The following is a 57329-nucleotide window of genomic DNA, read 5'->3' on the forward strand; positions in this document are numbered from 1 at the left end:
TAGGGGTCGGGTTTGCACCGCCATCCAGATGAACAGTTATAACTTTTGGGGTTGTCCCCGCGAGTTACCTAAGTCATACCCCTCCTGGTGGGGGAGGCTCCTACTTAGAACAAGCCGCACATCCTCTTATTTTCGAGAGACTGACCACGATCACTGTAATTCTTCATCAGAAAGTTTAGGGTGATCGGCTTGATAGCTAGGGGCACAAGGTTTTTTATAGAAACTTCTTCTAAGAAAGATTCTGGAGCAATTCCGTTAGCTTCTGCTGCTTTAACAACATCTTTACGACGAAGTGGAACTAGCTGATATATTCCTAGGGAATCTTCCCCAAAAATTTCCTTTAGTTCTGACTCAAGCACAGATGGTAATACCGCTGGTCTACAAGCAATCCGAAGAGTTAAACAGTTAACATGTTCCTTATAATCCTTAAGCCCATCAACTAAAATTGCTGCCACTGTTTCTAGTCGTAAAAGGCATTCATCAAGACTATCTAAAAATATGTGGAGCCGTTCGCGTAGCGTGGCCGAAAGGCCATGGCTACCAGATTGCCACCTAGTAAATTTTGGGCTTTCAAACAGTTTTTTATTGAGTTGATCTTCCGTAGAAACTGATCGAAGATTAAGTGACAGGATTTCATCGTCTGTATTTTTAAGCTCAGCTCTAAGCTTCTTTTCTTCCTCCTCTATGGCTTGAGTCTTGCCGATGCCCGGTTCACCGAGGAGTATGAGGCAGGGTATTTCAGAAATTTCCCTAAAGGTTACCAACTTAGGATTGGGATTGTAACCGTTGACCGATTTAACGTCTGGATCGCATAAGTAACCATCATAGCCTAAATCGAAGCGCTCAGAGGGAGAACACCAAAATCGCTGCCAGTTATAAGTCTGATTCGACATGCTGTAGGGTTTACAGAATAGATAAGCATTGTCTTGATGCAGTCGCTCATGGGGGAAACCCCCAAGACCGCTTAGGTGCGCTTTCCGTTGGCGAATTAAATTCGCCACGGGTCGCACCTCTGCATCGCTTCCTATGATAACTAGAAAAATCTCTAGCAATCCGTGTAGGAATTGTGATAATTTTTGATCCGAAGTTCCCTATTCCCTGTTCCCTTTCCTATACCTTACCGAATTAAAACCGGCTATATTATAGCAGCTGATTTTTAGAATAGCATTTAACTATGCCACTTTTTAAAGTGACATAATTTCAAAACAGATCCAAAATCTATCATGGTAGAAAATAATCTAGTGTGCAATCTCCACCATCCACGTAAAAGACACACTTGTGTAATCGACACAAGATCAGACCAGGCTGCATTTAAACCAAAAACTGCATTCTACCAATAGTTTTGCTTAATAGTTGTAAGCATTCAGCTATCAGCTGTCAGCCGTCAGGTAATCAACGGGAGCTAGTAAACAAGCTGGGGGGGCTAGTACGGTTGGTTGAAAATCCCTGGTTGTTTTACTCATCCGACCCCGTGCAGTTAAAGCGCCTGCTAGCACTTCAAATAGCACCATCTGTAGCGCATAAGCACCTCAAGTAGCGTGCGCGTAGCGCATTAGCTGATAGCCTATGCGCTACGCGCAATGGGGGTTTTCCCCAGACTTTCAATTTTATTTGAAGCTGACCGCTGACCGCTGACCGCTGACCGCTGACCGCTGACCGCTGACCGCTGACGGCTGACAGTTTACTGTCAACAGTTACCAATCAACAAAACGCGCTTCATCTAAAACAGGAAAACAACCATGAAAATCGAAGCAGAAAACTCAACTCGCGTTACCCTAGAAAATTACGAGGTTTTTGATAATGATAGTGCTTCAGGCTCTAAAGCAGTCAGAATCGAAGACATTGAAACCAACGGCATAATCAGAATTGACTGGACAGAAACTGATGGTGTTGCTGGCAAATACCATATCGGTATTGCTCACTTTGATGAAGTAGATGGAAAAGCTAAACTAATACTACGGGTTAATGGTATTGACATTGACACCTATACTTTGGAGAAAAACCTTGGTGGAGATGGACCCAACCCCCTTAACTATGTCGGTTTCACTGACTCTCTCAGCAATAGTGATCCTAATCCAAATCCTATCTTTAAAGATGTACAACTTGCCCCAGGCGATCGCATCGAAATTGTTGTAGAGGCAGATAGTCTTGATAATGAGACCTTCGAGTTAGGGCGAATTGACGCCATTGAATTTACTTCCGCTGAAGTGGATCTGTTTTGGCATAATTCTCAGACTGGTGCCATGGGAGCTTGGCGGATGCATGGGGTAATGGGTACTGACCTAGATGAGGCAGTGACGATTCAAATGGAATCCGTTAACAGTGACTGGGAGATTCGTGCTGCTGGAGACTTCAACGGTGATAGCCACAAAGATATGGTTTGGCGCAATACCGTTACTGGAGACATTGGTATCTGGTTAATGAAGGGTTCCCAGTTCCAAGAAGCAGTATCCATCGTCCCAGTCTCAGACCTCAATTGGAAAATCCATGGCACAGGAGATTTCAACGGTGATGAGCAAACCGATCTGCTGTGGCGTAATCACTCCACTGGCGAAAATGCAGTTTGGCTGATGAATGGCACTGAGCCGATTCAGGGAGTACTAATCAAATCAGAATCAGCGAACAGTAAATGGAAGATGGTTGGTGCCGGAGACTTTGATGGAAATGATAATACGGATATTCTCTGGCTTAATACTGAAAACCAAAATCTTTACTACTGGCGCATGGCAGGTACCGATTACATAGAATCAGTATTTGTTAATAATGCACCCTTTGACAACACCTGGAAAATTCAAGGAGTTATGGATTTTGACGACAATGCTTACGATGACATTTTCTGGAGCAATACTGTTGACGGCAAGACAGGGATGTGGATGATGCATGAAAACGGTTACGACCGACCAGTAATCGCTGAGTCGGTAGATTTGAGCTGGGAAGGCCATGCCTGAAGTGACATGTGTTGACCGTTAACTGTTGACGCTTGAGTGTCAACAAACAGCGCTTAATCAAATTATGCGATCGCGTAGCGGCTCGTACCGAGCATCGCGTAGCGTGGCCTACGGCCAATCGCACTGCTGACTTGCTGCCGTTTACAATCAATTGGTCACACACCAATGGGGCGCATCCCGTGCGCCCCTAAGAGTTATTTTTATTCTATAGCGTTTATGATATAGAGTAAACTAAATGAAAATTGCGATCTTATCCCTAAATGCTGCCTTATAGCGTTTATCACAGTTATGAGGTACAGTCTCCTGGGAAGCTGATTCCCTGTTAGGTGCGCTCTTACTTGGCGAATTAAATTCGCCACGGGTCGCACCTCTTGATGCAGCGCATCCCTATTCCCTATTCCCTATTCCCTATTCCCTATTCCCTATTCCCTATTTCCTCTTCTTTCTTCCCAGATCCGCTGTTCCGGTGATCCGCTGTTCCCTAAAATCCCGAAATTGTGTACCTCATAGCTATGAGAATTGCTATATATTCTACCCGACGGTTGAAGGATGCTGGGGAAAAGCGGGGTCATGAAATGCGGGTGATTCACTATATGCGCTGTTACCTGAATATTACAGCTCACAAGCCAATGGTAATGTATAGCAGTCGCCAGGGCAGTTAGGACATGACAAAAGTCTCACACCCTTTGTAAGCGATGCAGCGCGGTCTTGGGGGTTTCCCCCATGAGCGACTGCATCAAGAAGCGCAAGAGTTTGACTTCTGACAAATGACTTCTGACAAATGACTTCTGCTATATCAGGGAAAACCTTTAGAAAACTTTGATGCCATTATTCCCCGGATCGGGGCATCAAAGACCTTCTATGGCACCGCTGTTGTACGGCAGTTTGAAGTGATGGATGTTTTTAGTGCTAATCCAACTCAGGCAATTTCCCGCTCCCGTGATAAACTACGCTCTCAACATATCCTTTCTCGTGAAGGTATTGGTTTGCCCGTAACTGGCTTTGCCCATTCAACCCAAGATATTGACGGTTTAATCGAGATGGTAGGTGGTGCTCCTTTGGTTATTAAACTATTGGAGGGTACCCAAGGCATTGGGGTGGTACTGGCAGAAACCCATCAAGCTGCCAAGTCCGTTATTGAAGCCAATCGCTGTTTAGACGCCAATATTTTAGTCCAAGAATTTATCAAAGAAGCAGGGGGTATGGATATTCGCTGCCTTGTGATTGATAGTAAGGTAGTGGCATCAATGAAGCGACAGGGAGCAGAAGGGGAATTCCGCTCGAACCTACACCGAGGGGGAACAGCGGAAAAAATCAAGTTAACCCCTGAAGAGCGTAGCACAGCAATTCGTGCTGCTAAAGCCATGGGATTACGCATAGCTGGGGTAGACATGGTACGCTCCCATCGTGGTCCGCTAGTGTTGGAAGTCAATTCTTCACCAGGACTAGAAGGAGTTGAAAAGGCGACTGAAGTGGATGTGGCCGGGAAGATTATTGGATTTCTCGAAAAAAGTGCTGCGAATGAGAAAAAAGGTGGGCCTGGAAGTGGAGCTGTTCGCGATCGCATCAAGTATTAAATTGTGATTTAATTGTGATTTAATTGTGATTAAATTTTCAGCAAGCCTTTACAGAGAAAGACCGACCCCGTAGAGATAGTCAGCGATTACAAACTTAACTGGCTATCTAGGGTAAATGGACGATGATGGGGAGAGGATGGGCTGGTTATTCATTAGCTATCCTTGCTTCTGCTCTTTCTTGGGACTAGGATGCTCAGATTATATTTCTTTTCCCCTACCGGAAGCAATCCGAAAAAATGAGATGAGTAATCAGATTACTAAAAAAGCGCGATCGCTAGCTATGATCAAGGGCTTGATCGTGATTCGTGGCAAACTCTTCCAATGCTTGTGTAAGGGTACCTAATGCTGATCAATTCAATTTTGACGCAATCCTAGGTTATAGTTACTAGAAAATAGGTAAATTATTGATTAGGGTGTCAGGAATGAATCCAAGCCTGGAACAGTCAAGTATCGATACCACCAGTATGATGACATCTTCCGAACCATTGGTCGAGGTGCCGAAAATCTTGGCAGAAGAGCGCATGCAAAACGAGCGTATGCATGATGTCCTGCTGCTGCTGGAACATTTAGTAGAGAGGGAAGAAGCTACCGTGAAGCTCATCCTTGATTGCCTCTACGATGTCGGCTCAGTCAACCTGATCAACAAAAAGTTTCAATCTCGCTCCCTCAACTGGATGATGAAATCAATTGCCCGTATGTCGAAACCAGCCTTCAGAGTTGTTGCTCTGCGTTGGTTTAAGAAGAATTGTCCAGAACTAATTACTAAGTGGCTGGGGGAGCAAGTGCAAGGCAGCAGGGAGTAGGGAGCAGGGAGTAGGGAGTAGGGAGTAGGGGGAATAAAATTGAGTGTACCTCATAAGTACGAGAAACGCCTTTATGCGTAAGTCCTGAAAAGTTTACCGCTGGCTCAGCCTATCCTGACACCGAACAGCTTTTGGATAAAATAAGCTGATGGCTGAATGCTGACGGCTGAATGCTTACACCTTGAGTTAGGAATTTTCACCAACCCAATAGTTTACAAATCTGGTCAAGCAGTTGACAATTTTCTGCTTACAGAAGAATTCTGTTGTTGCTTTGATATCCGTCATTCAAAAGCTTTTTTAGCGCCCAAGGCCACTAGCATCCTCACAGTTTGTTCACAAAGTTTGATTAATCTTTCATCAGAGCTTAATCAAAGGAGCCGAATTTCTAAGTAAATACTCTGTTTCGGCCTAAACAACCAGCTGATGCCTAATGTCGTGACTATAGAGGGGAGGAGGAGATCGAAAGAGTCAATTGAGGCAAATGCCAGTTGTTAACAACTCCGATGCTACCAGATTTGCTCTAAAAACTCTGATTTAAAACTAAGGAGAACGTTGATGAACACACAATCAGAAACTGCCATTAAGCACAGTGATGTAATCAACCGGATAGTACTGAATCGCCAAAACACTGAAGAAATTGGTCGGGTAGCTGAGCTGTGGCTCGACCCAATGGCTCATAAAGTTTTGGGTTTGGTTTGCAAGTCAGGACTGCTGGGTCGCAAAAAACGGTCATTTACTTGGGCAGAAATTGAGGCGATTGGCTCCGACAGCATTCTAGTTTACCTTGACTCGGAAACCGCAGCGAAAAAACCCCCATCAGTGGAATCGATTGTGGGACATCAGTTGTGGACGGACGGAGGGAATCAGGCAGGTACTTTGGTGGACTATAGATTCGACCCCCAAACTGGAAAGGTAGTTGAGTATATCTTTGGCTCCAAGGGCTGGCGTGGTGTCACTGATGGCACCTACCGACTTCCCCCTGTCGCCATCGCTAGTGTGGGGGGTAAACGAGTGATGGCGATCGAGGCGATGGTGCAAAACGCTGAGCAGTATACCGATGGCATCAACCAAAAAGTTGCTCAGGCGGCTGAATCCTTGAAAGATGACTACGCCAAAACCAAGGAAGATATGGCGGGGCTGATGGAAGGGGCTCAGGGGCTAGCGACTCAAGTCCAAGAAAATGCTAAAACAGTAGCGGGGAATGCCCAAGAGAAGCTCTCTGATGTCGCTGGTCAAGTGCAACAGACCACTAAAGAGCTAACTGGTAATGCTCAAGATAAGTTCTCTGAGGTCACCACTCAAGTGCAAGAAACTACTAAAAAAGTAGCGGAGAATAGCCAAAATAAGTTTTCTGAGGTTGCTGGTCAAGTACAACAGACTACTAAAAAAGTAGCGGAGAATAGCCAAAATAAGTTTTCTGAGGTTGCTGGTCAAGTGCAACAGACTACTAAACAGGTGACTGGTAATGTTCAAGAGAAGTTTTCTGATGTCACCACTCAAGTGCAAGAAACTACTAAAAAAGTAGCGGAGAATAGCCAAAATAAGTTCTCTGAAGTTGCTGGTCAAGCACAACAGACCACTAAGCAGCTAACTGGTAATGCTCAACAGAAGCTCTCTGAGGTCGCTGGTCAAGCACAACAGACCAATAAAAAAGTAGCGGGCAATGCCCAAGAGAAGTTTTATGAGATTGCTACTCAAGTGCAACAGACTGCTAAACAGGTGACTGGTAATGCTCAACAGAAGCTTTCTGATGTCACCACTCAAGTGCAAGAAACTACTAAAAAAGTAGCGGAGAATAGGCAAAATAAGTTTTCTGAGGTTGCTGGTCAAGCACAACAAACTACTAAACAGCTGACTGACCAGGCTAAGGAAAAACTAGTTCAAGTAAAGACAAAGTTGCCGAGTGCTGACTCCCCTACTACTACAGACGCTGCTCAGAAAGACAAGACACTCAAAGCTAGTTCTGAACCAGAATCTGCCGAAACAGCTCTTAAGCACTAACTCATTTGAGCAACGTGTTTTGTCTATACAACTCAAGGAGAAAAATACCATGAGACAAGTTGCAATACTGGTAACTAGACAATTTGCAATGGTGCTAAGTATTTTAGCGATCGCATCTTTGTTATCTCTAGCTACTGATGGTAATGAAAACTCTCAGTCTAAACCTACTCCGAGTTCACCAGAAGCAACTGCACCCCAAACACCAGCAGAAACCGCTGCATCCGAGAGAAAAGAAAAACAGAGCTCTCTGCAGAACATCATCTCTGTGTTAATGATCGCTGATCAGTAATGTAAGCATATGCGCTACTTCACAGGCTAGAAGCCTGTGCCACGCACCCTAGGCGAACAGCTCTCAGCCCTCAGCTCTCAGCCCTCAGCTCTCAGCCCTCAGCTCTCAGCCCTCAGCTCTCAGCCGTTGGCCTACGGCCAACGGCTGAATGCTTACTCAGTAATCACTTAGAAGGTAGCAAGAAACCTTTATTGAAGGAGTATTCAAACAATGATTACGACTGACAACAATAGCGATTGCGAATTTCTTCAAGAAGATAGTATATGGTCTGACCTCAGAGCACTTAGAGTTATCAATGGGCTGCAACAGGAGGTGCAAGCCCTAGAAGCCTCAGTGAAACGGCTCCAAATCTTGCTGGTTTTAAGTATTGTGATCCTAGGAGGTAGTATTGCTGCCATCAGTCCCCTTGGTGCTATGACTTACAAGCAGTTGCAGCAGCAATTTGCACCAGTAAATTTCTGGAAAAACACTCAATAAAACCGGTAACTTTTTTGATTAATTATTGACGGTTAACACTAAACACTAAACACTAAACACTAGAGTATTACTCAATTAATTTTGCCCATTGTTGATCATAAATTACCTACTATCTACTACCTACTAACTAATCACTGTTCTCTTTGCTATCAACCCTCAACACTAAACAGTTTCTAATCAAGGCCATGTCTAACAACAATCATCTAAGTGAAAAAAGCACGATCAACGATTTTTTTATAGACAACAAAGCCCTTCCCAACACAGCCCTTCCTGTTGTTACCCCAGCCAATCCTCTTGCTAATCTCCAACAGCAACATATCGAAGAAGTCGCTGAAGCATTGGTGGAATTTCAAATGACTGCCATGTCCGATAAGAAGAAACATGAGCAAGAAACAAAGCAGCTACAGAAAAAAATGGGTCGCTTCACCGCTATTTGGATGATTTTAATCTTGATGGTGGGAGCAGCAGGAGCATGGACAGGATATTTCTTTTATACCCAGCTCAAGCAGCTAACTACAGAAATTACGTCATTGAAAGAGGCTCAGGGAGAATTAGAACTATAGCGTTTATTGAATTTATGAGGTACAGTTATAAACCTCAAAGTCCCCCTTTTTAAGGGGGACCAACGGGGGATACCTTTGTACCTCATGGGAGATAGAATTGCTATAGCAAAACAAGTTCAACAGCTAGAACGTCAGCTATCTGAACTTAAAAACCAAGTGCCATCGAATCTGGCAACTGACTTAGAAGCTAACCAAAAAAAACTTTCAGCACTAGAAAAACAAGTCCAAGGAGTACAAGAAAGCGTTAAGCACCGCCAACAAGCCCTAGTGGTTTTAGCCAACGCTTTTCAAGACTTGGCTAATTTTGATCAGTCTAACCCTCCTGTGACTGCGACCTCAGCGGAAAATAGTCCAAAAGGTGGGGCTGTAAATCAATAATTGAGTAAGCTATCAGCTTATGTGCTACGCACACGCTACTTGAGGTGCTACCAGCTTAAGCGCTACAGATGGTGCTACTTGAGGTGCTATTAGCTTATGCCTATAGGGCAGGCTACATCGAACAGCTTTTGAATCAAATAAGCTGACCACTGACCACTGACCACTGACCACTGACCGCTGACCGCTGACCGCTAAATTCTTACCTTACAACCCCGCTTTTTCCCGTACCAGAGGATCGAGAATTGTCAGCAAACTCAAGGGCATCAGCTCTTGACTAAGGGATTGAGCATAGGCAGCACTCAGATAAGCTTGGTACTCTGATTTACCAGCAATATAGGTTTGGAAAAATGCTAAACTCAATGCCTTCATATACTCCTGAGCAATAGTTGGGTCAGGACCAACCACTGCCTCAGGTAAGGGGACATCATCTTCTGATGGGGCGAGGGTGGAAAAGTGGGTTCCTCTCTTGAGCAATACTAGATACTTCTGTAGAGTTGTCAGCCAAGTAAAGGGTTGAATCTGTTCTGGTAACGCTGGCGCTATGGTATCACCACTACCAGCGACTACCATCAGCGGCACTTGAATTTCGCTAAGTTGGGATTTTCCTAAGACTGTGCTAGTAATTGGATTAATTGCGATCGCACCTTTAATCCGTTGATCCGATAACTGATAGTCCTGTGGTGGCAAGTCAAAGGCACGACACTGAAGTAGTAGGGATATATTCAAGGTATCCTGATTTAAAGGAGCGCAATCCTTTTGCAATTGCTCAAAATTGATCTCGGCTCCAGCAAGAGCTAAGGATGTGTAACCCCCAAAGGACTGACCTAATACTCCCACCTGTTGCAAATTTAACTGCCCTTTAAAGGAACTTTCTAGTTCATCCAGTAACAACTTAATATCCACAGGACGGTTAATAAATTCTGATGGTGGAGCTGCCTCTTTGGCAAGACCAGTTAACAAAGCCTGTATTTGATCCGCATTACTGCCTGGATGTTCCGGTACAGCCACAGCAAATCCATGGGATGCCAGGTGACGGGCTAAGTACTCAAATGTCTTCCGTTCTGAACCCAGTCCGTGGGAAATAACAATCACTGGTGCTAACCCTTCCCTTGGGGACTCTGGCAAATACAAGTCAACGGGAAACTCTCGGCGACGGCTGAGGTGATCGAAGGTAATGGTTTGCTTGGCATAGTTGACTGAACCGGGTTGCCGTAAGTCTAGGGAAAAATCGGATAAACCTCGCTCTGTCTGGGCTGCGGCTTCCTGCTCTGATGCCTGTTCCACTGCTGCAATGGCGATCTGGGTTTGCTGAATCAGCTTCGATAAGTCATCAATAATTTCAAAACCCCGTTGTGAGTTAATCCGAATGCCGTAAGTCGGAAATTCCTGCAACACATTCAAAATCGTCAACCCTTCTGGCTTAAAAGCGGCTTTGATTAAAGCAGCTCGAATGGCATAGAAACCGGGTTGACGAGCTTTGGTTTGTATGACTTCACCTACCCGTTGTAGAATTATTTCCCCTTGAGGTGAGTAGAGGAATTGAGCGATCGCTACTGGTGTGACATCAATGGGAGTGATTAAGACCTCCCGCAGTTGTTTGAATTCTTCCGGCTTTACATACCCCGCATAGAAAGCTAAGGATGGCTCAACTTTGCCAACTGTCGCATAAACTTCTAGAGCTGCGATCGGTAGAGAAAACTCGATTGGACCATAGGAAATATAGATTTTCTCTGCTGCCTCAACTGGTGCATAAATCATCACTGGGGTGACCAACAATCCTAGATTCAGCAGCAGCCATCTTAGTCTAGTTTGTGGTTTACCTTTTGCGAATCTGAACATATAGGGTTTCCAAATGATTTGTAAAACTAGATTGTCATTTTTTCTAATACAAAAAACGCTGTATTACCTAATATTGTTATGTATCCGGAGTTTTGTGTTCCCTAACGCATTTCATTATTTGTTCACATCTCAAATGTAAATACTATAGCGCTACTACCTGTTCCCGACTCCCCACTCCCGACTCCCCACTCCCTAGTGCTGAATCGGGCCAGACATTTGTATTATTTAATAAGGATTTGTCAATTTTTGATGACATTTAGGGCTAGATTAAATAGACTGGGATTATGTTATAGCGAAATTTTGTGGTAGAGTGAATAACTCTAGCCAAGATTCAAGGTTGTTTTCCTAGAAAAGACTAACTAGTTTTTTAGTCTTTTTTGGGAGAATGGCTATGATTTTTTAAGATAAATATGATAGCGTCTTAAGATGGTGCATCTTAACAAAAACTGGGGAGCTATAAGGTGCTCATTCCAGGTAAATAGTACACTTTGTTTTCTGGGCAATTGTGTGTATAACTGTGGCTAGGGTAAACTAGTTTACTCATTGAATACAGAACATGAATACGTTAAAAGGACGCGATTTTCTAGGCTTCACAGACCTCAGTGCTAGTGACATTCAGGAACTATTGGATAAAGCCACTAAGTTAAAAAAAGGTCAGTGGAATCCTAGGTGCAATAAGGTTTTGGGATTATTGTTTTATAAGGCTTCCACACGAACACGGGTTAGTTTTTCCGTAGCTATGTACCAACTAGGCGGTCAGGTGATTGACTTAAATCCCAATGTCACCCAAGTTGGTCGTGGAGAACCGGTAGTAGATACAGCGCGAGTGTTAGATCGGTATTTGGATATTCTAGCAATTCGTACCTTTGAGCAAAAACAGTTGGAAACCTTTGCTGAATATGCCAAGATTCCAATTATTAATGCTTTGACTGATTGGGAGCATCCCTGTCAGATTTTAGCCGATTTGTTAACGATTCAGGAATGCTTTGGAACACTGGCTGGTTTGACATTGACTTATGTTGGCGACGGTAATAATGTCGCTCATTCACTAATGTTGGGCTGCGCTCTAATGGGAATGAATGTCAGAGTCGCCACACCACCAGCTTATCAACCTGATAGTGCTATTTGTGAGCTTGCCCTGAAAACCGCAGCTAGCCGCACAGAAGTAATGGTTACCAATGACCCAATAGCTGCTGCCAAGGAATCTCAAGTAATTTATACTGATGTTTGGGCAAGTATGGGTCAGGAAGCTTCAGCTGAGGAGCGAATTCCAATTTTTGAGCCTTATCAAGTTAATCAACAGTTGTTAGACCATGCCGACCCATCAGCAATTGTACTCCACTGTTTACCCGCTCACCGGGGAGAAGAAATTACAAACCAGGTAATCGAAGGCTCGCGATCGCGTGTTTGGGACCAGGCCGAAAACCGTTTACATGCTCAAAAAGCTTTACTGGTCAGTCTTTTAGGGGTTGAGTGAATGGTAAGGGAATAGGGAATAGGGAATAGGGAGTCGGAACCCACCCCTAACCCCTCCCAGGAGGGGAACGGGAGTCGGGAGTCGGAACCCACCCCTAACCCCTCCCAGGAGGGGAACGGGAGTCGGGAGTCGGAACCCACCCCTAACCCCTCCCAGGAGGGGAACGGGAATCGGGAATCGGGAATCGGGAAAAAATCCTGTTTACTTCATAGCTAGGAAAAATGCTATGACTCCCCATCTCCGGTTTCTCCCCATCTTCGGTTTCTCCCCATCTCCGGTTTCTCCCCATCTCCGGTTTCTCCCCATCTCCCCACACTTAACACACTTACCACCCTCCAAAACCGAACAATACTCTGGACAAATGACAATAGTTGATAGTACCAATGTTCTATAGAGCAATCACTAAGAACGACCATTTTTTGTCAAGAGTCTTATGGAAAACCTCACATCTGCTCAACAAGAACTCTACGATTGGCTGGTTAATTATATTCGGGTGTCACACCATGCCCCTTCGATCCGGCAAATGATGAGAGCAATGAACTTGCGCTCACCAGCACCGATTCAGAGTAGGCTGGAACATTTGCGTAGTAAGGGATATATTGATTGGACGGAAGGAAAAGCCCGGACGATTAGGCTGCTGCGGCATTCTAATTTGGGAGTTCCTGTCTTAGGAGCGATCGCAGCCGGGGGCCTAGTGGAACCCTTCACCGACACAGTTGAGGAGTTGAATATATCTGGCTTCTTCCACCAACCAGGTAACTTTGCTCTGCGGGTTACTGGAGACAGCATGATCGAAGACTTAATTGCAGAAGGGGATGTGGTGATTATGCGACCAGTGCCTGATCCCGATGACATCAAGAATGGTTTAATTGTCGCGGCACGGGTGGATGGACATGGTACAACCTTGAAACGTTTCTATCGTAAGGGTCACAAAGTTACTCTCAAACCCTCTAATGCTAAGTACCACCCCATAGAAGTGATGGCAAAACATGTTCAGGTTCAAGGAGTATTAGTTGGTGTCTGGCGGGGATATGAGCAGCATCTAACACCAGCAGCGATACATTAGACTTCCCAACAGTTGTCCGGAATAGGGAACAGGGTTTCCTATTCCCTGGGCTATAATTAGTCTCTACGACTCTTCATTATCATCTTCCTCTTCTGCTTCTCTAATCGCTTCATCTAGCCGGTCATTAGCATCCTTAGCTAGCTTAACAAAACGCATACTTGATGCTAATCCCACACTGGTAGTAACTATTCCATCAGATAGCTTGTTGGACATTAATAATCCTGCCCCGATTAGACCCACAATCCCGCTTATAATTGTAGCCCCGACAAGCAAGTTAAAGGCAAGCTTGGCTTGACGAATGCGCTCGTTAAAGTAGGTGGTTTCTGGGTCAGATTCTTTGTTTGATTTAGACATGATTTATTCAGCCTTTAGTTGAGTAACCCTCTTATCTCCAACTATAGGCTCAATAAATTAATATTAGTAATTTGTGATTTCAAAGTTCACTTAGTTCACGATTTTTACTATTGGTGAATATCAAAAAATATCTCCGTGATTAGTTGTTCACTGCTTTCTAAAAAATCGTGAAACTAGGGAATAGGTAGTAGTTGATGTAGGGTGGGCAGTAAGTATCATCCCGATGGTAAGCTTTGGAATTAGTATGATTACTGCCCACCTTACGATTGATTTTACTCTATCTTACAATTAATTTTCTGTTGGTGGGCAGAGAAGTTGATGTAGGGTGGGCAGTAAGTATAATCCCGATGGTAAGCTTTGGAATTAGTATGATTACTGCCCACCCTAGGATTCATTTTACTCTATTTTACAATTAATTTTCTGTTGGTGGGCAGAGTAGTTGATGTAGGGTGGGCAGTAAGTATAATCCCGATGGTAAGCTTTTAAATTGGTATGATTACTGCCCACCTTACGATTCATTTTAGCAAAAATTTATACAACTACTATTTTATAATTTATTTTCTGCTGGTGGGCAGTGCCGATTTAACCTGCTACAAGCTTTGAAATTGCTATCAAGCACTGCCCACCCTACGATTCATTTTACTGACTACAAGCTAAAAAAAAATATAGGAACACTGCCCACCCTACGATTCATTTTAACTTACGATTCATTTTACTATATTTTACAATTTATTTTCTGCTGGTGGGCAGTGCCAATTAAAGCTACTACAAGCTTTGAAATTGCTATCAAGCACTGCCCACCCTACGATTATACGATTTATTTCACTCTCCACAATCTCCATATTTCGTAATAAAAAAAAATCTCTAAATACCTTGACAAATGATTATATTATAAATATATTAATAATATAATCAATTTACACGAGTCACGATTCATGACCAACAACATTCCGCCTAACTCCGATGACAATAACACCCCAGAAAACCCTGGTCGCAAACGTAAGAAAGTCAAGCACTTATTGGTTGGTTCTCCTGAACAAGTTCGGAAGACAATTCTTGCCATTTATGGCCTTAAGTACGCCTACCCCGATGAGTGGAGCACTCCCGAGCCCACCGGTAAGCCTGGTGAGGTGATGACTTTTTTGATTCGCTATTTTTACGTAAACTAGGATAGTAATTTGCCAGCGATGCAGCGCGGTCTTGGGGGTTTCCCCCATGAGCGACTGCATCAAGACAGGGTTTGACCCCCTGGCGACCATAAGTGAAACTTGTTTTGTGGAGGTTAGTTTATTGAGTTAGAATGTTGTTGTTTTGGATCAGTTGCTGAGGTAAGCATTCAGCAGTCAGTGGTCAGTGATCAGCCGTCAGCCGTCAGCCGTCAGCCGTCAGCTTTTGGCTAATAGCTGATAGCTGATCAGCTGATAGCTGATAGCTGATAGCTAATAAGCTGATCAGCTCAGCAATACTTGTAATGGCTTATATATTAGAATTCGGTCAAGAATTGGTTAACCAAAACTTGACCGAGTTTTTTTTATTGGTCAGCAGTTAGCAGTCAGCCGTCAGCCCTTGGCCTTTGGCACCTCAAGTAGCGTGCGCGTAGCCCATAAGCTGAAACCTGTTCGCGTAGCGTGCGCGTAGCGCATAAACTGATAACTGATAGCTGATTGCTGATAGCTGATTGCTTACGAACAAACTTCACGTTAGTTCATGGCTCTTCACATCTTCACTAATGTGAAGGTCAAAAATATCTTTGTGATTATTTTTTAACTGCTAAAAAAAAAAATGTTAAATTCTTCACTCAATCTTGATGAAATCATCAACAATAATTTAAAATAACTATAGGACTATCTACTGCACAAGGAGCACTCGTCGATGATTAGTAAAGAAGCCTTCGAGCAAAAATTCAAGACCATGCCCTGGAAAAGGCGACAAGTGTTGGAGGCGGTGGTTGGTGGCCAAACAGATGAAGCAATCAAAGAAAAGGTTTTACGTGTCTATGATGTATCTACTGTAAGAAACCATATTTCTAAAATCTATAAAGACTTTGATATTGAAGCTAATGGTTTTAATTGTCGTTGGGAAATAGTTGAAATCGTTAATACCTATAAGCCTGAGTTAGTGGCTGACCAAGTATTAAAAGAGTACGAGTTGTCATCCTATCGTTCTAAAGCTGATCAATATAAATTTATTGATCAATCTCTTGATCAATCTAAAGCTGATCAAGAGATTTATATTGAGCGCCCACCAATTGAAAATCGTTGTTATCAGGAAATTGTTAAGCCGGGAGCGTTAATTCGGATTAAAGCGCCGAAACGGATGGGCAAAACCTTATTGATTCAGAATATTATCGCCCATGGCGAAAAACAGGCTTATGGAAAAGTTTATTTAAATATAAATCAGCTCCCTTTCACTAATTTAGATATATTTTTAAAGTCGTTTTGCTTGCAAGTTGGTAAAAAACTGAAATTGCCCAATCAGTTGCAGACCTATTGGGATGATAGTTTTTTTACCAGTGTTGACAACTGCACTGCCTACTTTGAAGAGTATTTGTTAGCCTCTTTAGAAAGTCCGTTACTGTTGTGCTTGGATGACCTTGATCCAGTGTTTCACCATCAAGACATTGCTGAAGAGTTTCTGCCGTTGCTCCGTAATTGGCATGAGACGGGCAAGTTTGAGGATAGTTGGAAAAAACTGCGGTTGGTTGTGGGTCATGCCACGGAAGTTTACATTGATTTAGATCTGAATAAGTCGCCATTTAATGTGGGAAAACCTATAGAGTTACTACAGTTTGATGCTCAGCAGGTCAAGCGGTTTTCCCAGGGTTATGGGTTGAATTTGTCTGTGGATTCAGTAACCAAACTGATGGCAATGGTGGGGGGACATCCTTATTTATTGTCCCAAGCTTTTGATCATCTCAAGAATCACCAAGCAGTAGAGAAGAAACTGGATACCCTTTTGGCTAATGCCCCCACAGAAGCAGGAATTTATCGCAGTTATCTGTACTCACTGTTAACTAGTATTCAAAAGCATTCCGAATTGCTGGACACTGTTAAACTACTAGTTAGTACAACTAAGCCGGTGCGCCTGGATGCTAATATAACTCGGAAGTTGGAAAGTATGGGGCTGGTTGAGCGCCATGGGAATGATTGTAGTTTGAGATGTAATTTGTATCGTCAGTATTTTAGCGATCGCATTTAGGGAGCAGGGAGTCGGGAGTCGGGAGTCGGGAGTCGGGAATCGGGAGTCGGGAGTCGGGGTAATATCATTATTATCAATAGAGCAGGAAGTAGAATAACAATGAGCAAAAACATCTTTAACTATACCAAATTATTGAAAACTACTTCTTCTCTCTCCCCTCTCCCCACACTCCCCACACTCTTCCCACTGTTCCCTGTTCCCTATTCAACCATGACCAATAAACAATCAACAGTCTACAAAGTTGGAGGTAGTTTAGGTCACGATGAACTCACTTATGTGACCCGAAAAGCTGATCACGAGCTTTATCAGGCATTGATGGCTAGGGAGTTTTGTTATGTGCTGAATTCCCGACAGATGGGTAAGTCCAGTTTGCGGGTGCGAACCATGGAAAAGCTAAAGAATGCGGGAGTCGCTTGTGGGTCTATTGATGTTACCAGGATTGGCAATCAAGTAACCTCCCAGCAGTGGTATGGCAGTTTGATTAGAAGTCTTGCCAAGAGTTTTAAATTGAACACAAAAATCCAGGTAATTCCTTGGTTAAAAGAGCGTGAAAAATTCTCACAAGTCCAGTGGTTAGATGAGTTTATTGAGTCGGTTATCCTAGAAGAAATCCGTCAACCGATTGTTATTTTTCTGGATGAAATTGATAGTATTATTAAAGTTAACTTTAAAGATGATTTCTTGGCGTTAATTAGGGCCTGTTACAATCAAAGAGCCGAAAATCCAGCTTACAATCGTCTAACCTTTTGTTTGCTGGGGGTGGCAACTGCAGCAGATTTAATTCAGGATAAACAGCGCACCCCGTTTAATATTGGTCGGGATATTCAGTTAACTGGGTTTACCTTTGAGGAGGCCAAACCGCCTTTGGTTCCCGGTTTGGTAGGCCAGGTGGATAATCCTGAACAGGTTTTAGGTGAGATAGTACATTGGACGGGAGGACAACCGTTTCTGACCCAGCGGCTGTGTCGTTTGGTGGTGGAGACTTCGGAATCGGGAAATAGTCTTTCCCTAGAACAGATAGTGCGTAGCCAGATCATAGAAAATTGGGAAACTCAGGATGAACAGGAGCATTTCAAGACCATACGCGATCGCATCCTCAGAAATGAGCAACGGGCTGGTAGGCTGTTGGGTTTGTATCAGCAAGTGTTGGATCACGGTTGTATAGCGGCTGATGGTAGTGAAGAACAGACGGAATTAAGGTTGTCGGGGCTGGTGGTTGAGCACCATGGCTGTTTAAAGGTTAATAACCGGATTTATGGGGAGGTTTTCAATTGTAATTGGGTCAATCAAGAATTGGCCAGACTACGCCCCTACTGTGAGGCTTTTACGGCTTGGGTTGATTCTGGATGTAAGGATGACTCTCGATTGTTGCGCGGGAAAGCATTAGAGCAGGCGGAACAATGGTCGAGTGGGAAAGCGTTAAGCGATTTGGATTCCCAGTTCTTAAGAGCTAGTCAGGTTTTAGACAAGCGAGAAGTCCAAAAGGCTTTGGCTGCTGAGAAAGAGGCTAGTCAGATATTAGCCAAGGCTCAAGCAAAAGCCAAGCGAACCATATCCAGAGGGGGAATTGTATTGGGTTTGTCCTTAGTTGCGGTAATTGTTGCTGTGGTGACTGGTATCAAGGCTAGAGAAAAAATAGAGGAAGCCAAAACAGACATGCAACTAGAACGGGAAGGGCTTGGGATTATAGTACAGTTACAGGATAATGTTTGCTGCGGCACCAGTACAGAAAAGCAAAAGCTTTTGTACTTGGCAATGGAGACTGGGCAAGAGCTATATAATATCGTTAAAGATGGTCGCCCCCTGGATCAATATCCTGTCATCAGTCCTGTATATGCCCTCCAGCAGAGTATTAGTAAATTCCGAGAAGGGGCTGTGCTCACAGGGCATCCTGATGAGGTAAAAGATGTAGCATTCAGCCCGGATGGAAAGAGGCTGGCCACTGCTTCCTATGACAAAACTGCCAGAATTTGGGACTTACAGGGCAATCAATTAGCCGTGCTCACCGGGCATCAGGACGAGGTATTAAGTGTAGCCTTCAGCCCGGATGCAGAGAAGCTGGCCACGGCTTCACAGGACAAAACTGCCAGAATTTGGGACAAAAAGGGCAATGAAATAGCCGTACTCACCGGGCATCAGGACTGGGTATTAAGTGTAGCCTTCAGCCCGGATGGACAGAGGCTGGCCACTGCTTCATCCGACGGCACTGCCAGAATTTGGGATTTACATGGCAATGAAAGAGCCGTACTCAAAGGGCATCAGGACTGGGTATTAAGTGTAGCCTTCAGCGCGGATGGACAGAGGCTGGCCACGGCTTCATCCGACGGCACTGCCAGAATTTGGGATTTACAGGGCAATGAAAGAGCCGTGCTTAAAGGGCATCAGGACGAGGTATTAAGTGTAGCCTTCAGCCCGGATGGACAGAGGCTGGCCACTGCTTCATCCGACGGCACTGCCAGAATTTGGGACAAAAAGGGCAATGAAAGAGACGTGCTTAAAGGGCATCAGGACGAGGTATCAAGTGTAGCCTTCAGCCCGGATGGACAGAGGCTAGCCACGGCTTCATCCGACGGCACTGCCAGAATTTGGGATTTACAGGGCAATGAAAGAGCCGTGCTCACAGGGCATCAGTCCAGGGTATCAAGTGTAAAATTCAGCCCGGATGGACAGAGGCTGGCCACGGCTTCAGATGACGGCACTGCTAGAATTTGGGATTTACAGGGCAATGAAATCACCGTGCTCACCGGGCATCAGGACAAGGTATATAGTGTAGCCTTCAGCCCCAATGGACAGTGGCTGGCCACGGCTTCATCCGACGGCACTGCCAGAATTTGGCACAAAAAGGGGAATGAAATAGCGGTGCTCAAAGGGCATCAGTCCAGGGTATGGAGTGTAGCCTTCAGCCGGGATGGAGAGAGGCTGGCCACTGCTTCAGAGGACAAAACTGCCAGAATTTGGGACAACCAGGGCAATCAATTAGCCAAGCTCACAGGGCATCAGGACGAGGTATTAAGTGTAGAATTCAGCCGGGATGGACAGAGGCTGGCCACTGCTTCAGAGGACAAAACTGCCAGAATTTGGGACAACCAGGGCAATCAATTAGCCAAGCTCACAGGGCATCAGTCCAGGGTAACGGATTTAGAATTCAGCCGGGATGGACAGTGGCTGGCCACTGCTTCAGAGGACAAAACTGCCAGAATTTGGGACAACCAGGGCAATCAATTAGCCAAGCTCACAGGGCATCAGTCCAGGGTATCAAGTGTAAAATTCAACCCCAATGGACAGAGGCTGGCCACTGCTTCATCCGACAACACGGCCAGAATTTGGGACAAAAAGGGCAATCAATTAGCCCTGTTCAAAGGCCATCAGTCCAGGGTATGGAGTGTAAAATTCAGCCCCAATGGACAGAGGCTGGCCGCTGCTTCATCCGACAACACGGCCAGAATTTGGGACAAAAAGGGCAATCAATTAGCCGTGCTCAAAGGCCATCAGGACTTGGTATATAGTGTAGCCTTCAGCCCGGATGGACAGAGGCTGGCCACTGCTTCATTCGACAACACTGCCAGAATTTGGGACTTACAGGGGAATCAATTAGCCGTGCTCAAAGGCCATCAGGACTGGGTATTAAGTGTAGCCTTCAGCGCGGATGGACAGAGGCTGGCCACTGCTTCACGAGACGGCACTGCCAGAATTTGGAAGATTGAAAGTTTAGGTGAGCTGCTGGGTCGGGGCTGTGAATTGCTGGAAGATTACTTTGTTAGGCATCCTGAAGCTAAAGAGAAGTTAAGGGTATGCCAGAGGGAAAAGGGAACAGGGAATAGGGAATAGGGAATAGGGAACAGGCAAGAGGCAAGAGGAACCCACCCCTAACCCCTCCCAGGAGGGGAAGGCAAGAGGCAAGAGGCAAGAGGCTCTGAGGCTCAACAACGGTATTCAAATACTCACCGTCGAGGCTCTGAGGTTCGTTCACGAGGCTCTGAACCTCAACGTTTATCTTCAAATACTCAACGTTGAGGCTCTGAGGCTCAACAACGGTATTCAAATCATCAACGTTGAGGCTCTGAGGCTCAACAACGGTATTCAAATCATCAACGTTGAGGCTCAGAGGTTCAACAACGGTATTCAAATCATCAACGTTGAGGCTCAGAGGCTCAACAACGGTATTCAAATCATCAACGTTGAGGCTCAGAGGCTCAACCACGGTACTCAAATCATCAACGTTGAGGCTCAGAGGCTCGTCCACGAGGCTCAGAGGCTCAACAACGGTATTCAAATACTCACGGTCGAAGTCCAGATACTCGTCCACGAGGTCCAGATACTCAACGTTTATATTCAAATACTCAAGGTCGAGGTTCAGATACTCAAGGTTGATATTCAAATACTCAAGGTTGAGGTTCAGATACTCAAGGTTGATATTCAAATACTAAAGGTTGATATTCAAATACTCAAGGTTGAGGTTCAGAGGCTCGCTCACAACTGATCAATGTCATCCACACTCAACCCAGTATATTGAGCAATATCCTTCAGGGGTAACCCTGCTGCCTTCATCTGTTTAGCAATCTTTTGTATACCTGCTTGTTCACCTTCTTGTCTACCTTGTTCGAGACCTTCTTGTCTACCTTGTTCAAGACCTTCTTGTCTACCTTGTTCAAGACCTTCCTGAATTAAGGTTTGATTAACACTGTACATATCCCGGTAGACCTTCAGACTATCCTGGTACAGGGCTTGCTCCTCAGAGGAGAAATTGGCAATCTCGGCCACCTCAAATAGCTGGGCAAACACATTCCCTTGCAACGGTTCAGGGGGAGCATTACAGCTGGCGAGATGCCTCAATAAAAATAACCACTTATCAAAATGGGTTTCTAGTTGATCAACAGATTTAGTAAATTTTGGTAGTTCCACATAGATGAATTTCAACTTATCGTAGAACACTTCACACCGCTGATTTTTTAGCTCTACCACATGCAACAGTTCTGAATCGTGCTTATGGTCATCAAAAATAAAATCCAGAATACCGACGGTGTAGACTGCCGTTAGCTTATAATTCCAATTTCCCTGTTGCGCCTGTTCTTGGATCGGGAAAGTGGCATAGTAGACACTGCGGTCTTTGAAGAACGTTTGTTTTGCCTTTTGCATTTCCACAATGAAACGTTCACCGCTTGTGCTCTGGCAATAAATATCAAAAATTGCTCTTCTGTCTACTAAGGTCTTACCCAAGAACTCCGGATTCTTAATGGTGACATCCTGAATCTGATGGTGAGGAGGCAACAGAGTATTCAAGAAGTCGATTAACAGTGCTTTGTTGGGCTCAGTGCCAAAGACGCGCTTAAAGCCGAAATCCGTGAGCAGGTCAATGTATTTATCTGGCAAGGGGAAAACCATATCAAATATCTCCCTATTTCCGGATTGGGTGCATCTGTTTTATTTTACTAAAAAACTCTGGAGCTGTTGCCCCTATTGCCTATTGGGGTGCATCTCCATCCATGCTGTTTGACCCGGTGGGTGAAACGGGCATGTTTGCGTGGAACAGGCTTCCAGCCTGTGGCAATTTTCGGAAGGGCGGTCCCAACACTGGCGGTGCGTTACGGGAAGGGCTATCCCAACACTACGAGGCGGAAAATCAGTGCGAGCCCGTCCCAACACTGGCGGTGCGTTACGGGACGGGCTATCCCAACACTACGAGGCGGAAAATCAGTGCGAGCCCGTCCCTAACGCACCCTACACCCTTTCTCAGCAGCGATCGCTTCTTCCGCAGCCAGATCGATGTAGATATCAACCATACCGTAGTTTGATCCCGTGGTGCGTTACGGGGCGGGCGGTTCCAACCAGGCTCGAAGAGGTTGAACATGAGGGCAAGCCCGCCCCTAACGCACCCTACGCACTGGCTTCCCCCTTATTAAGGGGGACGGGAGGGGGATCCCGTCCGAATCTGATATGATATCTCAATCCGTGACCAGCAACCGGAATTTATGCAACTCGTTGATTGGCTGATTGTCCTAGTCTACTTAGTCTTGTCTTTAGGGTTAGGACTATACCTCTCTCGCAAGGCTTCCGGCAGTCTTGTGGATTTCTTTGTTTCGGGGCGATCGCTCCCGTGGTGGTTAGCCGGTACCAGTATGGCTGCCACCACTTTTTCCATAGATACCCCCCTCTACATTGCCGGGGTAGTTGGCAATCGAGGCATTGCGGGCAACTGGGAATGGTGGAGTTTTGGCATATCCCATCTGATCATGATTTACATCTTTGCCCGGATGTGGCGACGGTCAGAAATTGTTACGGATGCCGAACTCACGGAAATCCGTTATGGTGGCTCGATAGCTGCCCTATTACGGGGAACCAAAGCCTTTCTGTTTGCGGTACCAATCAACTGTATTGCCATTGGCTATGCCATGCTAGCCATGGTCAAAGTCGTAGGTGCTCTAGAAATTTGGCAAAGCCTTGGTATTGCGCCCGAAGCCAGTAGTGTAAAACTCTGGAGTGTATTGGGAGTAAGTGTTCTAGTCTTAGTTTACGCTGGCTTTGCTGGACTGTGGGGCGTAGTAGCTACGGATTTCTTCCAATTCTTTTTTGCCCTACTCGGAGCAATGATAGTTGCTGTAGTTGCCATTAACCATGTCGGTGGTATTCATCAACTAGTCCCAAAAGTGCAGGAAGTCACCCAACAGGATGTACTAGCCTTTTTTCCCCTCACTGTCGGTTCCGGAGGGATTAGTTGGAGTGAAACCGCTGGCATCAGTGCTAGCACATTCTCTGCCTATATCTTCCTGCAATGGTGGGCATGGCGTCGCAGTGATGGCGGTGGTGAATTTGTCCAGCGCCTGGCCGCATCCAAAAATGAAGCAGATGCCGAGAAAGCCGCTTGGCTATTCAATATCTTTCACTATGTAATCAGGACCTGGCCCTGGATCCTAGTTGCCCTAGCCGCAATGGTAATCTATCCAGATTTGGCAGACCGGGAATTGGGCTATCCCAAACTGATGCTAGATTTTCTGCCACCAGCCATGCTCGGGATAGTGGTAACCTCCCTGATTGCCGCATTTATGAGTACTGTGTCTACCTCCATTAACTGGGGAGCCTCCTATCTCACTAATGACCTCTATTTGCGCTTTTTTCATCCCCAAGCCACAGAATCGGAACTAGTCTTAGTGGGGCGGATCGCATCAGTGCTGGTCACAGTTTTAGGAGCAATTGCCGCCTTCTTTGCCACAGACGTTGCCACCGTGTTCCGATTAGTAATTGCCATTGGTACTGGACCGGGATTAGTGTTAATGTTACGTTGGTTCTGGTGGCGGATTAATGCTGCTGCTGAACTAACCGCCATGGTTGCTGGTTTTGTAGTCGGGTTTGGTACTAGTGTCGTGCCAGTTATTCAGATTCCTGACTTTGGTTGGCGTCTGCTAGTAACAGCTGGAATTACTGGTGTGTTGTGGGTAGTGGTAATGTTGCTCACTCCACCAGAATCTGATACCACCTTAGATGAATTTTATCGACGGGTGCGTCCAGCAGGGCCTGGCTGGAAACGTCAGCAGCTTCGCACCGGTTTAGCCCCAATCCAGGATTTGGAACACGATCTAAAACGGGTGCTGGCATCGATATTGCTAATGTTTGGAGCAATGTTAGGAATTGGAGGATTTTTGTTGCTAAAGCCCTTGACCGGTTGGGTGTCTCTGGTAATAGCCGTTCTAGGATGGATGTGGCTGCGTCAAATTAAAGGGAGTAGGGAGTAGGGAGTAGGGAGTAGGGAGTAGGGAATAGGAAGTAGGGAGTAGGAAGTAGGGAACAGGGAATAGGGAATAGGGAGGCGTAGGGTGCGTTAGGGGCGGGCTCGCCCTAATTTTCCACCTCGTCACCAGTGTTGGGATAGCCCGCCCCGTAACGCACCACCAGGTCAAGCAGCTTAAATGAGATGCACCCGAATTGTGGGATATTTCGGAGGTGTGGGGAGAGGGAATTATCAATATTATGTTTATTATGTTTACCTGATCAATTGGAAAGAATGATTACAGTTTTTGACCTTACCAAAAATTCTTGTAGAATTGATTAGGTCTAGCCTTTTGCCTTTTACCTGTTCCCTGTTCCCAGATCCGCTGTTCCCAGATCCGCTGTTCCCTGTTCCCTACTCCCTATTCCCTACTCCCTAAAATATAGTTTGGCATCTCATTTGAAAACTATGTTGTTAATGATGGTAAATCTCCAAAACCCTTTGGTAATCGTCCTGGTTATCCTAATTTTAGTAATCGGGGTGGTATTTTTGATCTACTCTCAAGCCCAGAAAAAAATGACCGAACCGAAACCATCTAACTACGAACTTTGTCGTAACGATCAGATCAATCAACCTAGCTATTATCCCGTAAATCAGACCCTATCATCAAGTCTTTATCAACCCGTTAGTGAGTGGATCGGACGACTGATAGAGCTGCCCAAGGAGGAACGAACAACTGATGATTCCGTACTGTTTGAAGTCTACCATGCTGCTCCGGAGTATCAGCATCTGGTAGGAGAGATTGTGACCTTAGGATGGAGTAAGGATGCTCCAGGGATCCAAGACTATGTGAAGCGAGTTACCATAGATATTAATTTTAATCAAACCACTGAAGATAGCATGACAGGGGGCGCTATGCATCCGGTTCGATTAAATCATCTGAATCGGGTAGGTCCCCTGGAATCTTTGGCTGCAGCCAGACCTGACGATAATGTGATTGTCATGGTAAACAATCCAGTTGTGACTGAGTCAGAAACAACGACATCTTTGACTATTGCCGAAGACCCAGTGCAAATTACCGGTCGCTTCTATGGCTTGGTTACCATTATTAAGCGGGAGATACTTGAAAGCGATCGCTTTCAAGTATCTCACTTTAATAAAGACTCAAAACAATTTGATGGACCTCAAGAAATTATTCGTATTCCTCAAGTGGTGGCTGACCGGTATGGCATCCCTAGATCTACCAATTCCCAGATTGAAGACTCTCCTCTAAATAGTGCTGGTTGGTATATTTATGGTGCTCAGGATCCTGACGGAATTTTTGTGACCCAAGGGATTGAACCTAGGGCTTTGATGATGCTAGAGCCAGAGCAAGTAATTTTGGGAGTTGAAGAAGGGGTAACTTACATTAAGGAAAAAAATTGGGAAAATACCGAACAGCAAAAAGGTACTGCCAAGACAGTTCTGCTGGATCCTTTAGCTGAACAACCAGACGCTGCGATATCCCCTTGGCAGGAGGGAGACCGGGGAATTGTCATCCATCTTTATGGGGGAATTGGTGGTAATAAAAAAGATGAACGTGTCCTTTTTAATATGGTAAGCGGTCACTTTGCCTATGGTATTGCTCATGTAGTGCGTGACCCATTAAGCGATGAATTACGCTTTGATATAGAGTACCAGCAAGTTTATGCTAGTAACCCCGATGGCATTATTGCAGGGTCAATCAAATGGCCGAACTATATGGGAAATTTGCAGCGGGGTTGGTTAGGCAATCGACCTGTTTCTGATGTGATTGTTAAATTGGATGCTGTCACCCAAGACTACGAGTTTGGTGATATTAAACTATCACCTTTGGATGAATTGAAGCATCAGTTACAAGTCATGATGGCTCGCTACCGCACGGGGGATGGTGACGGTGCAGCATTGGCTTCACCAGCAGAGTCCTGTGTGCAAGACTCCAATCAAGCGCTTTATGTAGCCATCCAACAGATAGAAGATGAAGTGAATGACAATCCTGAAATTCAAGAGTGGTTGAACAGTCATCCAGATCATCCCCAAACTCAGCGATTTCAACAATTATCCGAGTTGGGACAAGCACTAGAACAACAGCTGACTCCCCTAGGAATTGTTCGTAGTGACTGGAAGGAAAATTCTGAAACCTTGGTGGGAGTTGCTGCTAGTGACAGTCCAATTATGTCGATCCTCCGAGGACTTGCTAGCTGGCGCACTATACTACCACGACGTGGTCATGACGAAATCGCTAGTCTTTTGTTAAACCATGGCGCTAAACTTTGGGTTATCCGCACTAATCAAGTGGGGGGATTCGATCCTGATATTATCCCCTATGCTCCGACTACGTTATTTTAGAATGTAGAATGTAGAATGTAGAATGTAGAATGTAGAATGCAGAATTTAGAATGCAGAATTTAGAATGTAGAATTTAGAATGCAGAATTTAGAATGCAGAATTTAGAATTATACATCTCGGGGGGTGACATGAGCCCTAAAAAGCTTAGTAGTATATAAGGCTTTGACGCCAATGAGCTCAGGTAAGATACACTCGGAAACTAACCCGACTTTGATTGTGTGGAAGCGAGGGAGCCTTATCACTATGTCAAATGTCAGCCCAAAACAGCATGTATCTTTTGATCACTTATGGGCTAAAATTACTACCCAGTAACGATTTAAGCTTGCTTGCATCTCACCCCCCCAGATTCTAAATTCTAAATTCTTAATTCTACATTCTTAATTCTACATTCTTAATTCTTAATTCTACATTCTTCATTCTAAATTCTTAATTCTTCATTCTTACTTCTTACTTGACCTTGCCATAGTGGTCAAGCGTCTTAGCAAAGGTTGCAGCATCTCTGGAACTGCTGTATCACCAATTTCCACAGTTTTTTTCCGTCCAGCGACTTCTACGGTCAGTTTGTAGCTAAACTGATCTGCACCCGGTGTTGATGACATCAGCTGTGCTGGTAGCTCAAAGAAACTATTAGTATTAATCATGGCTTGCAGCTGATCAGCTTCTTCTGGCGATAGGGATTCAGTATCAACCTCAGTTGCCATAGTCATCCCCATAAAACCGCCAGTACGCTCAAAGTATATTTTCATAACACCCCCGTCTTTACTACTAAAATCTTGCTTAGACCATTGTGATTCATTATAGGGATTAATTGTAGTGATTAATCCTACAGATTAATCCTAGGGTGGCCAGTGGCTAAAAACGCGATGTTCCAAAAGAACCGCTTCGCGATTGGCCGTTGGCCACGCTACGCGAACGCAAACTGGCTCCATCGGTATAAGACTACCCATTAAGGTGTTTGACATTGATACAAGCTTAAAAGCTGTTGTAGTCAATTTAGCATGCATGCCTTGCGCGTAGCGCCATAACAGGCACTGGGTGCATTTCAATGCATGCTGTTTGACCCGCTGGGTGGAATGGAAATTATGGGTGCAATGGTGATCAGGGGTGGAACAGATATCAGGGGTGGAACAGGAATCTTGCCCGTTACCATTCAGCCTGTGCCAACCAAGCCTGAAGAGGCGTTGCTTAATAATGAAATGATTTTAAGAGTTCTGTGGAATGGATATCTTGCCCGTTTCTGATATTTTCAGACAGGCAGGAGCCCACCTCACTCATATTCATTACTTGATTCAGGAATGCCCATTTGTCTATCTGTGATTGCTTTGTTTTAAGCATTAAAAAAGTACTATTCTGGTTTAAGAGGTTGTCTGAGAAGTCTCATTTGCTACATTCAAGCCCCCTAAATCCCCCAATTTTGGGGGACTTTTACCAACAAATGGATTCTTGTTCCCCCCAGAATTGGGGGGCTAGGGGGGCAAAATTCAGTATCAAAAAACTTTTCAGATATCCTCTAAACAATAACTCAAATAAATTTATTAGCTAAAGAATATTGATCAATGTTGGTATATAAAAGCAAAACTTCCTCCCCTGGCTGAATATCTTTCGATGCGATTAAATGTGCCCATAGACCAATCTCATCTTTAACCCAATTGATATAAGCATTGGGGGTTTCCGAATGATTACATAGGGATGAAAGACCAAAGGCAATATAACCGCCCACATTTTGTTTTTTTTCATATTCTGCAGGGATTACGAAGCAGTACTTAAACACTTCAGTTTTATTGATAATTGACCATTGTTCGGCAGGAAATGATCCCACTGGGGCAGCCTCAATCAATGTCTCTTTGGTAATCAATTTTGTGGCTACAATTCCTCGTTCTTTTTTATCAAAAAATTTAACTTCAATCATTGATATAGTACTTCGATAAGTTTAACAAAGTAGGCATAAAAATCATGCTTTTACCATTTTATTATTATACTATTAAATCTACTTAAAATAGTACCATACAGCACAGCATGGCAATATTTTTTTTAATACTTACTATTCATGAAAATTTACTTTACAGCATTTTTCATTCTATTCTCCAAGCACTCACACTAGGTCAGGCTTTGAGCTTACTTTGACGGTCGTAAGAGCCACGAGAGGTTTTCCCATCGATGTAAATCAGCTTGATATCTAATTGATCCGTAAGATACTCTATCCAGCGCAATAAAAAGTCATGAAACTGTTCTGGGTCAATCAGGGCAAACACTCGCGAGCGTCGTGTCGTGAGACGGTATCCCATTTGGCAACTCCAAAAGCGATGCAGCGCCTTCACGCGGGGGTTTCCCCCGGAGACAAAACCTTAGACAGTTGAGCCTTTATGGTTGGTAGGCTATGCAGAAAAGGGGTAAAACTTATTGATTAAGGCTCAACTGTCTTACGGTAAATTCAAACCACTCGCGCTTTGCATCAAGACAAGGTGGCTAACCACTCGTATTCTTCGCGGGCTTTAGGTAGCGACCGCCACCATATTATCTGCTCCAGCTAAAGTGGCGCTTGATCCCAATCGCTACAATATCTACCAGCAGATGGTCTGGTTTACGCTTTGTTCTGGGGTCATCTAAGTTCTTGAGTTCATCGATAATGGTGCGTTTGACCCTTTTAACAGGATCAGATGGCCTCGAACTGGATGTTGGTGTTGAGCTAGACCCTGGTGCAAATCCTTTAGTCATGGCAATTAACCGAAGGAGAGACGATATTAGCTAGTGGAGCACGATTGAACCAATATTGTCTACAATCTCAGAGCAAGTATTAAAGCCTTTTTGTCAAGTAAATCTGATCTAAAGTTAAGTGCGATTACCCTGGGCATCTATGCCTTCCCCAGCGAGCAGATGACCTTGGTTGTGAGTTCTCTGTCATTAGGTGCAAGATCTGAGAATACCCCATGTCTGGTGTTTTTGCGTAAGTCCTGCTAGTATAGAATGTTAAGTTAACCAAGATTAGAAGGAGCAAATATGAATTACAGTGGTCTGGCAGAAAAGACTGTTCAAACACTGGATTGTATTGCCCAGGAGGGCGCTAAAGAAATAGCAGCAGCCTTTGATTTGGCTACCAGAACTAACTACATCCACCTTGTGTCGACTTTTTATCATTATTCTGCTCCTGGCGAAACACAACTGTTAAGAGCAGCTGAGGCAGCTCCTACTAATGCCATGAAAATGCTATATATTCATCTCGCCAGAGACGAGGCTGATCACGATATATTAGCAATACGAGATCTTAAAGCACTGGGCTATAAGCTTGAACCAGAATCGAAGTTAACAGCAGGCTATCATGCCTATTGGAGCAACTTTTCAGATGAAAAAGTAATAGAGTATTTGGGTATGAATGTCGTTATAGAGTATCTTATAAGTTACCTAAACTCCTGTGCGAAAACTATGCGCGAAAGACTCAAACTAAAAGCAGAAGAGTGTAGATGGTTGCAACTACATTGTGAAGAAGATGAACAACATGGCGAAGCTGCTGTGAAATGTGTGAAAGAGCACATAAATGAGCGATTCGCAGACTTAATGATTAAAGGCGGTATGGGAGACAAGAGACGCTTTGTCAGTATGTTTATTGATGCTTTGCAAAATAATGCTTCTCTGAATCCACTGTAAGCTCCTTTATTATTAAACTGCTCACATCTGGAGATAACTGAAAATATTTTTTTATATTTTCTGCGCAACAAAGATATCGAACTATGAATAAACAGGTAGATACAATGTCAGATAAATTTGGATATAAAAGCCTTAAAGAAGAAAATTTACCTCAACGGGAGATGTCTGCATCTGATCGATTTATTGACATTGATGCACGAAAAGATTGTTGCGATTTGCCATCTAATATATGGCCGTTTCTAATTGAAAGTAGCTACAAACAGCATTGGAAGGAAATTCCTATTTGGAAGAGTGCTCTGGAAATGGTGATTTACCCAATGCTTCTGTACGAACTAAGACCTAAAGTAGTCATTGAAATTGGGGCGTTTACAGGCGGTAGTGCTGTCTGGATCGCTGATCATCTGCAGATCTTTGAGATTCCATGCCAGGTTTACTCTGTTGACATTAATCTTGCCTTCTTAGACAAGAAATCACAACAAGACGATCGCATCACTTTCATTGAGGGTGATGTCAACAAAATTGAGGAATTATTTTCTGCCAAAATGCTTTCTGAATTAGATCATCCCTGGCTAATTATTGAAGATGCTCATGTCAATGTCTCTGGGATTTTAAGCACTTTTCATTCTCATGGACATGCTGGAGACTATATTATTATTGAGGACACCAATCTAGAGTGCTGGAAGTATTGGGATGAAAACTTTGAAGATATTGGTGATGTTAAGAGTGACAAGATTAGAGAGGTTAGTAGATTTTTGATGCAGTATAAAGACACTTACAAGATTGATGCTTTTTACCAAGACATTTTTGGATATAACGGTTCAAAATCTTGGAATTCAATCATCAAAAGAATGTTGTAAAATCTGTTAAAAACCTCAATCTCAAGGTGAGATGACTCCTGGCAGGGTTGCGAGCGTCTATGGGGGGAGTTTAGTAGTCCTGTAGAAGTAGTGATTTTACATCTTTTTTCGGTAGTGGTACAAAAGTAGTGATTTTAATCCCCGAAACCTTGACGCTTACCGTAGCCAAATCACTACATCTTTACCACTACCATTTTTTTGGCATTGCTGAATCTTCGAATGATTATGAGTAGGGTGGGCATCCTGCCTGTCCGGAAATATTGATAACGGGCAAGATGCCTGTTCCACGCCTGATGCCCGTTCCACAAAACTATTCAAATCATTCCACTATTCAGCAATGCCAAAATCTGAGCCTATGGATGGTGCGTTACTGGACGGACTTTGCCAGGCCCGAAAAGGCGGAAAATTTGGGCGAGCCCTTCCCTAACGCACCCTAAAGAATTTCCTATCCTTAAGAGGAGGGGGTGAAAAAAGACCTGATAAAGTCTGGCGCACCTGCGGAGCATCCTGGGGGTTCAGAGGGTTGAGGTGCCGGAGGCTTTTCAATAATCTCAACACCTACCTCTTCCCAACCTTTACGGACAGCTTTTTGTTCCAGGCTGCCAACACCAAATCGGTCACCTGCCACCTTGTATGTCTCTCTGGCAGCATCCTTAAAATCTGAGGTGGAACCCAGCTTATCCCTCAAGGTAAGATACCAGATCCAACCGGCCTTGTCCCAAGCGTATCCACCAATGTCCAGAGCAGCAATGTAGAAGGCTCGGTTGGGGATACCAGAATTGATATGAACCCCACCATTATCTTGAGACCCGGTGTAGATGTCTCTCATATGACCTGGTTGAGGGTCTTTACCTAGTCTGGGGTCGTTATAAGCACTCCCTGGTTCTTTCATGGAGCGAATGCCTTTAGCATTGACATTCTCAGTAAACAGACCAGCTCCAATCACCCAATCCGATTCACTAGCAGTTTGGTTCAGTGTCCGTTGCTTAACTAGGATTCCGAACACATCAGCGAAGTGTTCGTTGAGAGCACCTGGTTGATTCCGATAGACCAGTCCTGCTTCATATTGGATCACCCCATGGGTCAGCTCATGACCAATAATATCGATGGCGATAGTAAAGCGATTGAAGAGTCTCTCCTCTTCTGGCAAATCTTCATCCCCATCCCCATAGGTCATCTGTTGACCATTCCAGAAGGCGTTGTCAAAACCGCGCCCATAATGAACGGTTGAGGTCAACACCACCCCTCGATCATCAATCGAGTTCCGCTCGTATATGTCACGATATAAATCAAAGGTGGCTCCAGAACCATCGTAGGCTTCATCTACTGCTGTGTCACCTGTGGCCGGGTCTCCTTCCCCCCGGACTTGACGGCCAGGTAAACGAGTTTGGTAGTCTGCATGGCAGATCACCCGTTGTTTGGCTGCTCCTGGTTCTCGGGAACTGGGTCGTGTGGAGAAGTCAGCTAATTCCTGGCGCACCCCACGGAACTGACCAGATTCCACTAGGGCGCTCAATGCCCGTTCTCGCTGCATAGGGCTTCCCTGTTCTGAAACTTCCCGCAGCATATACGCCGGAACAATACAGTGCAGAGGGTTGTGGTGGTGATGGTGGTGATGGTGGTGATGGTGGTGATGGTGGTGATGGTGGTGATGGTTTATCTTGGTAGGCATAGTAGTATTTAAGTATTTTTGCTATTACTATGATCGCCCTTGCTAGCTCAGGTTTTATTGCCAAGTTTTCTTGCCAGAAGCAACACCTTGGAAGCCTTGCCAGCCACTTTTAATCATAGCGAAATCAACTCAAAACAGTTTCTGATTTAGGGCATTGCTTATTGGTAGGATGATTAAGTCTGTTCTATCTTGCCTTACTTCCAGTCTCTTCACCCTCTTTCACAGTTTCATAAATCATCTCCCCAAATCAGCAAAGCCCTTATCTGTGGTGTCTCGATTGAAAAAATCGATACCCAAATCCGAATTATAGGTTAGATTTCCGAGGGTTTAACTCTTTGATACAACAATCGTTACAATATAGTCGGATTGTATTATTTTTTCCTGATTAGTCATTGGCAAGGGTTCAACATTTTTTAATGTCATGGAATAGCCATCAAAATTTTTAACAGCTAAATTTTCTTGGGCTGCTCTGAGGGTTAACTCAACCTCCTCTGGTTGTGAGTTTTCCTTGACAACCTCGAAGGCAATGGTGACTTGTCCTGGCTGCACACAAACCGCATCAGCTGGGCATCTGGAATCCTCTACTATATCCAGAACCTTAACTTGCATCGTTTTCGATTCCATTAATGCCATCTGATCGATATGAAGTTGAATCTCTTGATTTAAATCCGCCTTAACCAAATTTTCTGTTGCTTGAATCTCTTGATTTAAATCCGCCTTACTCAAATTTTCCGTTGCTTGAGTACAACCGAGCATCGGTTGAATCAGGCTACAAATAATAATAAGTTTTATTAACCCTGAGACTAAAGCTAATCCTTTCGATTTCGTCATGATTGACCACCCCAAGTTGGTGTAACTGTAAGCCGTCAGCCGTCAGCCGTCAGTGGTCAGTAGTCAGTGGTCAGGGGTCAGGGGTCACCCGTTCGCTGATAGCTGATAGCTGATAGCACCTCAAGTAGCGTGCGCGTAGCGCATTAGCTTAAGTTTAACTTAGCAATCAAAGCACTAACGGGCTAAAAACCCGATCGTTCTTCAATTGAAATTATCTGAAATTATCGAATTAGTTACTCCTTGTCTTCCTGCTATTTTTTGGGATTACTTGCATTATAAGCAACACTGTACCCTTTAGGAGAGAGAGTTGCTGAAACATACAGGCAATAATTCCCCCCATATCAAGGCTGGTGAGGGTACCCTTTTCGCCCCTACTAATTTTCCCCTACTAATTTTAGAGTATTTTATCTTAATTGACACAAGAAGAGACAGAAAAATCCTCAAGCTCTTAACCGTGACTGTAATCCAATGGTAACCATTCAGCCCAAGGCTAATCAGCTATCAACTATTTATGATCAGGGTAACATAACTGATATCTTCCAAACCGAGTCACGAAAAAGTGCCCTATTTGAAAAAGCGATTAGGGCTGACTCTGTTGATTAATCCAGCATTACCTGATTTTAGCTAAGACGTGAATGCTGAGGTCGGATTTGATTACAATATCTTGCGATTTATTAATTAACGTAAATTTATGGGAACTCCCACAAGCCAAAACCCCGCGTTTTTAAACCACCGGATGTAGGCTCGCTGCGACTTTAGTCGCCTAGACACAATTTTGCCAAAAAGGATTGACAATACCTCGCGTAGAGTATTATTTAGATATGGGTACAGGCTGAGAAACCGAGGCGCAACCGGGTCAGAAACCCGCCACTGCTTGACCTAAAAGAAGTAATGCCCGGAGGGCAGGGAAAATCCTCCTTAAAAACCCAACCATCAACTAACAATTGGTGTGTGAACTCAGCAAAAACACTTTGAGAAAACAACGGTACGGCGGGGCACGCCGAAACCAGGTGAAACAGGGAAGCAACGAACTCTATAAGACACTTCTCAAAAAGTAACTAAACGCCTAAGGAGACTAGCCCGCTGGGTCTTTCGTGAACTGAACTAAAATCTTAGTCTTGACGGGATTTCGGTTTAGATATTGCCATTTGGACACGGAGGTTTAAGGCCGGTCGTAGATCTAGGAATCCCCGTCACAAAGCGAGCGGGGAGTGTCAACAATCCAGGAACTTGCAACAATGAATTGAAATCAATTAACTGGTAACTAAGGGTAATTGCTATTCGACGATCAATACTCTTACCCATAAGCCGGTCTTGCATAGGTTGGTCACGTTTTTCAACAGCCATAGCACTTATCAAGACCAAGCTTAGATATTGTTTCAGTTTATGGAACATCATGACTAAAAGTTTGTTAAAAATTTATCCCCTTGGCCATCTCAGTCTTGCTTTGGTGGAATGGGTATTACTGGCATGGGCAATTCGCCTGTGGCGTCGCTCAACTAGTCTGGCCATGATTGTGCTGCCAATTGTGCTAGCAAGCATTAGCTATGACAATCTAGTTCTGGCCATGGGGAGCCTGATTGGTGAAGGAGATCTCCTGAAATCACTGAGTATGGTGCGCTTCCTATTACACTTCTTAGTAGTGCCGCTGTTCATTGTAATTGCTGTTGAGCTAGCTCACCGCGCTGGAGCAGTTTGGGCTAATACAATAATTGTACGAGTTTTATCCTGGGTGCTTGCCCTAGGACTGGGTGGGTTTGAAGTGGCGACCCAGTTTGTTGGCCTAGAATTGGTTCCAGTCACCTTTGCTGGCACCTTGCGCTACACAGTAGCGGAAGTGAGTGCTCCACCAATTGTAACAATTTTGGTCAATTTGTTCGTGCTGCTGATTGGTATCGGCATCTGGGTAAGGCTGAAATGGCCATGGCTATTTGTGGGAACCTTGGTTGCCCTAATTGGCAATGCTGTACCGATTTCTCGAGTTGGGACCCTTGTCGGTAGTGCCTCTGAATTCGTCATGGCTCTGAGTTTGCTATTAACTGAGCGGCGGACACAGTTTGTTCGTGCCCAACTCGGCTCAGGTGAAAAGACAACGAAGGTTGAAGGTTGGGTTGAAGGTTGAAGGTGGGGTTGAATGTTGAAGGTTGAATGTTGAAGGTTGAAGGTGGGGTTGAAGGTGGGGTTGAAGGTTGAAGGTTGAATGTTGGGTTGAAGGTGGGGTTGAAGGTGGGGTTGAAGGTGGGGTTGAAGGTTGTTCGCTTAGGGTGGCCTTTTGGCCAAGGTTGAATGTTGGGTTGAAGGTGGGGTTGAAGGTTGTTCGCTTAGGGTGGCCTTTTGGCCAAGGTTGAATTTTCAATGTTGAATGTTGACGCTTGAATAACCTGTAACCTGTAACCTTCAACCTGTAACCTGTAACCTCTAAGCTCTAACCTGTAACCTTCAACCTCTAACCTGTAACCTTCAACCTCTAACCTTCAAGCTGTAACCTGTAACCTTCAACCTGCAACCTGCAACCTGTAACCTTAAACCTGCAACCTGCAACCTTCAACCTCTAACCTTCAACCTCTAACCTGTAACCTGTAACCTCTAACCTGTAACCTTCAACCTCTAACCTGTAACCTTCAACCTCTAACCTTTAACCTTCAACCTCTAACCTTTAACCTGCAACCTGCAACTTAGTTATCCTAAAAGAGCTTACTGCCATGAATGCCGAATTTAAATTTAGACCAATTCCCTTTGCTTGGGTTGCTATCCATCCCAAGCCGATAGGTGTTGTTCAGTTAATTGGTGGTGCGTTTTTCGGAAGTTTTCCGACAATTTTCTACCGATATATCGCCAAGCGATTATTTGAATCAGGTTATACCGTTGTTGCCAGACCGTTTAGATTTACCTTCCGCCATTGGCCTGTAGCAATTGGTTTGGTCAAAGAAGAAAAAACCCTATTCCAGGGAATTTTGGAAGAAGCAAAAAAATTGGGCTATGAGTACAGGATCTATGAAGAAGACCCCTCTGCCAGAGGGAATAATTATTTTTGGTTAGGTCACAGCCTTGGAACAAAATACATCGCACTCTTGGAACTTTTAAGTGATTTGGAGTCCAAAAAACTTCAGGAAATTCTGGGAGATTGTGTGGGGAAAGATCAAGAGAAGCAGATTGAAGATAGCCTCAGAGATGCTGAGCTAAAATATATTTCTTTGATCAATCAACCATCTGTATTAATGGCTCCTGTTATTAGCGGTACCAGTAGTGCGGTTCCTGTTCCATTCATAGCTGATTTAGTAGACAGACTTGGTTTCGGGGTGTTACCCACACCCGAACAAACCTATTGCTTGATCAAAAATAGCCGTTTATTTAATCTTACTGCTTTGATTAGCTTCAGTAAGGATAAGATTGCTCAACAAGCTGGAACGGTGCGTTGGCTAGAGGAGAATTTAGGCAATAAACTTCTCATTGATGAGAAACTTCCCGGTAAGCATCTAACTCCCCTCGGTTGGCTCCGGGGAAATGATCAACTTGCGGATACGGTTATTGAAGTTATCACAAAACTAGCCGAGCGAGTCTAAGGGAACAGGGAATAGGGAACAGGGAATAGGGAACAGCGGATCTGGGAACAGGTAAGAAACAAGAGGGATCCCCCCTCCCTTAATAAGGGGGGAAGGTAAGTGGGAAAAAATTCTGTGTACCTGATTACTATGAGAAACGCTAGATTAGAGCAACTTAACGCTAATATTAGCTAGCGCTGATCGGATGTAATGTACTGGTGATAAAGTTGGTGCTCAACTGTCAACTGTCAACCTCCAACCTCCAACCTCCAACCTTCAACCTCCAACCTCCAACCTCTAACCTCCAACCTCCAACCTCCAACCCCCAACCTCCAACCCCCAACCGTCAACCTTCAACCTTCAACCAAATAACCTTGGCCAAAAGGCCACGCGATCGCGTTCAACCTCCAACCTCCAACCTCCAACCGTCAACCTTCAACCTTCAACCAAATAACCTTGGCCAAAAGGCCACGCGATCGCGTTCAACCTCCAACCTCCAACCCCCAACCTTCAACCTTCAACCTTCAACCAAATAACCTTGGCCAAAAGGCCACGCGATCGCGTTCAACCGCTAAAAGCTTTGCCATTGTTGTAAGATGGAGAAAGTAAAGAATTGTTAAAATCAACGAACCATTAAATTCATGGCTATATTTCGTCAGTACATTGCTCCCCTACTGGCATTACTAGGCTTCTTAATTGCCCTATTGGCAGTCAGTTCTCGGATCTTTTTACCGAACGATATGCTAGCCCCTGCACCGATTGAAGAGTTTGACGCTGCCAGCATTCAAGCACCAGTATCGGCTCAGTTGGTTGTTAACCAAAATTCTGGGAACACTGGTGAGTAAGCCATTGTTAGCACGGTACCAGCTACGCCTGGGAACGGTACGAGAACGGGCAATTTTGGTGAAGTTCATGGAGTTAACTTACCAAGAGCTTTTCCCAGAACAAAATGATTTTTCTCACCTGGCGAGGACTGTTAAACAGTACTTTTCCAGAGAAACCCCGCTGTGGTGGGTTACAGTAGCGGATGGGAACGTTTCTAGGAAAGGCTCTATCGTAACTCATCCCTTGCCAGTTGGTTGTCTGTGGATGGGAAATGGGGTTGATCAGGTAAATGGCGATCGCTATACCTATATTTTTTTACTGTACGTCATGCCAGCACACCGCCGTCAAGGCATTGGTTCAGCACTGATGCAGCAGGCTGAAGCTAGGGCAAGGGCAAGAGGCGATCGCCAAATTGGACTACAGGTGTTTCAATCGAATCAAGTCGCTTTGAACCTTTACCACGGACTGGGTTTTAGAACCCAATCTCTGTGGATGGTTAAACCATTGCACAGACAATACTAAATAAGAAATAAGACCCTGGTAGAATCAGGCAAGATAAGGTAGGTTATCAGGCATGTATGACGATGATGATCTGAGTTTACTGGATAATACGGCTTTACTAGAAAGCCCTTTAGATGACATAGAGCCGATTGAAGATGAGTTAGAAGCTCCCAAACCTGATCCAGAGGAAATGCTGGCTCTGTTAACGGCACCGGAAAGCCAGCAACGGATGCTAGCAGCTCGTGCTTTTTGTGAGTTGCAAGATGAGCGGGCAATTCCCCATCTGATTAACCTGTTAAATGATGTTTGTCCCTTAGTGCGGGTAAGTGCTGCCTATGGTCTAGGGCGCAATCCCAGTCCCACGGCAGTAAAGCCCTTGATTGACCAACTTAACCAAGATTGGAACGGTTATGTCCGTAAAGGGGTTGTCTGGGCATTGGGAAACTGTCGCGATCGCCGTGCTTTAGCGTCTCTAATTGATTCCCTAAAAACGGATATTCCTGCAGTGCGTTTGTGGGCAGCTAGTGCTCTGGCGCAAATGGCAGAGTTAGATTATGAAGAAGTAATCGCATCGATTCCGCCCTTGATTACTGGTTTAAGGAAAGACCCAGTAGCAGCAGTGCGCAGTAATTGTGCTTGGTCTATCGGGCAACTGTGTCGGGAATTGCCCTCCAATGCGGTTTACGCTGGTGCTATTGATGCCTTAATTGAAGCATTTGCTGATGATGAAGACCTAGGGGTAAAAGAAGACGCCAAAGCTGCCCTCTTGAAAGTGGGAGACCCCCGTGGACTTCAGATGATTGAAATGATCGAGATGGAAGGGTTTTTGTAATTGGGTTTGTTATTGCGTTGGGCACTTCCCACACTTCCCACACTTCCCACACTTCCCACACTTCCCACACTTCCCACACTCCCGCCTCTCCCCACACTCTTCTCCCTATTCCCTGTTCAAGCCTTATGCTTTTAAGCCCTCTTGCGCTACACTAGCCACCTGCTCAACACTGTCATTCGCTAATGTTTCTAGGACTGCCCTAGCTTCTTCTCCTCCCAGATTAACCAGTGCTTGTACTAACCGGTAACGAATTTGCCAGTCGGAATTAGTGGCAAAGGGAATCAACAGAGGCACAGCCCGGGGATCTCCCAATTCTCCTAAGGAACTAATGGCGGCGGTTTGGATTAAACTGATATCGGATTTGAGAGCGTCTTCTAAAAGTTGAAATGAACGGGGTTCACCTAGTTCCCCTAAGGCAGCTATAATACTAAATTTAATGATCCACTCAGTGGTTTGGTGATAGGTTTGCTCTAAATCATCATAGGCTTCGGTGAGCTTCAAGGCACTCAAGGAATCCGCTGCTGCTGCCTGAACATCTGGTTCTGGATCATTCAAAAGGCGATCGCGTAATAGGGTCAAAGCTAAGGTTAAATCCTGATTACCCAAGGTATGGAGCTGGCTGACTGCCCCATATCGAATCCGAACATTGTTATCGTTAACCAAGGGTTGAATTAGCTCAAACGCCACCGATGGTTCCAGCTGGCGTAGTTGGTTTAATCCACTAATGCGCTGGCCAAAATCCGGTGAATTCAGCAGCTGTTCGACAGATTCACGAGTAACGCTCATGGGTAAATTGCTCAATATCTAGCCAAAACTAAACTTACCATGTTGGTTGTTCACCGTGAACACTATTTGAGATAGAACAGTTCCCTTAATTCTGTAACTCAGCTGCCATAGCCCGGACAATATCCCCAGAGGTCAGAATTCCAATCACTTGCTCTGCCTCATCTGTTACTGGTAGATGATGGATTGATTTTTCCTGCATCAACTTAGCCGCTTTCCGTAAGGGTTGATCCGGTTTGATGCTCATGGGATGACCAGTCATTACTTCCCCAGCGGTTTGTCCAAGTGCTTTATGGAGTTCTTGGTCATAACGGGCAGGATTTTCTAAGTAAATCACGCTGTCGAGAAACATGATATAGACTGGCGGTTCTACTCCTGTCTCCTGCCACAGCAAGTCAGTTTCTGAAATCACTCCCACCAATTTGCCTGCTTCGTTAACCACTGGCAAGCCACTGATGCTTTGTTCAGCAATAATTTTGATCACTTCCTTAATCGGTGTTTCGGGCTGCACCACGATCGGGTCACGGGTCATGACTTCAGCAACGGTTTTAGCCATAGTTGGGTTTTTAAGGGTTTTGAATGGTTTGCCAGGTGATAACTCTATTCTCCCACTGCCTTAGTCTAGAAGGTGACAGAAGTCTGAAAACTTTATTGTTGATTAAGCTTTGACGGTTGAACTTGCTCCCCAAAAGCTCCGCGTTAATTCTATTGCCCCAGGGCGAATCGAAACACCCCTCTGGTCAGATCTTGGTTGAACACCAGAACAACTGCAATCCGTTAGCAAGCAGGTCAATAATCACCTCATCCCAGGACCTTTTGGTTCACCAGTCGATATTGCCAAAGCAGTCATTTTTCTGGCGTTGCTGAATCTTCGCGCTGAATAGGAGTAGAGTGGGCATCCTGCCCGCCCGGCAATAAGCATGAAACTGGCAAGATGCCAGTTCCACGCCTGATGCCCATTCCACAGGTGCGACCCGTAAATTGAAAATGCGATCGCGCTTTGTGATTACTTGACATTTAAGGCAATTACCACATCTCCTAGAAAATTTTCTGGATTAAGAATCCAAATAATCTGGAAAAAACGCCTGTTTCATCCGTTCACAATATTGACAGATATTTTTAAATTGAGATACGCGATCAATAATCAGACTCTTGAAAGGAGGTAAAATCATGTTTGCAATATAACCATAAGCCGTTGCATCTAAAGTGGTCGGTCTCTCCCCCATAAAAAATGGTTTATCTGCTAAATAATCAGACAGGGCTTGAAACTCAGCATTAATAATTTGAGAAATTTCCTTCTCGGAGTGACGACCCAGTCCCTGTTGATAAATCTGATTAGAAAGGGAATTTCGCACCTGTTGTAAAAACTGTTACGATTCTGGTGTCGAGCTCCCAGCAAAGTAGAGAGTCGTTAATGTTTGTTTGAATAATTGCCAGTTATCTTCAATGTTATAACGAATATACATCTCTCCCCAATAAGTATTTTCTTTCAGCATCCGCCGAAAAGCTAAGGAGATTGCTTTTTCTGTTGAGGTCAAATCCCGATCAGGATCTATGCCCTCTTTTTCCTTAAGCATCTCGATAATTATGGTGGAGTCACCGATGAGTTCTCCTTTATATTCTATAAACGGAATTTTGCCTTTGGGAGCTTTAGTAAAGTCCTTAGTAATCTCGATATCGTAAGCAATATTAGCTATACGCAGCCAAGTTTCCAATTTAATACAGGGTGGACTAATGCTCGGTAATCCCCATAAAGGTGGTGCCTTATACAAAGTTATCATCACAGTAAATTTGGTTCGATATTACGCTTAAGCAATAACTATTATAAGGGCAAAATAATAATAAATCAATCTAGTCATTATCGAATCAACAACTCGAAGCTATTCTACATTATTTTTTTGACTTTTTTGCAATTATTTTATTGTTCTTATTCGGTTTGAGCAATTTTTAGGTATTTAATCAAACCTCTGAAACTATTAATATTTAAAGTCAAGGTAAAGCTTGATTGACATGAGATCATAGTTCTCCTTTCATATTTTATTTTTCAACTAACTCACGAACTAGAGAGGCTAAACGCTTTCCACTATCTCTAATCGCAAGACTAGCTGTTTTTTGTTTCATCTCTTCTAACCTAGTTGGAGACTTGAGTAAAGCCAGCACCTCCTGTTCTAACGTTTCGTGAGTCAACTGGTCTTGACGAAATACTAAAGCAGCACCAGAATCCTTAAAGCTAGCTGCATTGAAAGCTTGATGGTCTTCCGCTGCATAAGGGTAGGGAATCAGAATGGCTGGTGTTTCAGTTATGGCTAGCTCAGTTAAGGTTCCAGCACCAGCACGGCTAATGGCTAAATTGGCCCGTTGCAGTAATGGTGCCATCTGGTCATAAAAGGGCATAGACAGGTACTGAGGATGGCTAAGGGTGTTAGCCTCTGGGTCTTGTTCTCCAGTTAAATGAACAATCCAAGCACCAGCTTCAAACCAGACGGGAGCACATTGGCGCACTAGTTTATTCACTGCCACTGCTCCTTGGGAACCCCCAACCACCACAATCAAGGGTACCTCTGGTGGAATCGGGAGTTCCAGGGATTGACTCTGTTGAAAACTATCCCGCACTGGTGTACCAACGGTTACAGTTTTAATCCGGGGTAGGTACTTGGAAGCGGCTTCAAACCCTATGGCTACGGTATTGCAAAAGGGACTCAGCCACCGGGTTACTTTTCCGGGAATGGCGTTAGATTCATGTATAATAGTAGGTAGACCCTGCAACCGTGCTGCCATAATTGCAGGTCCAGCGATGTAACCCCCAGTGGTGAAGACACCATCAAATTTACCTTCTCTCAGCAGTTGCCGCACTTGCCAAATTGAACTGACCAGGCGAGTGAAGATGCGCAGAGTACCGAGACCGAAGCGTTGTTGAAAACCTTCTACGGCAATGGTGTGCAGGGGATAGTCTGGTGGTAGCAACTCATTTTCAATGCGGTCAGGAACACCAAGCCACTCGATAGTGTAATTGGGTAAGTGTTGGGCTACTGCGAGGGCGGGAAATATATGTCCCCCCGTACCACTGGCGGCAATCAGCAATCGCATGGGTGACTTAGACACGGCTATAGGTCTCCTTGATCAATTGGGTGAGGGGCTTTTGTCTTGGGTTAATGGGAATCGGGAATCGGGAATCGGGAGTCGGGAATCGGGAAGAAAAAAAATACCAATTAAAGTAGGGTGGGCAAAGTCATATACTCTAGAGTACTCAAAAAAATCAAACTGTTTTTGCCCACCCTACAAGCTAGACATAGGTTATCAAACTAGATTTGGTATCATTGGTGAATCCAAGGGATTACCCTTTCTCCAATCACCAATGATCAATTACTAATTACTAGTTACCAGAATTACCAGTTACCAGTTACCAGTTACCAGTTACCAGTTAACGATTACCAATGACCAATCCAGCCACCTTACTGCAACGACTATCCCAATCTTTTACTACTAAAGTCAAGTCTATTTCTTTGGACTGGTCAGTATTTGTACTATTAACGGTAGGGTTGACCCTCGGCTCTCCTCTGAAAGCCCAAGCAGATAGCCCGGAAACCGCACCGCCTCAGCTTAAAGATACCCTCAGCCAAATTGATCGCTTCGCTAATGGCAAGGATGTTGAAGGGTTGCTGGAATTCTATAGCGCTAATTTTGCTAACTCCGATGGCTTAAGTCGGGATGTGATGGGAGAAGCGTTGCTTCAATTGTGGCAGCGCTACCCTGTGTTGAATTACCGCACGGAACTGACGGATTGGCAGCAAGAGGGCAACGCGATCGTGGCAGAAACTGTGACTTATATTACTAGTAACCAACAGGATGCTAGTAAGACCAAATTTGAATCGACTTTGCGATCGCGTCAGCGCTTTGAAAACCAAAAAATTGTCTATTCCACCATTTTGGCAGAGCGTTCCCAAATCACATCAGGAGCTAATCCTCCCAAGGTAACGGTGAAGTTACCAGAACAAGTGCGTATTGGTCAGCGATTTAATTTTGATGCCATTGTCCAGGAACCCCTCGGAGATGATTTGCTGCTGGGAGTGGCTATAGAAGAATCAGTCAGGTCACAGCGCTATACTAATCCCACGGAGGTTGACCTGGAATCTTTGGCTGCCGGTGGAATTTTTAAGATTGGCCGAGCCCCACTGTTACCAGAAGACCGCTGGATTTCAGCTATATTAATTCGGGGGGATGGCATGATTATGATTACTCGACGGTTACATGTGGTTGAGTAATTAGGTTTGAAGGGAGTAGGGAGTCGGGAGCGGTGCGACCCGTGGCGAATTTAATTCGCCTACGGAAAGCGCACCGAGGGAGTAGGGAATCGGGAGTAGGGAGTAGGGAGTAGGGAGTAGGGAGTAGGGAGTAGGGAGTAGGGAGTAGGGAGTAGGAAAATAAAACAGCCATGCTTCCCATGAGCTAGTGCATCAAGATAGAATCAAATCTTATTACTATTCCCGATTCCCGATTCCCGATTCCCGATTCCCGATTCCCGATTCCCGATTCCCTACCTTTACAGATAAATTTTAAACTTGGTGCAAAATCTGAGTATTGTGCAAGGATTTCTAAACTTAAACAAACCAGCAGGTTGGACATCCCACGATTGCGTTGCTAAAGTGCGGCGTCTGCTACGGCTGAAGCGAGTAGGCCATGGCGGGACCCTTGACCCAGCTGCTACCGGGGTTTTACCGATAGCTCTGGGAAAGGCAACCCGACTTTTGCAGTATATGCAGCAGGATAAAGCCTACAAGGCTACGGTGAGACTGGGAGTGAGGACAACTACTGATGATTTGGAAGGAGAGGTGATTGCTACTCAGTCTGCAGCCCAGTTGACTCTGGAGTTGGTCAAGGGTTTGTTGAAACAGTTTGAGGGCAAGATTCAGCAAGTGCCACCAATGTATAGCGCTATTCAGATCAAGGGTAAACGGCTGTATGATTTAGCCAGAGCTGGTGAAGTGGTAGAGGTACCAGAACGAACTGTAGAGGTTGAGAAGATCGAGGTTTTAGATTGGCGTGGGGGGGAATTTCCGGAAATTGATTTAGCGATCGCATGTGGTCCTGGCACCTATATTCGCTCCATAGCCCGGGATTTAGGAGATGCCCTTGAAACCGGTGGTGTGCTAGCCGCTCTGACTCGTACTCGCAGCAGTGGCTTTGATTTAGCCGATAGTCTGACATTAGAAGAATTGACCGAACAGCTGGAACAAAGCCTATTCCAGCCAGTGTCCCCTAGTGTAGGTTTGGGGCACTTACCCTCTGTAACCTTGTCCGCTGATCAAGCCCGTCGCTGGTGTTTGGGACAGCGTATCTCTGGGGATGATACTCTTGAAACTCCCACAATTCCTTTGCAAGTGTATCACGAAGATGGCAGTTTTTTGGGTATTGGTAAGGTGATATCCTCAACCTCTGGGGTATTGCTGGCTCCTCAAATGGTTTTTGTTTGATGGTAGTTGATTGAATCGAACAGGACTTACATAGTAACTAGCTATATCATTAGCTGTTCTAGGTTTAGGTCGTAACCAAAGGAGCGGGGGGCGGATAAAGTAATTCAGGAATTTAGTTGATCTGTATCCCGTTTTTTGTAACCATTGCATTATGCAACGGTTATATTAGAGCGTATTGGGTATGGCAAACACTAAATCTGGCACTGTTCAAGACCTAGTTACGGTTCAGGAAGCTGCTGAAATCTTGGGTGTCTCCTCCGATACCATACGTAGGTGGGAAAAGAAAAAGCTGCTGAGGGCAAAGCGGTCTGAACGAAACTACCGCTTTTTTGATATTGAAGAGTTAAAACGAATTCAAAGGAAGTATCTAGGACTAGCTACTGGGGTTGAGTTTCGTGTTCTCAAGAGCAAACCCACTAGCTTCAGAGTAATTGAGTTATTTGCTGGGTGTGGAGGCATGGCACTGGGTTTTGAGAATGCTGGCTTAAGCACCAAGCTGTTGGTGGAGATTGATAAAGACTGCGTAAACACTCTGAAGCTGAATAGACCTTCCTGGAAAATCATACCTGAGGATATAGCCAATGTTGATTTTACCAAATACAAGGACAACGTAGAGATTGTGGCTGGTGGAGTGCCCTGCCAAGCTTTCAGCTATGCCGGTCTAGGTAAAGGTTTTGACGATACTAGAGGGACGCTCTTTTTTGAGTTTGCACGGTGTGTCAAGGAAGTACAGCCGAAAATAGCACTAGTTGAAAACGTTAGAGGTCTGATCCACCATGACCAAGGCAGAACCTTATCCACCATGCTGCGAACCTTAGAGGATTTAGGTTACAACCCTACCTATAAGTTGCTCAGAGCGCAGTTTCTAGATGTTGCCCAAAAGCGGGAGAGGGTAATTATCATTGCGGTCAGAAAAGACTTAGACCTAAACGCAATATTTCCTCAGGAAAAGGACTACACTATTTCCCTGAGGGAGGTGCTCAAAGATTGCCCTAAATCAATAGGAGCAAAATACCCTACCCGCAAGAAAGAAATTATGGAGTTAATACCACCAGGAGGTTATTGGCGGAACTTACCAATAGAGCTTCAAAAAGAGTATATGAAAAAGAGTTTCTATCTCGGTGGCGGCAAAACCGGTATGGCTAGGCGGCTTTCTTGGCAAGAACCTTCCCTTACTCTAACCTGTAACCCAGCTCAAAAACAGACCGAGCGGTGTCATCCTGAAGAAACACGACCGTTGACAGTTAGGGAATATGCACGTATTCAGAGCTTCCCCGATGATTGGGAATTTACCGGTTCTCTATCATCGAGGTACAGGCAAATAGGTAATGCGGTCCCTGTTAATTTGGCTTACCACATTGGACGATGTCTGATTGCGATGTTGCAAGGGGAATTCGACCCAGAAACGATGGAGAAGTGTTGAACTTTGGCTTTTGCCCTTACTAACCCCAATTTTTTTGATAATACAGCAAAGGGAGCAGGGAGCAGGGAGCAGGGAGCAGGGAACTTCAGATTAAAAATTATCACAATTCATTTAAGATCGCTATTAGTCAACCAGACATGATATTACTAATATAGTGTTTGTATTTGAGATGTAAACCTAGGAGGTCTTGTTTTATTGTCCAATCAAACTCCAGACCTCTTTCCGATATTGCCTAGTAAGCATTCAGCTATCAGCTATCAGCTATCAGCTTTTGAATAAAACAGGTCAGCAAAAGTTTAATCTGAGTTATGTCACAGCGTTGAAGCCTGTGCCACAAACTAGAAGCCTGTGCCACAAAGCTGTTCGCGTAGCGTGAGCTTTTAGCTCACGGCTGACGGCTGACTGCTGAATGCTTATATTGCCTTTTTCAGCAATTGTGTTGATAACCCAGATACAAACGCTTTATGACTGTACAAAGCCAAAAACTATCACCCTTGAGACTAATACTAGTAGTATTAATATCGTTAGTATTAGTCGCTATTGTTGCCATAGGATCTACCTTTGCCCTTTCAGGAGAATCGTTGATGAAATTTCCAGGAAAACAACCCACCAATATTGGGATTCAGTCCTCAGGGCAATTAGCACCTTGCCCAAATAGCCCTAACTGTGTCAGCAGCTATAGCCAAGATGCCGAGCATGGTATTGAACCTTTAGCTTACAACTCAACCCCTACCGAAGCAATAGCTAAGCTAAAAACTGTGATCCAAAACCTAGAACGAACACAAATTATTGAAGAAACAGACAACTATCTTTACGCACAATTCACTACTCCTTTAATGGGGTTTGTGGATGATGTAGAATTTTTGTTGGATGACAGTGCTAAGGTAATCCATGTTCGCTCCGCCTCCCGTTTAGGAAAATCAGATTTGGGAGTTAATCGGAAACGGGTGGAAACAATCCGAGCGGAATTGAGCTGAGTGAATTAATCCCGTTGGTGGGCAGTGCCTAGCAACGGGATTGACTTGCTTATGTTATCTGTTTCTAGCACTGCCCACCCTACATCTTCAATAAATATAAACCCGTTGGTGGGCAGTGCCTAGCAACGGGATTGACTTGCTTATGTTATCTATTTATAGCACTGCCCACCCTACATAAACTCCCTAAAAAACCAGAACTACTTAATTTAATTGCAAACCGCTGTAGCTTGACATACTCTCTAGGCTTTGATAGTTTGGTTTTGGCGGTTAATTATATAACCAGTGTTGGCATCGAAATACTCCCAAAACTATTTCTGGATATATCCCAAAATATATTTTTTGGCGAAGCCGAATTGGTAATAATTACTGTTAGGTACCCCATGGAAAAAAATGGATAAAATAATCATGAAAAAAATTGCATCTCTTGTGGTTTCGTTATTGTTGGTATGCTTTACCTTGCTTGGTGCTGCATCCCCAGCCAATGCTGGATATCAGGCACGATTTTCTGACTCTGAAACTACAGGACCACGTGTTGAATTGGGTGTAACTGGAAATGCTACAAAGTACATGATTATAGGAGCATACAGCAGTATCAATAATATCGATACTAAGAATCGCCCTCTGAAAATATACTCTACTTCAAAGAATCCAATTACCATTCAGATCACTGAACTTCCTGATGCTTCTACTGCTCCTGATGGTGCAGATTTACAAAGTATTGTAATCGACAATAATACTGGCAAGTTGTACATCACATCGTTCTAATTAGCACTAAGCATGATAGCACTAGGCATTAGTGGAATTTTGATTACCTAGGGTAGGCTATTGCTTACCGTTTGAATCTGAACCCACATTCTTCACTTCGTGAGGAATGTGGGATATATTTTTTTGGTAGATTAACTACTAATTGATGGATATAGCAATTCTACGACTTTGGACTTAACTAAATATAAAAATGCTATCAGGTACAACACATTCACAACAATTAGTAAGCTTTTACCTATCCAAGAGTGAATTATAGAGAAAGTAAAAATTGTTGCTACTAACACCAACAATTTTTCCACTGTGGATACGGTATAACCATGATGCTTGGGGTCCCAGTAAGAGAAAGGACTAATAAAACGATAGTTACTAACAGGAAAAAAGTGCCGGTGAGCATCATCGTTGTGAACTGGTAAATCTAATAAGGAGTGCAGTATCATACTCCAACAAAGAATTTCCCAAAGTTGCCATCCCCAGTAATGGCTGATCATCACTCCACACAGGGCTAGGGGCAGGGAATGAAAGGTAGCAACAAGGTTCTGCCAAAAGGGCAATTCGTAGGTTTGTGACCAAATCTGGGACTCTGGTTGACGACGAATTAATTTTGCCCAGATATAAAGGATAAAAATTGGTGCATCGGGTAAAATAGCACCAATTGTAATCGGTAAAGCTGCCTGAATTTGAGCCTGGTGATTCAAAACAGCAAGGTTAATAATGGCGTGGCTAGGAGTATTCAATGGTTAGTTTGTTGATGAATTATAGTCTAGGGATATTATAGTTAGAGTCTGTTGATTAAAAAATAAAGTATATCCCTCACGGGTAAGCCCAAGCATCAATAAGCCTAGGCTTATTGATACAAAAACCGAGAAACTATTAACAAATTAACTCTGTTGCTTCTAAAGTCCTACGAGATTATAGGGGTTTCGATCCACGATCAACCGATATCTAGTCCAATGCATATTATGAGCCATTTTTTCTTGCGCTTAGGCTGATATCGTTATGAACTATACTGGTAAGGATGCCAAATCTTTTAATTATAAGAATTGAAATTGAGTAGCGAGTGATGAAATATCGAAGATTTGGGCGAACTGAGTTGCAAATGCCCGTTTTTTCCTGCGGCGGCATGCGGTTTCACTGCACCTGGGATGAGCTTTCTCCCTCAGAAATTCCCGAAAAAAATCAGATAAATTTAGAAGCTATTATTCGTCGTTCCCTCGAAGTGGGAATTAATCATTTTGAAACAAGTCGTACCTATGGAACCTCTGAAATGCAGTTGGGATGGGCGCTTTCTAAGTTACCTAGAGACCAAGTGCTAATTCAAACGAAAATTACCCCCATTTCAGATTCCCAAGAATTTCAGCGTCAAGTTGAAAAATCTTTATCTCTTTTGCAGGTAGACTATCTTGACCTGCTGACCCTACATGGAATCAATGATCCCCAAGCCTTCAAAGATAGCTTGTGTCCCGGAGGGTGCCTAGATCGGGCGCGGGAGTTACAAAAACAAGGGAAGGCTCGATTTATCGGCTTTGCAACTCATGGGCCAACCGAGCTAATTGTTCAAGCCATTGAAACTGATCGCTTTGACTACGTTAACCTGCACTGGTACTACATCAATCAATTCAACTGGCCAGCCATCGAAGCTGCCGATCGTCATGACATGGGGGTATTTATTATTAGCCCCTCGGATAAAGGGGGAATGTTGCATACTCCACCCAAGCGTTTGGTGGAATTGTGCCATCCCCTTCATCCTATGATGTTTAACGATCTGTTTTGTCTGAGCCATCATCAGGTCAAGACGCTGAGTTTGGGGGCTGCACGACCGTCGGATTTTGACGCACATGTTCAGGTATTGGATTTGTTAGATCGGGCAGAGGAAATTTTACCACCCATTGTGGAGCGTTTGGAGAAGGCGGCGATCGCTCGTTTGGGAGAAGAGTGGTGGCGTACCTGGCATATTGGTTTGCCTCCTCATCATAAAACTCCCAAAGGGATTAATATACCGATGATTCTGTGGTTAAGAAATCTGGCGATCGCCTATGACCTGGTTGAATATGCAAAAATGCGGTACAACCTCCTTGGCTATGCCGATTTCTGGCATCCCGGTACTAGGGCTGAAAATATCAAGGAAATTGATTTAAGCGACTGTTTGCGCCATAGCCCTCACGCGGATAAAATTCCTGCTCTTTTAGACGATGCCCATCAACGCTTGGCAGGTGAACCGGTTCAAAAGTTGTCTCGCGACTTGGGGGGCGGCAAGTCCCGCACAAAGCAAGTATGGAGCTAGAGGGAATGAAGTGGTATCCCAAAACCTGAGTTATATAGTAAACACTTCTCTCCTGGATAATTGACTAGGGTATTCTAGCAGGGTGTATCTCACTTTTGCTAAAATACTCTAATTCTTGCCAAGTCGTGTTAATTACCGTTTTCAATTCAAGGTTAACGTCAAAACCAAATCAGCGTAAGCATTCTAACTCTCCCATCCAGCGGCTGATTGGTTACGCTCAGCCCCATCGTTCCCTAATCTGGAAAGCGATCGCATGCTCAATCCTCAACAAAATCTTTGACTTAGCCCCTCCGGTCTTGATTGGGATGGCAGTGGATGTGGTGGTCAAACAACAAGATTCCTTGATTGCCCATCTAGGAGTAACGGATATCTTTAGCCAACTGGTATTCCTAGGATTCCTCAGCTTTATTGTTTGGGGATTGGAATCGGTCTTTCAATATACTTACCAACGATTATGGCGGAATCTGGCTCAAACCATTCAACACGAATTGCGCCTAGATGCTTACTCTCATCTGCAATTGTTGGAACTAGCGTATTTTGAAGATAGTAGTACAGGGGGATTGATGTCTATCCTCAGTGATGATATCAACCAACTAGAACGCTTTCTGGATATTGGTGCCAACGAAATTCTTCAAGTAACCACAAGCATTATTATTGTCAGTGCGGGCTTCTTTATCGTTGCTCCCAATGTAGCTTGGATAACTCTGATCCCTATCCCCTTTATCCTCTGGGGTTCGATTACCTTTCAAGGTCTGCTTGCTCCCCGTTATGCAGCAGTGCGGGAAAAGGTAGGGTTACTCAATGGACAGTTAGCTAATAATCTAACTGGGATTACTACCATTAAAAGCTTTACAGCGGAAGACTATGAAACTAAGCGGATTGAGAGACAAAGTCTAGGGTATCAGCACAGTAACCAGAAAGCGATCGCATTTTCTGCTGCCTTTGTCCCCTTGATTCGGATGTTAATCCTATTTGGGTTTACCGGAATTCTGCTCTACGGTGGTAAGTCCGCAGCCGCCGGGGAACTAGCAGTAGGCACCTACAGTGTCTTAGTTTTCATGACTCAGCGCTTGCTGTGGCCATTAACTCGACTGGGTAACACCCTCGATCAGTATCAACGGGCCATGGCATCCACCACTAGGGTAATGAATCTGCTGGATACCCCAATTGCCATGCACTCTGGGGATACACCATTACCTAGGTCTGAGGTTAAGGGGGAATTAGTATTAAATAATGTCACATTTGCCTACCGTAATCGCCCCCCTGTGGTACAAAACCTATCCCTTCACATTCCCGCCACCAAGACTATCGCCATAGTAGGTTCCACAGGGTCTGGTAAAAGTACCTTAGTCAAACTGTTATTAAGACTCTACGAAATCCAAGCAGGTTCGATCACTCTTGATGGAATTGACATCAGACAGCTCAAGCTCAAAGACTTACGCCATGCCATTGGTCTAGTTAGCCAGGATGTATTTTTATTCCACGGCACCGTAGAAGAGAATATCACCTACGGCACCTTTGATGCCACCACCGAGGAAATAGTTGCTGCCGCTAAGACCGCAGAAGCCCATGAATTTATCATGGAACTGCCCCAAGGCTATGACACCATTGTGGGAGAGCGGGGTCAGAAACTATCTGGAGGACAACAGCAACGAATTGCGATCGCACGAGCACTATTGAAAGACCCCCCAATCTTGATTCTAGATGAAGCCACCTCCGCCGTTGATAATGAAACCGAAGCCGCCATTCAGCGCTCCCTAGAAAAGATTACCCAAAATCGCACAACCATTGCGATCGCTCATCGGTTGTCCACAGTCCGCAATGCTGATTGTATTTATGTAATCGACCAAGGCAAATTAGTAGAGCAAGGACGACATGAAAAGTTGTTAGAGCAACAGGGAATTTATGCCATGCTGTGGCGGGTGCAGTCTGGAGTGAAGAAATAGGAGTGTGGGGAGATGGGGAGATGGGGAGATTTTTATTAAGTTCGTAGGGTGGGTTAGGTGCGGCCATGATTTTGAGGAATTACCAATCAGTTTTTATCCGCACCGTAACCCACCTTCTTCAAATTTCGCCCCTGACTACTGACGCTTTGTAATTAATTAAACCCAACAAAGCTAGTGCAAATGTTGGGTTTGGTACCTCAACCAAACCTACAGGCTAAGGCGCACTTTATGCATGTTAAGAGTCTTTCCAACCAATGACTAATTTGGCGTACTTGATTTCTCCTTCCATATGTATGTCTGGGTATTTCTCATCCAGTTCCATCAAGAATAGTACAAAGGAGCGGGATTGAAGCTTGGCAGAGATATCCTCGAAGACTTCACTGACCCAGAACAGCTCCTCTTGGTCACAGGCATTGAGTATAGCCTTAGCCGTTATAAGATCCGAACCAATTACCTCGGTTAATTTTTCCCCGTAATCGGTGACTCTGGGATCGTTTACGTGTAGTTGAATCCTCTCTTTAAGGAGCCGCTTGACTTCTGCTATTTTGCTTTCCAGTAATTTAGGATTGTGGTTAGTCATTAGTTGGGAGTCTTTTTTAGATTTCTTTGATACTAGATTTTGAAGTGCGGAATGTAGATTCTGATCACCTTCAACAGTAAACCTTGGCCAAAAGGCCACGCTTCGCGAACAACCTGCTAACCTTGGCCAAAAGGCCACGCTTCGCGAACAACATCCTAACCTTAAACCTGCTAACCTTCAACCTTTTAACCTTCAACCTTCTAACCTTCAACATCCTAACCTTGGCCAAAAGGCCACGCTTCGCGAACAAACTCCTAACCTTAAACCTTCTAACCTTCAACCTGCTAACCTTCAACCTGCTAACCTTCTGCTAACCATAAAAAAAATAGCCGTAGAAATTATTTCCACGGCTGGCGGAAATCCACAGTAAGTCGATTTCACTACTTATGTTATGTGACTTTGTTCCATGACCAGTCCAATCCTTATCCTACTTGATTAGACCTGGTCTTATAGCTAGGGGGAAAACCCCCCAGCTGCTTAAAATCTTAATCCAGAATTAGGTACCTGGTCAAAGTACTAATCACTTCTCCAGGAATGCCACTCGGCTCAAGAGGAGTCCACTCATAAAGTTGTGCGTAGCCCTGGGTATACAGGGAATAGATAGTATTCATTACTGCCTTACGGGAGCCCTTAAGCCTGTGCTCAACCGGTTCTTTCTTCCCGAAAAAAATCTGAGAAGTATTCCCCGGAATTAGATACTCTGGATTATTGTCAGGATTCGGAACAAAGTCTGTAAACCTGATTAACAACTTGAATTCGTTTGCATATTATAATCATAATTATTATAATTATTTTTGTCAAGAGGTTTTATATTTGTTTTTAATAAAATAGGTATAAAAGTGTCATAATATTATAATATTGTGAGGAAATTTTGAAGTATGGTTATAGGAAATAAATAAGAAGAGTGTGGGGAGAGGTAAAAACTTTTTTAAGAGGTAATAAATATTAAGATAGCCTCTGAAATAGCCGCTACGCTATCGCTTTTTTTACTTTACTTTTACCTAGATTAATTATCAATTATACCCTTAATAAAAATCTGCCCATCTCCCTATCTCCTGATCTCCCTATCTCCTGATCTCCCTATCTCCTTATCTCCTGATCTCCTGATCTCCTTATCTCCCCATCTCCCCTTTTTTTATAAATATGAGATGCACCCTTATTAAGCCTAGTTATACTGATTCCGTCCAGCCATCACACCACCATCTACATCCCAGATAGCGCCAGTTACCCAACTCGCTTTCTCAGAAAGTAGATAAACAACAGCTTCAGCAATATCGGTAGGTGTTCCTACTCTGCCAATGGGATGGAAACTATTGAATCCTTCTAGGGCAGAATGGACTTGTTCTTTGGGGATAAAACCTTCGTAAATGGGAGTTTCTACTACTGCCGGAGATACCGCATTAACTCGAATATTATATTTGGCTAGTTCCATGGCTAAATGTTGGGTTAGGGAGTGTAAACCAGCTTTAGCCATAGAATAGGCAGAAGACGGAGTAGCTTCTATCGCTTGTTTCGCCCACATCGAGCCAATATTAACTATTGCACCAGGTTTGCCATTCTTAATCATATTTTTGACAATCGCCTGAGTGATAAAAAAGGTTCCTTTATTAATATCCAAATAGAGGTCATAATCCTTTTCTTCATACTCAATGAACGGTTTAGGGAGAAACACTCCTGCTGAATTGACTAGTAATGTGGCATCACTATGATTGGTATTTAAACGATTAATTAAATCATTCCTTATCTGTGGATCAGAGATATTAGCTAACTCACCCACTACCGTTCCATATTCGCTAAGTTCCTTTACTGCTTCTTCCAGTTTAGGCTGACGTGAGCCAATTAAAACCGCAGCACCACCCTGCTGAAGAATTAATTGAGCAACCGCTTTACCCATACCACTGGTGCCACCAACAACAATGATTTTTTGTCCGGCAAATGCTTGTGTCATGATTATCTCCTTAATTGATTGATTATGTTTGCTTACCTACTAAAAGGTAGATAAAGGAATAAAAAAAATTATTCCTTTATCAGCGATCAGTGGTCAGCCTTCAGCCGCGTAGGGTGCGTTAGGGACGGGCTTACCCTGATTTTCTCCCTAGCCAGTATTAGGATAGTCCGTCCCGTAACGCACCACCGGGTCAAACTGTCAGCTTATTTTATTCAACAGTTAAGTACCCTGGAACAGGCTTTGACGCTATTACCTGTAGCGCTTAAGCTAATCGCTAACCGCTGTTCGCGTAGCGTGGCCAAAGGCCTTTAGCTTATCTTCCAGACATGCACTAGTAATCTGATCAAAAGCAACACTACTATCTTCTGCAACACGGGCTAATAATTGCGCTCCTTGTAACATAGAAAGTAGCATTTTTGCTTCCACTTCCACCGATTTACTACACTGCCAAGCCTCGGTTTCACAGCCACTCTGCAATAGTTTAGCTAACCAAGATTCAGTGACAGAAAAGAAACTTCTGATCTCTACTTGGATTTCGGAATTTAAAACACTTAAATCTGCTGTCAACATTCCACACAAACAAATTTTATTGTCTTGCAAACCATCTCGATATAGATTCACAAACTCTCTCAATTGTGTTTGGGGTGTTTTTCCTTGTTGCTCAATCTCAAGACATTTCCGTGCGAAGTTTTTTTGGTATCGTTTCACTAATTCCTTTACCAAATCATCCTTGCTGGGAAAATGGTAATGGATACTAGCCTTACGAATACCTATTTCTTGGGCAATGTCCGCGTAACTAAAGGCGCTGTAGCCTCGGTTGCGCACCATGGATTGAGCTACCTCTAGGATTTGTTGAGCAGTTTTTTGTTTCATGACTTTATACTACCTACTACTAGGTAGATTTGTCAAGTACTTTTTTGGAAAGGGAGTCGGGAGTAGGGAACTTAGAATTTAGAATTTAGAATTTAGAATTTAGAATCGGGAGTCGGGAGTCGGGAGTCGGGAATCGGGAATCAGGGTAAGACACTTGACTGTACTTCCTGTACCTCATAACTATGATAAACACTATCAAAATCTTTCCTATCTCCCCATCTCCCCATCTCCCCATCTCCCCATCTCCCCACACTCTTCCCTATTCAACACTTATGGGATTAAATATTCTCAGACCTCATGGTTTTTGGGACTTGAACTGCCAGGGCTAAGGCTCTTACTCCCATATAACAACACATAGCCAGCCATAAGATTTGACTACTGTGGAACCACCAAGATGCTACAGCTACAGGGAGAAAACCAACAAGACTACCGGTTACAACACCTTTGCGAAGCAGAGCTCCTTCAGTTAAGCCCAAAAAATACCCATCTAACATAAAAGCCATAGAACTCAGTCCTAGAAAGGGAAGTAGCCACAGAAGAT

Annotated in this window: 63 protein-coding genes and 1 pseudogene (1 of these 64 running past the window's edge); 35 read left to right on the plus strand and 29 right to left on the minus strand. The window is 44.3% G+C overall.

From position 1 onward, the window contains the following. Positions 1-104 precede the first annotated feature (104 nt). Both F6K63_RS23060 and F6K63_RS23065 read right to left on the minus strand, forming a co-directional pair. On the minus strand, positions 105-1001 hold the full coding sequence (locus F6K63_RS23060) for a hypothetical protein (protein WP_287313200.1): 897 nt from the start codon (positions 999-1001) through the stop codon (positions 105-107). A gap of 496 nt (positions 1002-1497) precedes the next feature. Next, the gene (locus tag F6K63_RS23065) at positions 1498-1701 is read right to left on the minus strand and encodes a hypothetical protein (protein WP_131826875.1); all 204 of its coding nucleotides are present in this window, start codon (positions 1699-1701) and stop codon (positions 1498-1500) included. A 38-nt stretch (positions 1702-1739) separates the two neighbouring features. Between F6K63_RS23065 and F6K63_RS23070 the strand changes: the two genes are divergently transcribed. The 10 genes and pseudogenes from F6K63_RS23070 to F6K63_RS23115 all read left to right on the plus strand — a co-directional run bounded on the left by F6K63_RS23070 (position 1740) and on the right by F6K63_RS23115 (position 9036). Then, on the plus strand, positions 1740-2948 hold the full coding sequence (locus F6K63_RS23070) for an FG-GAP repeat domain-containing protein (protein ID WP_287313201.1): 1209 nt from the start codon (positions 1740-1742) through the stop codon (positions 2946-2948). Between the two features lie 32 nt (positions 2949-2980). Further along, positions 2981-3139, plus strand: coding sequence for a hypothetical protein (locus F6K63_RS23075; protein WP_154659961.1), 159 nt, complete (start codon positions 2981-2983; stop codon positions 3137-3139). Positions 3140-3460: 321 nt separating this feature from the next. Further along, complete coding sequence (locus F6K63_RS23080) at positions 3461-3610, plus strand: hypothetical protein (protein ID WP_287313202.1); 150 nt, start codon at positions 3461-3463, stop codon at positions 3608-3610. Positions 3611-3736: 126 nt separating this feature from the next. Next, positions 3737-4525, plus strand: a pseudogene (rimK, locus tag F6K63_RS23085) (30S ribosomal protein S6--L-glutamate ligase); the annotation flags it as partial. A gap of 422 nt (positions 4526-4947) precedes the next feature. Further along, positions 4948-5328, plus strand: coding sequence for a hypothetical protein (locus tag F6K63_RS23090; RefSeq protein WP_008190197.1), 381 nt, complete (start codon positions 4948-4950; stop codon positions 5326-5328). Between the two features lie 555 nt (positions 5329-5883). Next, positions 5884-7329, plus strand: a complete 1446-nt coding sequence (locus F6K63_RS23095) for a PRC-barrel domain-containing protein (protein ID WP_287266078.1) — start codon at positions 5884-5886, stop codon at positions 7327-7329. A 49-nt stretch (positions 7330-7378) separates the two neighbouring features. Further along, positions 7379-7618, plus strand: a complete 240-nt coding sequence (locus F6K63_RS23100; protein ID WP_008190191.1) for a hypothetical protein — start codon at positions 7379-7381, stop codon at positions 7616-7618. Between the two features lie 210 nt (positions 7619-7828). Continuing rightward, positions 7829-8095, plus strand: coding sequence for a hypothetical protein (locus tag F6K63_RS23105; protein WP_008190189.1), 267 nt, complete (start codon positions 7829-7831; stop codon positions 8093-8095). Positions 8096-8280: 185 nt separating this feature from the next. Then, the gene (locus F6K63_RS23110; protein ID WP_008190188.1) at positions 8281-8658 is read left to right on the plus strand and encodes a hypothetical protein; all 378 of its coding nucleotides are present in this window, start codon (positions 8281-8283) and stop codon (positions 8656-8658) included. Between the two features lie 84 nt (positions 8659-8742). Beyond that, positions 8743-9036: a TroA family protein gene (locus F6K63_RS23115; RefSeq protein ID WP_008190185.1), complete on the plus strand. Its 294-nt coding sequence runs from the start codon at positions 8743-8745 to the stop codon at positions 9034-9036. Positions 9037-9240: 204 nt separating this feature from the next. On the opposite strand, the gene F6K63_RS23120 is transcribed toward F6K63_RS23115, so the two are convergent. Continuing rightward, positions 9241-10875, minus strand: a complete 1635-nt coding sequence (locus F6K63_RS23120; RefSeq protein ID WP_008190184.1) for an alpha/beta hydrolase — start codon at positions 10873-10875, stop codon at positions 9241-9243. 556 nt (positions 10876-11431) lie between these two features. Here F6K63_RS23120 and argF point away from each other — a divergent pair. After that, on the plus strand, positions 11432-12352 hold the full coding sequence (gene argF / locus F6K63_RS23125; protein WP_008190182.1) for an ornithine carbamoyltransferase: 921 nt from the start codon (positions 11432-11434) through the stop codon (positions 12350-12352). Here the strand turns inward: argF and F6K63_RS23130 are convergent. Beyond that, positions 12313-12492, minus strand: a complete 180-nt coding sequence (locus F6K63_RS23130) for a hypothetical protein (protein ID WP_287313203.1) — start codon at positions 12490-12492, stop codon at positions 12313-12315. The two genes, argF and F6K63_RS23130, sit on opposite strands and share 40 nt — an antisense overlap. A 2-nt stretch (positions 12493-12494) precedes the next feature. Next, positions 12495-12641 carry a hypothetical protein gene (locus F6K63_RS23135; RefSeq protein ID WP_287313204.1) on the minus strand — a complete coding sequence of 49 codons (147 nt, stop codon included), beginning with the start codon at positions 12639-12641 and terminating at the stop codon, positions 12495-12497. A gap of 144 nt (positions 12642-12785) precedes the next feature. Here F6K63_RS23135 and lexA point away from each other — a divergent pair, with 144 nt between their 5' ends. Further along, on the plus strand, positions 12786-13418 hold the full coding sequence (gene lexA, locus F6K63_RS23140; RefSeq protein WP_287266088.1) for a transcriptional repressor LexA: 633 nt from the start codon (positions 12786-12788) through the stop codon (positions 13416-13418). A gap of 63 nt (positions 13419-13481) precedes the next feature. On the opposite strand, the gene F6K63_RS23145 is transcribed toward lexA, so the two are convergent. Beyond that, positions 13482-13772 carry a TRADD-N-associated membrane domain-containing protein gene (locus F6K63_RS23145; protein ID WP_008190174.1) on the minus strand — a complete coding sequence of 97 codons (291 nt, stop codon included), beginning with the start codon at positions 13770-13772 and terminating at the stop codon, positions 13482-13484. Positions 13773-14707: 935 nt separating this feature from the next. On the opposite strand from F6K63_RS23145, the gene F6K63_RS23150 reads away from it, so the two are divergent. The 3 genes from F6K63_RS23150 to F6K63_RS23160 all read left to right on the plus strand — a co-directional run bounded on the left by F6K63_RS23150 (position 14708) and on the right by F6K63_RS23160 (position 20798). Beyond that, positions 14708-14941, plus strand: coding sequence for a hypothetical protein (locus F6K63_RS23150; RefSeq protein WP_287313205.1), 234 nt, complete (start codon positions 14708-14710; stop codon positions 14939-14941). Positions 14942-15644: 703 nt separating this feature from the next. Next, the gene (locus F6K63_RS23155) at positions 15645-16970 is read left to right on the plus strand and encodes an AAA-like domain-containing protein (protein WP_287313206.1); all 1326 of its coding nucleotides are present in this window, start codon (positions 15645-15647) and stop codon (positions 16968-16970) included. Positions 16971-17180: 210 nt separating this feature from the next. Beyond that, positions 17181-20798: an AAA-like domain-containing protein gene (locus tag F6K63_RS23160; RefSeq protein ID WP_287313207.1), complete on the plus strand. Its 3618-nt coding sequence runs from the start codon at positions 17181-17183 to the stop codon at positions 20796-20798. Here F6K63_RS23160 and F6K63_RS23165 read toward each other — a convergent pair. After that, positions 20743-21390: a hypothetical protein gene (locus tag F6K63_RS23165; protein WP_287313208.1), complete on the minus strand. Its 648-nt coding sequence runs from the start codon at positions 21388-21390 to the stop codon at positions 20743-20745. The two genes, F6K63_RS23160 and F6K63_RS23165, sit on opposite strands and share 56 nt — an antisense overlap. A 50-nt stretch (positions 21391-21440) precedes the next feature. Next, positions 21441-22352: an Rpn family recombination-promoting nuclease/putative transposase gene (locus F6K63_RS23170; protein WP_287313209.1), complete on the minus strand. Its 912-nt coding sequence runs from the start codon at positions 22350-22352 to the stop codon at positions 21441-21443. 587 nt (positions 22353-22939) lie between these two features. On the opposite strand from F6K63_RS23170, the gene F6K63_RS23175 reads away from it, so the two are divergent. Both F6K63_RS23175 and F6K63_RS23180 read left to right on the plus strand, forming a co-directional pair. Next, positions 22940-24697: a sodium:solute symporter family protein gene (locus F6K63_RS23175; RefSeq protein ID WP_287254553.1), complete on the plus strand. Its 1758-nt coding sequence runs from the start codon at positions 22940-22942 to the stop codon at positions 24695-24697. Between the two features lie 551 nt (positions 24698-25248). Then, the gene (locus F6K63_RS23180; protein ID WP_287313210.1) at positions 25249-27039 is read left to right on the plus strand and encodes an abortive infection protein; all 1791 of its coding nucleotides are present in this window, start codon (positions 25249-25251) and stop codon (positions 27037-27039) included. A 440-nt stretch (positions 27040-27479) separates the two neighbouring features. On the opposite strand, the gene F6K63_RS23185 is transcribed toward F6K63_RS23180, so the two are convergent. Beyond that, the gene (locus F6K63_RS23185; protein WP_287313211.1) at positions 27480-27785 is read right to left on the minus strand and encodes a protealysin inhibitor emfourin; all 306 of its coding nucleotides are present in this window, start codon (positions 27783-27785) and stop codon (positions 27480-27482) included. Positions 27786-28088: 303 nt separating this feature from the next. Here F6K63_RS23185 and F6K63_RS23190 point away from each other — a divergent pair, with 303 nt between their 5' ends. Continuing rightward, positions 28089-28280 carry a hypothetical protein gene (locus tag F6K63_RS23190; protein ID WP_008190150.1) on the plus strand — a complete coding sequence of 64 codons (192 nt, stop codon included), beginning with the start codon at positions 28089-28091 and terminating at the stop codon, positions 28278-28280. Between the two features lie 281 nt (positions 28281-28561). On the opposite strand, the gene F6K63_RS23195 is transcribed toward F6K63_RS23190, so the two are convergent. The 3 genes from F6K63_RS23195 to F6K63_RS23205 form a co-directional block, all read right to left on the minus strand. Continuing rightward, a complete protein-coding gene (locus F6K63_RS23195) occupies positions 28562-28948 on the minus strand; it encodes an SET domain-containing protein-lysine N-methyltransferase (RefSeq protein ID WP_287313212.1) in 387 nt (128 codons plus the stop codon). Positions 28949-29141: 193 nt separating this feature from the next. Further along, entirely contained in the window at positions 29142-29324 is a 183-nt protein-coding gene (locus tag F6K63_RS23200) for a hypothetical protein (protein ID WP_193374721.1), read from the minus strand. A 229-nt stretch (positions 29325-29553) separates the two neighbouring features. Next, complete coding sequence (locus F6K63_RS23205) at positions 29554-29754, minus strand: hypothetical protein (RefSeq protein WP_287266116.1); 201 nt, start codon at positions 29752-29754, stop codon at positions 29554-29556. A 282-nt stretch (positions 29755-30036) separates the two neighbouring features. On the opposite strand from F6K63_RS23205, the gene F6K63_RS23210 reads away from it, so the two are divergent. Then, entirely contained in the window at positions 30037-30681 is a 645-nt protein-coding gene (locus tag F6K63_RS23210; RefSeq protein ID WP_008190140.1) for an iron-containing redox enzyme family protein, read from the plus strand. Between the two features lie 83 nt (positions 30682-30764). Beyond that, positions 30765-31538 carry a CmcI family methyltransferase gene (locus F6K63_RS23215; RefSeq protein ID WP_287266119.1) on the plus strand — a complete coding sequence of 258 codons (774 nt, stop codon included), beginning with the start codon at positions 30765-30767 and terminating at the stop codon, positions 31536-31538. A 156-nt stretch (positions 31539-31694) separates the two neighbouring features. Here the strand turns inward: F6K63_RS23215 and F6K63_RS23220 are convergent, their stop codons facing one another. The 3 genes from F6K63_RS23220 to F6K63_RS23230 form a co-directional block, all read right to left on the minus strand. Continuing rightward, positions 31695-31856 carry a hypothetical protein gene (locus F6K63_RS23220; protein WP_154659957.1) on the minus strand — a complete coding sequence of 54 codons (162 nt, stop codon included), beginning with the start codon at positions 31854-31856 and terminating at the stop codon, positions 31695-31697. 133 nt (positions 31857-31989) lie between these two features. After that, positions 31990-33210 (minus strand): M4 family metallopeptidase, encoded by a 1221-nt coding sequence (locus F6K63_RS23225; protein ID WP_202799277.1) that lies wholly within the window; start codon positions 33208-33210, stop codon positions 31990-31992. 327 nt (positions 33211-33537) lie between these two features. Then, positions 33538-34041, minus strand: a complete 504-nt coding sequence (locus F6K63_RS23230) for a hypothetical protein (RefSeq protein WP_287313213.1) — start codon at positions 34039-34041, stop codon at positions 33538-33540. A gap of 1396 nt (positions 34042-35437) precedes the next feature. On the opposite strand from F6K63_RS23230, the gene F6K63_RS23235 reads away from it, so the two are divergent. Then, entirely contained in the window at positions 35438-36163 is a 726-nt protein-coding gene (locus tag F6K63_RS23235; RefSeq protein WP_287313214.1) for a hypothetical protein, read from the plus strand. On the opposite strand, the gene F6K63_RS23240 is transcribed toward F6K63_RS23235, so the two are convergent. Then, on the minus strand, positions 36119-36397 hold the full coding sequence (locus F6K63_RS23240) for a hypothetical protein (RefSeq protein WP_287313215.1): 279 nt from the start codon (positions 36395-36397) through the stop codon (positions 36119-36121). The genes F6K63_RS23235 and F6K63_RS23240 overlap by 45 nt on opposite strands. A 346-nt stretch (positions 36398-36743) precedes the next feature. Between F6K63_RS23240 and F6K63_RS23245 the strand changes: the two genes are divergently transcribed. The 5 genes from F6K63_RS23245 to F6K63_RS23265 all read left to right on the plus strand — a co-directional run bounded on the left by F6K63_RS23245 (position 36744) and on the right by F6K63_RS23265 (position 39741). Beyond that, on the plus strand, positions 36744-37604 hold the full coding sequence (locus F6K63_RS23245) for a DUF1350 family protein (RefSeq protein ID WP_287298134.1): 861 nt from the start codon (positions 36744-36746) through the stop codon (positions 37602-37604). A gap of 209 nt (positions 37605-37813) precedes the next feature. Continuing rightward, positions 37814-38119 (plus strand): hypothetical protein, encoded by a 306-nt coding sequence (locus F6K63_RS23250; protein ID WP_287313216.1) that lies wholly within the window; start codon positions 37814-37816, stop codon positions 38117-38119. A 105-nt stretch (positions 38120-38224) separates the two neighbouring features. Next, complete coding sequence (locus F6K63_RS23255; protein ID WP_008190114.1) at positions 38225-38428, plus strand: DUF8624 family small hydrophobic protein; 204 nt, start codon at positions 38225-38227, stop codon at positions 38426-38428. Then, positions 38421-38930 carry a GNAT family N-acetyltransferase gene (locus F6K63_RS23260; protein WP_008190112.1) on the plus strand — a complete coding sequence of 170 codons (510 nt, stop codon included), beginning with the start codon at positions 38421-38423 and terminating at the stop codon, positions 38928-38930. The genes F6K63_RS23255 and F6K63_RS23260 overlap by 8 nt, the downstream gene beginning before the upstream one ends. Positions 38931-38982: 52 nt before the next feature. Next, positions 38983-39741, plus strand: a complete 759-nt coding sequence (locus F6K63_RS23265) for a HEAT repeat domain-containing protein (protein WP_071102698.1) — start codon at positions 38983-38985, stop codon at positions 39739-39741. Between the two features lie 123 nt (positions 39742-39864). Here the strand turns inward: F6K63_RS23265 and nblB are convergent, their stop codons facing one another. From nblB to murG, 6 genes are all read right to left on the minus strand, one after another. After that, on the minus strand, positions 39865-40527 hold the full coding sequence (gene nblB / locus F6K63_RS23270; protein ID WP_071102697.1) for a phycobilisome degradation protein NblB: 663 nt from the start codon (positions 40525-40527) through the stop codon (positions 39865-39867). 85 nt (positions 40528-40612) lie between these two features. Beyond that, a complete protein-coding gene (locus F6K63_RS23275; protein ID WP_287313217.1) occupies positions 40613-41080 on the minus strand; it encodes a CBS domain-containing protein in 468 nt (155 codons plus the stop codon). Positions 41081-41370: 290 nt separating this feature from the next. Then, positions 41371-41541 (minus strand): hypothetical protein, encoded by a 171-nt coding sequence (locus F6K63_RS23280; RefSeq protein WP_158026179.1) that lies wholly within the window; start codon positions 41539-41541, stop codon positions 41371-41373. 38 nt (positions 41542-41579) lie between these two features. Further along, positions 41580-41879 (minus strand): glutathione S-transferase C-terminal domain-containing protein, encoded by a 300-nt coding sequence (locus F6K63_RS23285; RefSeq protein ID WP_287313218.1) that lies wholly within the window; start codon positions 41877-41879, stop codon positions 41580-41582. A gap of 15 nt (positions 41880-41894) precedes the next feature. After that, positions 41895-42305 carry a Tom37 metaxin N-terminal-like domain-containing protein gene (locus tag F6K63_RS23290; protein ID WP_008190102.1) on the minus strand — a complete coding sequence of 137 codons (411 nt, stop codon included), beginning with the start codon at positions 42303-42305 and terminating at the stop codon, positions 41895-41897. A gap of 256 nt (positions 42306-42561) precedes the next feature. After that, positions 42562-43611, minus strand: coding sequence for an undecaprenyldiphospho-muramoylpentapeptide beta-N-acetylglucosaminyltransferase (murG, locus tag F6K63_RS23295; protein ID WP_008190099.1), 1050 nt, complete (start codon positions 43609-43611; stop codon positions 42562-42564). A gap of 52 nt (positions 43612-43663) precedes the next feature. Between murG and F6K63_RS23300 the strand changes: the two genes are divergently transcribed. After that, positions 43664-43894, plus strand: coding sequence for a hypothetical protein (locus F6K63_RS23300; RefSeq protein ID WP_131826872.1), 231 nt, complete (start codon positions 43664-43666; stop codon positions 43892-43894). A gap of 64 nt (positions 43895-43958) precedes the next feature. Beyond that, positions 43959-44786, plus strand: a complete 828-nt coding sequence (locus F6K63_RS23305; protein WP_008190095.1) for a DUF8623 domain-containing protein — start codon at positions 43959-43961, stop codon at positions 44784-44786. Here F6K63_RS23305 and F6K63_RS23310 read toward each other — a convergent pair. Then, complete coding sequence (locus F6K63_RS23310) at positions 44758-44958, minus strand: hypothetical protein (protein ID WP_131826871.1); 201 nt, start codon at positions 44956-44958, stop codon at positions 44758-44760. The two genes, F6K63_RS23305 and F6K63_RS23310, sit on opposite strands and share 29 nt — an antisense overlap. A 146-nt stretch (positions 44959-45104) precedes the next feature. On the opposite strand from F6K63_RS23310, the gene truB reads away from it, so the two are divergent. The 4 genes from truB (at position 45105) to F6K63_RS23330 (ending at position 49160) form a co-directional block, all read left to right on the plus strand. Next, positions 45105-45995 carry a tRNA pseudouridine(55) synthase TruB gene (gene truB, locus F6K63_RS23315; RefSeq protein ID WP_044495314.1) on the plus strand — a complete coding sequence of 297 codons (891 nt, stop codon included), beginning with the start codon at positions 45105-45107 and terminating at the stop codon, positions 45993-45995. A 181-nt stretch (positions 45996-46176) separates the two neighbouring features. Then, on the plus strand, positions 46177-47418 hold the full coding sequence (gene dcm, locus F6K63_RS23320) for a DNA (cytosine-5-)-methyltransferase (RefSeq protein ID WP_287266127.1): 1242 nt from the start codon (positions 46177-46179) through the stop codon (positions 47416-47418). Between the two features lie 584 nt (positions 47419-48002). Continuing rightward, positions 48003-48395, plus strand: coding sequence for a DUF1499 domain-containing protein (locus F6K63_RS23325; protein ID WP_353737187.1), 393 nt, complete (start codon positions 48003-48005; stop codon positions 48393-48395). Positions 48396-48800: 405 nt separating this feature from the next. Beyond that, a complete protein-coding gene (locus F6K63_RS23330; protein ID WP_287250176.1) occupies positions 48801-49160 on the plus strand; it encodes a hypothetical protein in 360 nt (119 codons plus the stop codon). A gap of 131 nt (positions 49161-49291) precedes the next feature. On the opposite strand, the gene F6K63_RS23335 is transcribed toward F6K63_RS23330, so the two are convergent. Further along, entirely contained in the window at positions 49292-49894 is a 603-nt protein-coding gene (locus F6K63_RS23335) for a hypothetical protein (protein ID WP_008190084.1), read from the minus strand. A 326-nt stretch (positions 49895-50220) separates the two neighbouring features. Between F6K63_RS23335 and F6K63_RS23340 the strand changes: the two genes are divergently transcribed. Both F6K63_RS23340 and F6K63_RS23345 read left to right on the plus strand, forming a co-directional pair. Next, positions 50221-51441 (plus strand): aldo/keto reductase, encoded by a 1221-nt coding sequence (locus tag F6K63_RS23340; RefSeq protein ID WP_287266129.1) that lies wholly within the window; start codon positions 50221-50223, stop codon positions 51439-51441. A 131-nt stretch (positions 51442-51572) separates the two neighbouring features. Further along, positions 51573-53387, plus strand: a complete 1815-nt coding sequence (locus F6K63_RS23345) for an ABC transporter ATP-binding protein (RefSeq protein WP_287266155.1) — start codon at positions 51573-51575, stop codon at positions 53385-53387. 235 nt (positions 53388-53622) lie between these two features. Here F6K63_RS23345 and F6K63_RS23350 read toward each other — a convergent pair whose 3' ends face one another. After that, positions 53623-53967 carry a hypothetical protein gene (locus F6K63_RS23350; RefSeq protein ID WP_287263247.1) on the minus strand — a complete coding sequence of 115 codons (345 nt, stop codon included), beginning with the start codon at positions 53965-53967 and terminating at the stop codon, positions 53623-53625. An 83-nt stretch (positions 53968-54050) separates the two neighbouring features. On the opposite strand from F6K63_RS23350, the gene F6K63_RS23355 reads away from it, so the two are divergent. Next, the gene (locus tag F6K63_RS23355) at positions 54051-54281 is read left to right on the plus strand and encodes a hypothetical protein (RefSeq protein WP_131826869.1); all 231 of its coding nucleotides are present in this window, start codon (positions 54051-54053) and stop codon (positions 54279-54281) included. A gap of 171 nt (positions 54282-54452) precedes the next feature. On the opposite strand, the gene F6K63_RS23360 is transcribed toward F6K63_RS23355, so the two are convergent. The 4 genes from F6K63_RS23360 to gntT all read right to left on the minus strand — a co-directional run. Further along, positions 54453-54716, minus strand: a complete 264-nt coding sequence (locus tag F6K63_RS23360) for a hypothetical protein (protein ID WP_008190074.1) — start codon at positions 54714-54716, stop codon at positions 54453-54455. 416 nt (positions 54717-55132) lie between these two features. Continuing rightward, positions 55133-55915: an SDR family NAD(P)-dependent oxidoreductase gene (locus F6K63_RS23365; protein WP_287313219.1), complete on the minus strand. Its 783-nt coding sequence runs from the start codon at positions 55913-55915 to the stop codon at positions 55133-55135. Positions 55916-56182: 267 nt separating this feature from the next. Then, entirely contained in the window at positions 56183-56788 is a 606-nt protein-coding gene (locus tag F6K63_RS23370) for a TetR/AcrR family transcriptional regulator (RefSeq protein ID WP_287313220.1), read from the minus strand. Between the two features lie 278 nt (positions 56789-57066). Then, a protein-coding gene (gene gntT / locus F6K63_RS23375) for a guanitoxin biosynthesis MATE family efflux transporter GntT (RefSeq protein ID WP_287313221.1) crosses the window boundary here: on the minus strand, positions 57067-57329 show its 3' end. 1063 nt of this gene lie beyond the right edge of the window; the window shows 263 of its 1326 coding nt (coding positions 1064-1326); its start codon lies off the right edge, out of view — the gene reads right to left on this strand; it ends in the stop codon at positions 57067-57069.

It is taken from the genome of Moorena sp. SIO1G6 (assembly GCF_010672795.1).
Lineage (GTDB): Bacteria > Cyanobacteriota > Cyanobacteriia > Cyanobacteriales > Coleofasciculaceae > Moorena > Moorena producens.

Excerpts from the sequence above, each read along its gene's own strand:
- F6K63_RS23070 (WP_287313201.1), top strand. The coding sequence starts at position 1,740 with ATGAAAATCGAAGCAGAAAACTCAACTCGCGTTACCCTAGAAAATTAC.
- F6K63_RS23080 (WP_287313202.1), top strand. The coding sequence starts at position 3,461 with ATGAGAATTGCTATATATTCTACCCGACGGTTGAAGGATGCTGGGGAA.
- F6K63_RS23090 (WP_008190197.1), top strand. The coding sequence starts at position 4,948 with ATGAATCCAAGCCTGGAACAGTCAAGTATCGATACCACCAGTATGATG.
- F6K63_RS23095 (WP_287266078.1), top strand. The coding sequence starts at position 5,884 with ATGAACACACAATCAGAAACTGCCATTAAGCACAGTGATGTAATCAAC.
- F6K63_RS23100 (WP_008190191.1), top strand. The coding sequence starts at position 7,379 with ATGAGACAAGTTGCAATACTGGTAACTAGACAATTTGCAATGGTGCTA.
- F6K63_RS23105 (WP_008190189.1), top strand. The coding sequence starts at position 7,829 with ATGATTACGACTGACAACAATAGCGATTGCGAATTTCTTCAAGAAGAT.
- F6K63_RS23110 (WP_008190188.1), top strand. The coding sequence starts at position 8,281 with ATGTCTAACAACAATCATCTAAGTGAAAAAAGCACGATCAACGATTTT.
- F6K63_RS23115 (WP_008190185.1), top strand. The coding sequence starts at position 8,743 with ATGGGAGATAGAATTGCTATAGCAAAACAAGTTCAACAGCTAGAACGT.
- F6K63_RS23120 (WP_008190184.1), bottom strand. The coding sequence starts at position 10,875 with ATGTTCAGATTCGCAAAAGGTAAACCACAAACTAGACTAAGATGGCTG.
- argF (WP_008190182.1), top strand. The coding sequence starts at position 11,432 with ATGAATACGTTAAAAGGACGCGATTTTCTAGGCTTCACAGACCTCAGT.
- F6K63_RS23135 (WP_287313204.1), bottom strand. The coding sequence starts at position 12,641 with ATGGGGAGAAACCGGAGATGGGGAGAAACCGAAGATGGGGAGAAACCG.
- lexA (WP_287266088.1), top strand. The coding sequence starts at position 12,786 with ATGGAAAACCTCACATCTGCTCAACAAGAACTCTACGATTGGCTGGTT.
- F6K63_RS23145 (WP_008190174.1), bottom strand. The coding sequence starts at position 13,772 with ATGTCTAAATCAAACAAAGAATCTGACCCAGAAACCACCTACTTTAAC.
- F6K63_RS23150 (WP_287313205.1), top strand. The coding sequence starts at position 14,708 with ATGACCAACAACATTCCGCCTAACTCCGATGACAATAACACCCCAGAA.
- F6K63_RS23155 (WP_287313206.1), top strand. The coding sequence starts at position 15,645 with ATGATTAGTAAAGAAGCCTTCGAGCAAAAATTCAAGACCATGCCCTGG.
- F6K63_RS23160 (WP_287313207.1), top strand. The coding sequence starts at position 17,181 with ATGACCAATAAACAATCAACAGTCTACAAAGTTGGAGGTAGTTTAGGT.
- F6K63_RS23170 (WP_287313209.1), bottom strand. The coding sequence starts at position 22,352 with ATGGTTTTCCCCTTGCCAGATAAATACATTGACCTGCTCACGGATTTC.
- F6K63_RS23175 (WP_287254553.1), top strand. The coding sequence starts at position 22,940 with ATGCAACTCGTTGATTGGCTGATTGTCCTAGTCTACTTAGTCTTGTCT.
- F6K63_RS23180 (WP_287313210.1), top strand. The coding sequence starts at position 25,249 with ATGACCGAACCGAAACCATCTAACTACGAACTTTGTCGTAACGATCAG.
- F6K63_RS23185 (WP_287313211.1), bottom strand. The coding sequence starts at position 27,785 with ATGAAAATATACTTTGAGCGTACTGGCGGTTTTATGGGGATGACTATG.
- F6K63_RS23190 (WP_008190150.1), top strand. The coding sequence starts at position 28,089 with ATGCTGTTTGACCCGCTGGGTGGAATGGAAATTATGGGTGCAATGGTG.
- F6K63_RS23195 (WP_287313212.1), bottom strand. The coding sequence starts at position 28,948 with ATGATTGAAGTTAAATTTTTTGATAAAAAAGAACGAGGAATTGTAGCC.
- F6K63_RS23200 (WP_193374721.1), bottom strand. The coding sequence starts at position 29,324 with ATGGGATACCGTCTCACGACACGACGCTCGCGAGTGTTTGCCCTGATT.
- F6K63_RS23205 (WP_287266116.1), bottom strand. The coding sequence starts at position 29,754 with ATGACTAAAGGATTTGCACCAGGGTCTAGCTCAACACCAACATCCAGT.
- F6K63_RS23210 (WP_008190140.1), top strand. The coding sequence starts at position 30,037 with ATGAATTACAGTGGTCTGGCAGAAAAGACTGTTCAAACACTGGATTGT.
- F6K63_RS23215 (WP_287266119.1), top strand. The coding sequence starts at position 30,765 with ATGAATAAACAGGTAGATACAATGTCAGATAAATTTGGATATAAAAGC.
- F6K63_RS23225 (WP_202799277.1), bottom strand. The coding sequence starts at position 33,210 with ATGCCTACCAAGATAAACCATCACCACCATCACCACCATCACCACCAT.
- F6K63_RS23230 (WP_287313213.1), bottom strand. The coding sequence starts at position 34,041 with ATGACGAAATCGAAAGGATTAGCTTTAGTCTCAGGGTTAATAAAACTT.
- F6K63_RS23235 (WP_287313214.1), top strand. The coding sequence starts at position 35,438 with ATGACTAAAAGTTTGTTAAAAATTTATCCCCTTGGCCATCTCAGTCTT.
- F6K63_RS23245 (WP_287298134.1), top strand. The coding sequence starts at position 36,744 with ATGAATGCCGAATTTAAATTTAGACCAATTCCCTTTGCTTGGGTTGCT.
- F6K63_RS23255 (WP_008190114.1), top strand. The coding sequence starts at position 38,225 with ATGGCTATATTTCGTCAGTACATTGCTCCCCTACTGGCATTACTAGGC.
- F6K63_RS23265 (WP_071102698.1), top strand. The coding sequence starts at position 38,983 with ATGTATGACGATGATGATCTGAGTTTACTGGATAATACGGCTTTACTA.
- nblB (WP_071102697.1), bottom strand. The coding sequence starts at position 40,527 with ATGAGCGTTACTCGTGAATCTGTCGAACAGCTGCTGAATTCACCGGAT.
- F6K63_RS23275 (WP_287313217.1), bottom strand. The coding sequence starts at position 41,080 with ATGGCTAAAACCGTTGCTGAAGTCATGACCCGTGACCCGATCGTGGTG.
- F6K63_RS23280 (WP_158026179.1), bottom strand. The coding sequence starts at position 41,541 with ATGTCAAGTAATCACAAAGCGCGATCGCATTTTCAATTTACGGGTCGC.
- F6K63_RS23290 (WP_008190102.1), bottom strand. The coding sequence starts at position 42,305 with ATGATAACTTTGTATAAGGCACCACCTTTATGGGGATTACCGAGCATT.
- murG (WP_008190099.1), bottom strand. The coding sequence starts at position 43,611 with ATGCGATTGCTGATTGCCGCCAGTGGTACGGGGGGACATATATTTCCC.
- F6K63_RS23305 (WP_008190095.1), top strand. The coding sequence starts at position 43,959 with ATGACCAATCCAGCCACCTTACTGCAACGACTATCCCAATCTTTTACT.
- F6K63_RS23310 (WP_131826871.1), bottom strand. The coding sequence starts at position 44,958 with ATGGCTGTTTTATTTTCCTACTCCCTACTCCCTACTCCCTACTCCCTA.
- dcm (WP_287266127.1), top strand. The coding sequence starts at position 46,177 with ATGGCAAACACTAAATCTGGCACTGTTCAAGACCTAGTTACGGTTCAG.
- F6K63_RS23325 (WP_353737187.1), top strand. The coding sequence starts at position 48,003 with ATGAAATTTCCAGGAAAACAACCCACCAATATTGGGATTCAGTCCTCA.
- F6K63_RS23330 (WP_287250176.1), top strand. The coding sequence starts at position 48,801 with ATGAAAAAAATTGCATCTCTTGTGGTTTCGTTATTGTTGGTATGCTTT.
- F6K63_RS23340 (WP_287266129.1), top strand. The coding sequence starts at position 50,221 with ATGAAATATCGAAGATTTGGGCGAACTGAGTTGCAAATGCCCGTTTTT.
- F6K63_RS23350 (WP_287263247.1), bottom strand. The coding sequence starts at position 53,967 with ATGACTAACCACAATCCTAAATTACTGGAAAGCAAAATAGCAGAAGTC.
- F6K63_RS23365 (WP_287313219.1), bottom strand. The coding sequence starts at position 55,915 with ATGACACAAGCATTTGCCGGACAAAAAATCATTGTTGTTGGTGGCACC.
- F6K63_RS23370 (WP_287313220.1), bottom strand. The coding sequence starts at position 56,788 with ATGAAACAAAAAACTGCTCAACAAATCCTAGAGGTAGCTCAATCCATG.